Annotated in this window: 49 protein-coding genes and 5 pseudogenes (2 of these 54 cut by a window edge); 31 read left to right on the forward strand and 23 right to left on the reverse strand. The window is 62.7% G+C overall.

The annotated features are described in order from the left end of the window. The 3 genes in view from ACIPZC_RS05255 to ACIPZC_RS05265 are tightly spaced (at most 41 nt apart) and all read left to right on the forward strand, a layout consistent with a single transcriptional unit that may run on beyond the window. A protein-coding gene (locus ACIPZC_RS05255) for a mannitol dehydrogenase family protein (RefSeq protein WP_400625319.1) crosses the window boundary here: on the forward strand, window positions 1–372 show its end. The gene continues 1,104 nt to the left of window position 1, outside the view; 372 of the gene's 1,476 nt are visible here — the last part of the coding sequence; its start codon lies beyond the left edge, outside the window; it ends in the stop codon at window positions 370–372. Window positions 373–385: 13 nt separating this feature from the next. Continuing rightward, window positions 386–1,876, forward strand: a complete 1,491-nt coding sequence (gene xylB / locus ACIPZC_RS05260) for a xylulokinase (RefSeq protein ID WP_400625321.1) — start codon at window positions 386–388, stop codon at window positions 1,874–1,876. A gap of 41 nt (window positions 1,877–1,917) precedes the next feature. Continuing rightward, window positions 1,918–2,883, forward strand: coding sequence for a carbohydrate kinase (locus tag ACIPZC_RS05265; RefSeq protein ID WP_400625323.1), 966 nt, complete (start codon window positions 1,918–1,920; stop codon window positions 2,881–2,883). A gap of 7 nt (window positions 2,884–2,890) precedes the next feature. On the opposite strand, the gene ACIPZC_RS05270 is transcribed toward ACIPZC_RS05265, so the two are convergent. Continuing rightward, complete coding sequence (locus tag ACIPZC_RS05270; protein WP_241806463.1) at window positions 2,891–3,964, reverse strand: aldo/keto reductase; 1,074 nt, start codon at window positions 3,962–3,964, stop codon at window positions 2,891–2,893. A gap of 481 nt (window positions 3,965–4,445) precedes the next feature. Here ACIPZC_RS05270 and ACIPZC_RS05275 point away from each other — a divergent pair. The 5 genes and pseudogenes from ACIPZC_RS05275 to ACIPZC_RS05295 form a co-directional block, all read left to right on the forward strand. After that, a pseudogene (locus ACIPZC_RS05275) lies at window positions 4,446–4,556 on the forward strand (catalase); the annotation flags it as partial. Next, window positions 4,555–4,707 (forward strand): annotated as a pseudogene (locus ACIPZC_RS05280) (ankyrin repeat domain-containing protein); the annotation flags it as partial. The pseudogenes ACIPZC_RS05275 and ACIPZC_RS05280, both read left to right, overlap by 2 nt. Window positions 4,708–4,934: 227 nt before the next feature. Then, window positions 4,935–6,284, forward strand: a complete 1,350-nt coding sequence (locus ACIPZC_RS05285; RefSeq protein ID WP_400625325.1) for an MFS transporter — start codon at window positions 4,935–4,937, stop codon at window positions 6,282–6,284. Window positions 6,285–6,305: 21 nt separating this feature from the next. Further along, complete coding sequence (locus ACIPZC_RS05290) at window positions 6,306–7,568, forward strand: gallate dioxygenase (RefSeq protein WP_400625327.1); 1,263 nt, start codon at window positions 6,306–6,308, stop codon at window positions 7,566–7,568. 127 nt (window positions 7,569–7,695) lie between these two features. Then, complete coding sequence (locus tag ACIPZC_RS05295) at window positions 7,696–8,943, forward strand: OprD family porin (protein ID WP_400625329.1); 1,248 nt, start codon at window positions 7,696–7,698, stop codon at window positions 8,941–8,943. Between the two features lie 15 nt (window positions 8,944–8,958). Here the strand turns inward: ACIPZC_RS05295 and ACIPZC_RS05300 are convergent, their stop codons facing one another. Further along, window positions 8,959–10,152, reverse strand: coding sequence for a LysR family transcriptional regulator (locus tag ACIPZC_RS05300; protein WP_400625331.1), 1,194 nt, complete (start codon window positions 10,150–10,152; stop codon window positions 8,959–8,961). Between the two features lie 118 nt (window positions 10,153–10,270). Here ACIPZC_RS05300 and galB point away from each other — a divergent pair, with 118 nt between their 5' ends. The 5 genes from galB to ACIPZC_RS05325 all read left to right on the forward strand — a co-directional run bounded on the left by galB (window position 10,271) and on the right by ACIPZC_RS05325 (window position 14,542). Further along, window positions 10,271–11,047 (forward strand): 4-oxalmesaconate hydratase, encoded by a 777-nt coding sequence (gene galB, locus ACIPZC_RS05305; RefSeq protein WP_400625333.1) that lies wholly within the window; start codon window positions 10,271–10,273, stop codon window positions 11,045–11,047. Further along, entirely contained in the window at window positions 11,044–11,760 is a 717-nt protein-coding gene (locus ACIPZC_RS05310) for a 4-carboxy-4-hydroxy-2-oxoadipate aldolase/oxaloacetate decarboxylase (protein ID WP_400625335.1), read from the forward strand. The genes galB and ACIPZC_RS05310 overlap by 4 nt, the downstream gene beginning before the upstream one ends. Window positions 11,761–11,762: 2 nt before the next feature. Beyond that, window positions 11,763–12,845, forward strand: a complete 1,083-nt coding sequence (locus ACIPZC_RS05315) for a 4-oxalomesaconate tautomerase (protein WP_400625337.1) — start codon at window positions 11,763–11,765, stop codon at window positions 12,843–12,845. Window positions 12,846–13,259: 414 nt separating this feature from the next. Continuing rightward, window positions 13,260–14,084 (forward strand): AraC family transcriptional regulator, encoded by an 825-nt coding sequence (locus ACIPZC_RS05320; RefSeq protein ID WP_400625339.1) that lies wholly within the window; start codon window positions 13,260–13,262, stop codon window positions 14,082–14,084. A 71-nt stretch (window positions 14,085–14,155) separates the two neighbouring features. Then, a complete protein-coding gene (locus tag ACIPZC_RS05325; protein ID WP_400625341.1) occupies window positions 14,156–14,542 on the forward strand; it encodes a cupin domain-containing protein in 387 nt (128 codons plus the stop codon). 36 nt (window positions 14,543–14,578) lie between these two features. Here the strand turns inward: ACIPZC_RS05325 and ACIPZC_RS05330 are convergent, their stop codons facing one another. The 4 genes from ACIPZC_RS05330 to ACIPZC_RS05345 form a co-directional block, all read right to left on the reverse strand. Continuing rightward, on the reverse strand, window positions 14,579–15,037 hold the full coding sequence (locus ACIPZC_RS05330) for a DUF3429 domain-containing protein (protein ID WP_400625343.1): 459 nt from the start codon (window positions 15,035–15,037) through the stop codon (window positions 14,579–14,581). A 35-nt stretch (window positions 15,038–15,072) separates the two neighbouring features. Continuing rightward, complete coding sequence (gene folE, locus ACIPZC_RS05335) at window positions 15,073–15,633, reverse strand: GTP cyclohydrolase I FolE (protein WP_400625345.1); 561 nt, start codon at window positions 15,631–15,633, stop codon at window positions 15,073–15,075. After that, window positions 15,618–16,031, reverse strand: a complete 414-nt coding sequence (locus ACIPZC_RS05340; protein ID WP_400625347.1) for a thiol-disulfide oxidoreductase DCC family protein — start codon at window positions 16,029–16,031, stop codon at window positions 15,618–15,620. The genes folE and ACIPZC_RS05340 overlap by 16 nt, the downstream gene beginning before the upstream one ends. Before the next feature lie 351 nt (window positions 16,032–16,382). Next, on the reverse strand, window positions 16,383–19,889 hold the full coding sequence (locus ACIPZC_RS05345) for an AAA domain-containing protein (RefSeq protein WP_400625349.1): 3,507 nt from the start codon (window positions 19,887–19,889) through the stop codon (window positions 16,383–16,385). Between the two features lie 221 nt (window positions 19,890–20,110). Here ACIPZC_RS05345 and ACIPZC_RS05350 point away from each other — a divergent pair, with 221 nt between their 5' ends. The 5 genes from ACIPZC_RS05350 (at window position 20,111) to ACIPZC_RS05370 (ending at window position 23,462) form a co-directional block, all read left to right on the forward strand. Then, the gene (locus tag ACIPZC_RS05350; protein WP_400625351.1) at window positions 20,111–20,551 is read left to right on the forward strand and encodes a hypothetical protein; all 441 of its coding nucleotides are present in this window, start codon (window positions 20,111–20,113) and stop codon (window positions 20,549–20,551) included. 45 nt (window positions 20,552–20,596) lie between these two features. Beyond that, window positions 20,597–20,806, forward strand: coding sequence for a DUF6434 domain-containing protein (locus ACIPZC_RS05355; RefSeq protein ID WP_400625353.1), 210 nt, complete (start codon window positions 20,597–20,599; stop codon window positions 20,804–20,806). Window positions 20,807–21,316: 510 nt separating this feature from the next. Then, complete coding sequence (locus ACIPZC_RS05360) at window positions 21,317–21,559, forward strand: hypothetical protein (RefSeq protein WP_241806468.1); 243 nt, start codon at window positions 21,317–21,319, stop codon at window positions 21,557–21,559. Between the two features lie 333 nt (window positions 21,560–21,892). Then, on the forward strand, window positions 21,893–22,162 hold the full coding sequence (locus tag ACIPZC_RS05365; RefSeq protein WP_400625355.1) for a DUF3077 domain-containing protein: 270 nt from the start codon (window positions 21,893–21,895) through the stop codon (window positions 22,160–22,162). 136 nt (window positions 22,163–22,298) lie between these two features. Continuing rightward, the gene (locus ACIPZC_RS05370) at window positions 22,299–23,462 is read left to right on the forward strand and encodes an AAA family ATPase (RefSeq protein ID WP_400625357.1); all 1,164 of its coding nucleotides are present in this window, start codon (window positions 22,299–22,301) and stop codon (window positions 23,460–23,462) included. Window positions 23,463–23,585: 123 nt separating this feature from the next. Here the strand turns inward: ACIPZC_RS05370 and ACIPZC_RS05375 are convergent, their stop codons facing one another. The 3 genes from ACIPZC_RS05375 to ACIPZC_RS05385 form a co-directional block, all read right to left on the reverse strand. Then, window positions 23,586–25,160, reverse strand: coding sequence for an aldehyde dehydrogenase (NADP(+)) (locus ACIPZC_RS05375; RefSeq protein WP_400625359.1), 1,575 nt, complete (start codon window positions 25,158–25,160; stop codon window positions 23,586–23,588). A gap of 138 nt (window positions 25,161–25,298) precedes the next feature. After that, window positions 25,299–26,288, reverse strand: a complete 990-nt coding sequence (gene araD1, locus ACIPZC_RS05380) for an AraD1 family protein (RefSeq protein ID WP_400625361.1) — start codon at window positions 26,286–26,288, stop codon at window positions 25,299–25,301. Between the two features lie 28 nt (window positions 26,289–26,316). Further along, the gene (locus ACIPZC_RS05385) at window positions 26,317–27,624 is read right to left on the reverse strand and encodes an MFS transporter (protein WP_241806473.1); all 1,308 of its coding nucleotides are present in this window, start codon (window positions 27,622–27,624) and stop codon (window positions 26,317–26,319) included. Between the two features lie 186 nt (window positions 27,625–27,810). Between ACIPZC_RS05385 and ACIPZC_RS05390 the strand changes: the two genes are divergently transcribed. From ACIPZC_RS05390 to ACIPZC_RS05400, 3 genes and pseudogenes are all read left to right on the forward strand, one after another. After that, window positions 27,811–29,544, forward strand: a complete 1,734-nt coding sequence (locus tag ACIPZC_RS05390) for an IlvD/Edd family dehydratase (protein WP_241806474.1) — start codon at window positions 27,811–27,813, stop codon at window positions 29,542–29,544. Window positions 29,545–29,721: 177 nt separating this feature from the next. Next, on the forward strand, window positions 29,722–30,444 hold the full coding sequence (locus ACIPZC_RS05395) for a FadR/GntR family transcriptional regulator (protein ID WP_241806475.1): 723 nt from the start codon (window positions 29,722–29,724) through the stop codon (window positions 30,442–30,444). A 921-nt stretch (window positions 30,445–31,365) separates the two neighbouring features. Further along, a pseudogene (locus ACIPZC_RS05400) lies at window positions 31,366–32,435 on the forward strand (tyrosine-type recombinase/integrase); the annotation flags it as partial. A 180-nt stretch (window positions 32,436–32,615) separates the two neighbouring features. Here ACIPZC_RS05400 and ACIPZC_RS05405 read toward each other — a convergent pair. The 3 genes from ACIPZC_RS05405 to ACIPZC_RS05415 are packed head-to-tail and all read right to left on the reverse strand — an operon-like array spanning window position 32,616 to window position 33,842. Further along, window positions 32,616–33,233, reverse strand: a complete 618-nt coding sequence (locus tag ACIPZC_RS05405; RefSeq protein WP_400625364.1) for an MFS transporter — start codon at window positions 33,231–33,233, stop codon at window positions 32,616–32,618. Window positions 33,234–33,257: 24 nt separating this feature from the next. Further along, window positions 33,258–33,440, reverse strand: coding sequence for a hypothetical protein (locus ACIPZC_RS05410; RefSeq protein ID WP_400625366.1), 183 nt, complete (start codon window positions 33,438–33,440; stop codon window positions 33,258–33,260). A 39-nt stretch (window positions 33,441–33,479) separates the two neighbouring features. Further along, window positions 33,480–33,842, reverse strand: a complete 363-nt coding sequence (locus ACIPZC_RS05415) for a hypothetical protein (RefSeq protein ID WP_400625368.1) — start codon at window positions 33,840–33,842, stop codon at window positions 33,480–33,482. A 23-nt stretch (window positions 33,843–33,865) separates the two neighbouring features. Between ACIPZC_RS05415 and ACIPZC_RS05420 the strand changes: the two genes are divergently transcribed. After that, window positions 33,866–34,030 (forward strand): hypothetical protein, encoded by a 165-nt coding sequence (locus ACIPZC_RS05420; RefSeq protein WP_400625370.1) that lies wholly within the window; start codon window positions 33,866–33,868, stop codon window positions 34,028–34,030. An 11-nt stretch (window positions 34,031–34,041) separates the two neighbouring features. Then, a complete protein-coding gene (locus ACIPZC_RS05425) occupies window positions 34,042–34,989 on the forward strand; it encodes an XdhC family protein (RefSeq protein ID WP_400625372.1) in 948 nt (315 codons plus the stop codon). A gap of 117 nt (window positions 34,990–35,106) precedes the next feature. On the opposite strand, the gene ACIPZC_RS05430 is transcribed toward ACIPZC_RS05425, so the two are convergent. The 9 genes from ACIPZC_RS05430 to ACIPZC_RS05470 all read right to left on the reverse strand — a co-directional run bounded on the left by ACIPZC_RS05430 (window position 35,107) and on the right by ACIPZC_RS05470 (window position 43,716). Next, entirely contained in the window at window positions 35,107–35,835 is a 729-nt protein-coding gene (locus tag ACIPZC_RS05430) for an NADPH-dependent F420 reductase (RefSeq protein ID WP_400625374.1), read from the reverse strand. A 23-nt stretch (window positions 35,836–35,858) separates the two neighbouring features. Further along, a complete protein-coding gene (locus ACIPZC_RS05435; protein WP_400625376.1) occupies window positions 35,859–37,184 on the reverse strand; it encodes an NTP/NDP exchange transporter in 1,326 nt (441 codons plus the stop codon). Continuing rightward, window positions 37,185–38,342: an MBL fold metallo-hydrolase gene (locus tag ACIPZC_RS05440; RefSeq protein WP_400625378.1), complete on the reverse strand. Its 1,158-nt coding sequence runs from the start codon at window positions 38,340–38,342 to the stop codon at window positions 37,185–37,187. Between the two features lie 22 nt (window positions 38,343–38,364). Continuing rightward, entirely contained in the window at window positions 38,365–39,243 is an 879-nt protein-coding gene (locus ACIPZC_RS05445; protein WP_400625380.1) for an SDR family NAD(P)-dependent oxidoreductase, read from the reverse strand. A gap of 80 nt (window positions 39,244–39,323) precedes the next feature. Further along, window positions 39,324–39,965 carry an SDR family oxidoreductase gene (locus ACIPZC_RS05450; protein WP_400625382.1) on the reverse strand — a complete coding sequence of 214 codons (642 nt, stop codon included), beginning with the start codon at window positions 39,963–39,965 and terminating at the stop codon, window positions 39,324–39,326. Continuing rightward, complete coding sequence (locus tag ACIPZC_RS05455; protein WP_400625384.1) at window positions 39,962–40,693, reverse strand: dihydrofolate reductase family protein; 732 nt, start codon at window positions 40,691–40,693, stop codon at window positions 39,962–39,964. Before ACIPZC_RS05455 ends, ACIPZC_RS05450 begins: the two co-directional genes overlap by 4 nt. A 19-nt stretch (window positions 40,694–40,712) precedes the next feature. Continuing rightward, on the reverse strand, window positions 40,713–41,939 hold the full coding sequence (locus ACIPZC_RS05460) for an MFS transporter (RefSeq protein WP_400625386.1): 1,227 nt from the start codon (window positions 41,937–41,939) through the stop codon (window positions 40,713–40,715). 111 nt (window positions 41,940–42,050) lie between these two features. Beyond that, window positions 42,051–43,169: an alpha/beta hydrolase gene (locus ACIPZC_RS05465; protein WP_400625388.1), complete on the reverse strand. Its 1,119-nt coding sequence runs from the start codon at window positions 43,167–43,169 to the stop codon at window positions 42,051–42,053. 43 nt (window positions 43,170–43,212) lie between these two features. Next, complete coding sequence (locus ACIPZC_RS05470) at window positions 43,213–43,716, reverse strand: cyclophilin-like fold protein (RefSeq protein WP_400625390.1); 504 nt, start codon at window positions 43,714–43,716, stop codon at window positions 43,213–43,215. Between the two features lie 109 nt (window positions 43,717–43,825). Here ACIPZC_RS05470 and ACIPZC_RS05475 point away from each other — a divergent pair, with 109 nt between their 5' ends. Then, window positions 43,826–44,788: a LysR family transcriptional regulator gene (locus tag ACIPZC_RS05475; protein WP_400625392.1), complete on the forward strand. Its 963-nt coding sequence runs from the start codon at window positions 43,826–43,828 to the stop codon at window positions 44,786–44,788. A gap of 49 nt (window positions 44,789–44,837) precedes the next feature. Here the strand turns inward: ACIPZC_RS05475 and ACIPZC_RS05480 are convergent. Then, window positions 44,838–45,026, reverse strand: a pseudogene (locus tag ACIPZC_RS05480) (conjugal transfer nickase/helicase domain-containing protein); the annotation flags it as partial. Window positions 45,027–45,213: 187 nt separating this feature from the next. Between ACIPZC_RS05480 and ACIPZC_RS05485 the strand changes: the two are divergent. The 7 genes and pseudogenes from ACIPZC_RS05485 (at window position 45,214) to ACIPZC_RS05515 (ending at window position 56,440) form a co-directional block, all read left to right on the forward strand. Beyond that, window positions 45,214–46,420, forward strand: a pseudogene (locus tag ACIPZC_RS05485) (ISL3 family transposase). A 461-nt stretch (window positions 46,421–46,881) separates the two neighbouring features. Then, window positions 46,882–47,934 (forward strand): NAD(P)-dependent alcohol dehydrogenase, encoded by a 1,053-nt coding sequence (locus ACIPZC_RS05490; protein ID WP_400625394.1) that lies wholly within the window; start codon window positions 46,882–46,884, stop codon window positions 47,932–47,934. A gap of 288 nt (window positions 47,935–48,222) precedes the next feature. Continuing rightward, on the forward strand, window positions 48,223–49,371 hold the full coding sequence (locus ACIPZC_RS05495) for an efflux RND transporter periplasmic adaptor subunit (protein ID WP_400625396.1): 1,149 nt from the start codon (window positions 48,223–48,225) through the stop codon (window positions 49,369–49,371). A gap of 3 nt (window positions 49,372–49,374) precedes the next feature. Further along, window positions 49,375–52,527, forward strand: a complete 3,153-nt coding sequence (locus ACIPZC_RS05500) for an efflux RND transporter permease subunit (protein WP_400625398.1) — start codon at window positions 49,375–49,377, stop codon at window positions 52,525–52,527. Beyond that, entirely contained in the window at window positions 52,527–53,984 is a 1,458-nt protein-coding gene (locus ACIPZC_RS05505; RefSeq protein WP_400625781.1) for an efflux transporter outer membrane subunit, read from the forward strand. Before ACIPZC_RS05500 ends, ACIPZC_RS05505 begins: the two co-directional genes overlap by 1 nt. Before the next feature lie 189 nt (window positions 53,985–54,173). After that, complete coding sequence (locus ACIPZC_RS05510; RefSeq protein ID WP_400625783.1) at window positions 54,174–55,097, forward strand: AraC family transcriptional regulator N-terminal domain-containing protein; 924 nt, start codon at window positions 54,174–54,176, stop codon at window positions 55,095–55,097. A gap of 236 nt (window positions 55,098–55,333) precedes the next feature. Beyond that, entirely contained in the window at window positions 55,334–56,440 is a 1,107-nt protein-coding gene (locus tag ACIPZC_RS05515; RefSeq protein WP_400625400.1) for a GlxA family transcriptional regulator, read from the forward strand. Between the two features lie 53 nt (window positions 56,441–56,493). Here the strand turns inward: ACIPZC_RS05515 and ACIPZC_RS05520 are convergent, their stop codons facing one another. After that, window positions 56,494–56,515, reverse strand: the end of a protein-coding gene (locus ACIPZC_RS05520; RefSeq protein ID WP_400625402.1) for a carboxymuconolactone decarboxylase family protein. The gene runs 722 nt beyond the window's last position; the window shows 22 of its 744 coding nt (coding positions 723–744); its start codon lies beyond the right edge, outside the window; the stop codon is at window positions 56,494–56,496.

Below are 56,515 nucleotides of genomic sequence, written 5' to 3' on the forward strand. Positions count from 1 at the left end.
GATCAACTGGAGCGGGTGTGCTCGGACGGCTCATCGAAGTTTCCCAAGTACATCGTCCCCACCGCCAACCAGCTGATTGCCCAGGGCCAGCCACTGGACCGCGTGGCCCTGGTGGTGGCGGCCTGGGCCTTGTACCTGGGCGGGGTAGACGAACAGGGCAGCACCTATGCCATCCCCGACCCGCGCGCGGCCCAGTGCCAGGCACGGGTGGTGCAGCGTGACGGGCTGGCTGCCCGGCTGCTGGGCGACGAGACCATATTTGGCACGGTCATCCCCGCCTCCGGTGCCTTCGTCAGCGCTTTCGAGCGCCTGTATGACAGCCTGTGTGAGGTTGGCGTGAGCGAAACGCTGCGCCACGTGCTTGGCGACTGACCCGGAGCGCGCGATGGACGGACTGTTTCTCGGCATCGATTGCGGTACCCAGGGCACCAAGGCGCTGGTGTTGGACGCCGGCAGCGGCCAGGTGCTGGGCCTTGGTAGTGCCGCGCACGCGCCTGCCCGGGGCCGAAACGGGCGCCGCGAGCAGGACCCGGCCGACTGGCTGGCCGCCCTGCACACGGCAGTCGCTGGCGCACTGCATGCGGCCGGCGTCGACGGCCAGGCCATCCGTGCGCTGGCGGTATCAGGCCAGCAGCATGGCCTGGTGATGCTGGACGCCCAAGGCCACGTGCTGCGCCCGGCCAAGCTCTGGTGCGACACCGAAACCACGGCAGAAAACCAGGCCCTGCTGAACGCCCTCGGCGGTCCGCAGGGCTCGATCGAACACCTGGGACTGGTGATTGCGCCGGGTTATACGGTGTCCAAGCTGCTGTGGAGCAAACGGCACTTCCCCGACCTGTTCGCGCGCCTGGCCCATGTGCTGCTGCCCCACGACTACCTCAATTACTGGCTGACAGGCCGCGCCTGCAGCGAGCCGGGCGATGCGTCGGGTACCGGTTACTACAACGTGCACCGCAACACCTGGGCAAACGATGTGCTGCAACTCATAGAGCCGGGCGAGCGCCTGTTGGCGGCACTGCCCGAGCTGCTCGCCCCTGGCGCCTGCGTCGGCCCGCTGCGCGAGCAGGCTGCTGCTGGCCTGGGGCTGAACCCTCACGCCTGGGTGGCCACCGGCGGCGGCGACAACATGCTCAGCGCCATCGGTACCGGCAATATCAGCCCCGGCATGATCACCCTCAGCCTGGGCACCTCGGGTACCCTGGCAGCTTACACCGAGCATGCCCAGCTCAACCCCAAGGGTGAGGTGGCGAACTTCTGCGCCTCCAGCGGTGGCTGGCTGCCCTTGATCTGCACGATGAACCTGACCAGCGCTTGTGCGCTGGTGCGTGACCTGCTGGAGCTTGACCTCACCCGCTTCACGGCCCTCGCCGCACACGCGCCGGTTGGCGCCGACGGCCTGTTGATGCTGCCGTTTTTCGATGGCGAACGGGTGCCCGCGCTGCCCACTGCCAGCGCCAGCCTGCATGGCATGACCAGCGCCAACCTGACCCGTGCCAACCTGTGCCGGGCCGTGCTCGAAGGCACCTGCTTCAGCCTGCGCTATGGCCTGGACCTGCTGCGCGCCAATGGCCTGCAGGGCAGCGAAATCCGCCTGGTAGGTGGGGCGGCAAAAAGCGAGTTGTGGCGCCAGGTCCTGGCCAATCTTCTGGGCCTGCCAGTGGTGTGCCCGCGCCAGACCGAAGCCGCCGCACTGGGCGCGGCCATCCAGGCCGCCTGGAGCCTTGGCCGCCAACTGGGCACCGGCGACAGCCTCCAGGCCCTGTGCGAACGCTGCGTCGAGCTGGACGAAAGCACCCGCACGCTGCCCAACCTGGCACAACAGGCCGCCTACGGCGTGGCCTACAGACGCTACCTGGATCAACTGCCTGTGCGCTGATCGCGGTACTGTCCTTACTTTTTTCTGTTTGGGAGAACTTCATGTATCTGGTATGTGGCGAGGCGTTGTTCGATGTCTTCAGCGTGGAAAACAGCCCGCGCAGCGCAGAACTGGGCTTTACCGCAATCGCTGGCGGCTCGCCGTTCAACGTCGCCGTCGGCCTGCGCAGGCTGGGCGTTGCCGCAGGGTTGTTCGGCGGATTGTCCAGCGACCACCTCGGCGCGCGCCTGCGCCGGGTACTTGAGGAAGAAGGCGTCGATTGCCAGCACCTGGTCACCAGCGATGCCCCCACTACCCTGGCCATGGTCGGTCTGGATGCCAACGGCTCGGCGCAGTACCAGTTCCGCGGCGAAGGCTGTGCCGACCGGCAGGTGCGGCTTGAGCATCTGCCAGTGCTGGATGAGCGCGTGCACGGGCTGCACGTGGGGTCGTACACACTGGTGGTGACACCGGTGGCCGACACGCTGCTGGCACTGGTGGAGCGCGAACGCGATCAGCGGCTGATCAGCCTGGACCCGAACGTGCGCCTGAATCCACAGCCGGATGTGGCGCTGTGGCGCACACGCGTTGAAGCATTTGCCGCGCACGCACATTTGATCAAGGCCAGCGAGGAAGACCTGCAGGTGCTGTACCCAGGGCGCGACGTTGGCGAGGTAGCCCGTGGCTGGTTGAACGAGCGCTGCCGGCTGGTGTTCGTGACCCACGGGGCTGAGGGGGCCAGCGTGCATTGTGCGCACGGGTCATGGCACAGGCCCGCGGACAGCTCACTGCCGGTTCGCGATACCGTGGGGGCTGGGGACACGTTCCAGGCAGCCGTGCTGGCCTGCTTGGCTCGACTGGGTGTGGACAGCCCGAGGGGTGTGGCGATGCTGGCGCGCGCGACGGTCGATGCGATACTGACCTACGCCATTGCGGCGGCGGCGGTGACCTGTTCCAGGGTCGGGCCGGACCTGCCGTTTGAACGTGAGGTTTCCCGCATGCCTCAGGCTGTCGATACCTCGGGCTGATTACCGATCAGGCGTTGTGCTGCTTCATCGTTTGCCGATGCAGGGCAATGAACGGTGCCTCCGCCGGGTCGATGCGGTCCATTTTCGCCGCGATGCGGTGCCAGTACGGATACTGCGGCGCAATCTGCGTCACCCGCTCGATCTGCTCCAGGTCTTGGCTTGTCAGCACCAGTTCCACCGCCTGCAGGTTGTCGTGCAACTGCTCGGCCGTGCGCCCCGCGGTGATGACACTGGTGATGCCTGGCCGGTCCTTGAGCCAGGCCAGGCACACCCGTGCCGGGGAGCAGCCATGGCGCCGCCCCACCTCGATCAGCGCCTCGATGATGTCGTAGGCCCGCTCCTTGTCATGCACGTAGGGTTCCGGCCAATCATTGCCCTGGCGCGTGCCGGCGGGTGTCTGTTGCCCGCGGCGCACCTTGCCGGTCAACAAGCCCTCCCCCAGCGGCCCCCATACCAGCGTGGCAAGGCCCTGGTCGAGCGCCATCGGCAGCAGCTCGTACTCCGCTTCACGGGCTTCGGGGGTGTAGTAGATCTGCTGGGAAACCGGCTGCTGCCAGCCGTTGAGCCGGGCACTGCCGAGGGTTTTCATCATCTGCCAGGCGGTGTAGTTGGACGTGCCGAAGTAACGCACCTTGCCGCTTTGCACCAGATGCTCGAGCGCGGCCAGGGTCTCTTCTACAGGGGTGATGCCGTCCCAGTTGTGGATCTGGTAGAGGTCGATATGGTCGGTGCCCAAGCGCTTGAGGCTGGCTTCACAGGCACGGATCAGGTGATAGCGCGAGGCGCCGCTGTCGTTGGGGTTGTCGCCCATCGGGCTGCGCGCCTTGGTGGCGAGGATGATCGACTGACGCCGTTCACCCAGCGCCTGGCCGACGATTTCTTCGGCCAGGCCGTGGGAGTAAAGGTCTGCCGTGTCGACCAGGTTGACCCCGGCGTCGAAGGCGATGTCGAACATGCGCCGGGCCAGTGCCACGTCCACGCTGCCGGTTTTCTCGAATGCGCCACGCCCACCGAACGGGACCGTGCCGACTACCAGTTCAGAGACCAGCAGACCAGTGTTGCCGAGTGTGCGGTACTTCATGGGGAGTGCCTCCAAATGCGAACGACTTGGAAGTACCGACGGGGTGAATGGCTGAAACGTTCAATCTGATTGGTTATGCCTGAGCGCTTTGGGGCTGCTGCGCAGCCCATCGCCGGCAAGCCGGCTCCCACCCGGGCCGCGCGGTTCTTGAGCTGCGCGCTCGACCTGTGTCAGCCGGCCTGCCGGCTCTTGCATGGACAGCGCAGTTCTTGAGCTGCGCGCTGGACCTGTGGGAGCCGGGCTTGCCGGCGATGGGCCGCAAAGCGGCCCCATCTTCAAGGCTTCACTCAGCGCCAGGCGGGATACCGTCCTTGTTCTTGTCCTTGAGCCTGGCCTTTTCCTCTTCCGTGGAATGGGCCGGAACCTGGCTTTGTTTCGGGTCTTCGTTGTGCTCAGTCATGGTGCTTGCCCTCAGGGTGATGTTCGTTGGGCTTCCTCGTGACCAGGCAGTTCAAGTGGGATTTACCAACATACCCATCAACACTCGCCCGAGACCCTGCGTGACCCACGCGGCTTCGCCACCAAGTTCTACACCGCAGACGGCAACTGGGACCTAATAGGTAACAACTTCCCGACCTTCTTCATCCGAGACGACCGCCATGTATGCGGCCATGTTTCAGCGCAAAGCATTGCTCGACGCGCTGACCGCCCAAGGTGCCGATATCGAAGCAACAGATGCATTGGGCAACAGCGTGCAAAGCCTCGAACAGGGTGCGCTCAACGGCGTATCGGCGCACCGCTGAGGGCTGTGCAGTGTGTAACGCAACTTGCCAGCACACGGCCAAAGGGCTGCGATAAGAAAATTGGATATCTCGTTAAGATAATCCCGCAGGCGCTGCCTGAACCGTGGGATTACAGTCGCCGTCACGCCGTAGTCCGGCGGGGTGATTTCTGCTGAGCCGTAGCGCTTTCGAAGCCTTACTGGAACCAGACGGAACTCATACCAATACAAGAACAAAGGTGACCACCCATGCTCAAGCCTTCTGTCGATGCCCCTGTCGATGTCAAAGACTGGATCGATAACCGCCCCATCGCTGCCTACCAGTGGCTGATCCTGTCACTGTGCTTCCTGATCGTGCTGTTCGACGGCTTCGATGTTGCCGTCATGGGTTTCATCGCCCCTTCGCTGATGCAGGACTGGGGGCTGTCGCGTACCGCCTTTGGCCCGGTGATGAGTGCCGGCATGGTGGGCCTGGCCATCGGTGCACTCACCGCGGGCCCGTATGCCGACAGGCTGGGCCGCAAGAAAGTGCTGCTGATCGCGGTCAGCGGTTTCAGCCTGCTGAGCCTGGCCTGCGCCTTCGCTCGCAACCCCTATGAGCTGGCCGTGCTACGGCTGCTGACCGGCATCGCCTTGGGCGCGGCCATGCCCAATTGCACCACACTGCTCGCCGAATACCTGCCCACACGCAACCGCTCGCTGATGATCACCATCATGTTCACCGGCTTCAACATGGGCTCGGGCCTGGGCGGCTTTCTGTCCGCCTGGCTGATCCCTCATCACGGCTGGAAATCGGTACTGCTTGCCGGTGGGCTTCTGCCACTGGCATTGCTGCCACTGTTGTTGTGGCTGCTGCCAGAGTCAGCTCGCTTCCTCGCAGCCCGCCAGGCACCGGCCAGCCAGATTGCGGCAGCCTTGGCCAAGCTCGGCGGCCGCTTCGCTGCCGGCACCCGTTTTATCGTCAATGAGCCGACCACCCAGCACAAGGCACCGGCCCGGCAGCTGTTCAGCGAGCGCTACCGGTTCGGCACCCTGGCCCTGTGGCTGACCTATTTCATGGGCCTGCTGGTGATCTACCTGACCATGGGCTGGTTGCCGACCCTGCTGCGTGACGGCGGGCTGTCCATCGAGCGCGCCGCCACCATCACCGGCCTGTTCCAGATCGGCGGCGCAGTGGGCGCAATCGTGGTCGGCTGGATCATGGACCGACGCAACCCCAACCGGGTCATCGCCATCGCCTACGCCCTCGGCGGCCTGTGCATCGTCTCACTGGGCGCCCTGAGCCTGGAGTCGAGCCTGCTGGTGGTGGGCGTGGCGGCTGCCGGGTTCTGCATGAGCGGCGCGCAGACCGGCCTGAACGCCTTCGCCCCTGGCTACTACCCGACCGAGTTCCGCGCCACAGGTGTAAGCTGGATGCTCGGTATCGGGCGCTTCGGGGCCATTTTCGGCTCCCTCATCGGTGGTGCCGTGCTCAGCCTGGGGCTGGGCCTGCCGCTGCTGTTCACCCTCCTCGGCCTGCCGGCATTCGTCGCTGCCCTGGCGATCCTGGCCAACGGCCACGCCCGGCTGCGCACGACCCCCGCAGTAACCGCGCCGTAACCTGTAACAGAGGACTTTCGCATGGCTCGTATCATTGGTGGCCTGGCCGTCTCCCACACCCCAACCATCGGCTTCGCAGTCGACCACGACAAACAGGAAGAAGCCGCCTGGGCGCCGATCTTCGAAAGCTTCGAGCCGATCCGCACCTGGCTGCAGCAGCGCCAGCCGGACGTGCTGTTCTACATCTTCAACGACCACGTCACCTCGTTCTTCTTCGACCATTACAGTGCCTTCACCCTGGGCGTGGACGAGCAGTACGGCGTGGCCGATGAAGGCGGCAACCCACGGGACCTGCCGCCAGTAGGCGGCCACGCCGCGCTGTCGCGACACATCGGCCAGAGCCTGATGGCCGATGAGTTCGACATGAGTTTCTTCCGCGACAAGCCGCTGGACCACGGCTTCTTCTCGCCCATGTCAGCCCTGCTGCCCTGCGATGAAAGCTGGCCCGTACAGATCGTGCCGCTGCAAGTCGGCGTACTGCAACTGCCGATCCCCACGGCGCGGCGCTGCTACAAACTGGGCCAGGCATTGCGCCGCGCCATCGAGAGCTACCCCGAAGACCTCAAGGTCGCGATCGTCGCCACCGGCGGGGTGTCGCACCAGGTGCATGGCGAGCGTTGCGGTTTCAACAATCCGGAGTGGGACGCGCAGTTCCTTGACCTGCTGGTGAACGACCCGCAGCGCCTGACCGAGATGACACTGGCCGAGTACGCCACGCTCGGCGGCATGGAAGGTGCCGAGGTGATCACCTGGCTGATCATGCGCGGCGCGTTGTCTGCCAATGTTGAGCGCAAGCACCAAAGCTACTACCTGCCGTCGATGACCGGCATCGCCACCCTGCTGCTGGAAAATCGCGACCAGGCACTGCCGGCGCCGGTCAACGAACGTCACCGCCAGCACATGCAGCATCAGCTGGCAGGGGCTGAGCAGCTTGAGGGCACCTACCCCTACACCCTGGAGCGCAGTGCCAAAGGCTACCGTCTGAACAAGTTCTTGCACCGCATGATCGAGCCGCAGTGGCGCCAGCGCTTCCTCAGCGAGCCCGAAGCGCTGTACCGCGAAGCGGGCCTGAACGAAGAGGAAAGCGACTTGCTGCGCCGCCGCGACTGGCGTGGGCTGATCCACTACGGGGTGATCTTCTTCGTGCTGGAGAAGCTGGGCGCCGTGCTGGGTGTGTCCAACCTGGATATTTACGCCGCCATGCGCGGGCAGAGCATCGAAGACTTCATGAAGACCCGCAACCAGCAGGTTCGCTACTCGGTGGCCGGCAAAGCGCCCAACTGACCGATGCAACCCGCTTGATCCTGTGGCGGCGCGAGCCGCGCTGCCACACCGCTCCCTGATTCAACCTGCCCAGCGCCGAAACGACGCTGGCGGGCAGCGCTGTGCCCATCCCTGGAGAATAAAAATAATGAAATGCCGCACCCTGTACCCGCTCGTCCCCACATTCGCCCTGGCAGCCAGCCTGCCACTGCAAGCTGTGGCCGAAGGCTTCGTCGACGACGCCAAGGCAACCCTGACGCTGCGTAACTTCTACATGAACCGCGATTACACAGGCACGGCAAGCCAAGGCAAAGCCGAGGAATGGACGCAAAGTTTCATCCTCGACTTCAAGTCCGGCTTCACCCCCGGCGTGGTCGGGTTTGGCGTTGACGTGCTGGGCCTTTACAGCATCAAACTCGATGGCGGCAAGGGCACCGCCGGCACCCAATTGCTGCCTGTTCACGACGACGGGCGCCCGGCGGACGACTTTGGCCGCACGGCGCTGGCGGCCAAGATGCGGGTCTCCAAGACCGAACTCAAGGTCGGTGAGTGGTCGCCCACCCTACCCATCCTGCGCGCCGACGACGGCCGCTCGCTGCCGCAAACCTTACAGGGCGCCCAGGTCACCTCCAACGAGCTGGCCGGCCTGACCCTGTATGGCGGCCAGTTCCGCCAGAACAGCCCGCGCAACGACACCAGCATGCAGGACATGAGCCTGTTCACGCGTACAGCGTTCACCTCGGACCGCTTCAACTTCGCCGGCGGCGACTACCGCTTCAACCAGGAGCGCACCTTGGTCGGCGCCTGGTACGCCCAGCTGCAGGACATCTACCAGCAGCGCTTCTTGCAGGTGCAGCATCAACAGCCGGTCGGCAACTGGGTGCTGGGCGCCAACCTGGGCTACTTCTGGGGCAAGGACGACGGCGGCGCCAAGGCAGGCGAACTGGACAACCGCACCGCATCGGGCCTGTTCTCGGCGAAGCTGGGTGGCAACACGTTCTACGTCGGCTTGCAGAAGGTCATGGGCGATGATGAATGGTTCCGGCTCAACGGTGCCAGCGGCGGCACGCTGGCCAACGACGCCTTCGGCTCAAGCTACGAAAGCGCCCAGGAACGCTCCTGGCAGGTGCGCCACGACTTCAACTTCGTGGTGCTCGGCATACCCGGCCTGACCCTGATGAACCGCTATATCCACGGCGATAACGTGCACAACGCCAGCACCCAGGACGGCACCGAGTGGGGCCGCGAAAGCGAGCTGGCCTATGTGATCCAGTCCGGGCCGTTCAAGGCCCTGAACCTCAAGTGGCGCAACTCCAGCCAGCGCCGGGATTGGGGCAGCACCAACAGTTTCGATGAGAACAGGCTGATCGTCAGCTACCCGCTGAGCCTGCTTTAAGGCACCCTGCCGGGCTCATGCCTGCTCAGTGATGACCTGGCGGATACAGGCCATCAGCGCGACTGCCGCCGGTGACTGCAGGCAGCCACTGCGCTGCATGAGACCAATGGCGCGAGCAGTACCGGGCAGTGCCAGCGGCAGGCGTTGCAGTTCGCCGCTGGCAATCTCGTAAGCCAACTGGTGCGCGGATACTGCCGCCAGCATGTCCGAACGGACCAGCAGGCCTCGGATAACCGCCAGATCAGCGCTTTCCACCACTGGCCACGGCGCTGCCAGGCCGGCGGCGGCAAAGCAGTTGTCGAGCAGCCCGCGCGCTGGCGAACCGGCGCGCGGCAACACCCAGCGCGCCTGGTGCACGCCCTCGAGCGTGAGGTGTGTGTGCAAAAGCGGGTGCCCACGGCGGGCCAGCAGCACCATTTCCTCGTTGATGAGCGGCTCGCCCACCAGGTCGCTGGCGTAGTCGTGAGGCCGCAAGGCGCCCAGCACGAAGTCCACATCCCCTACCCGCAGCTCGGTTGCCAGCAGGTCGAACGGGCTTTCGTTGGTCACCACCCGGACCTGCGGATGCTGGGCCGTGAAGCGTAAAATGGCATCCGGCAGAATGCGCGAGCGGCCCAGCGGCAACGCGCCGACATGCACCACCCCGCGCAGGGTGCCTTGCATCGCGCTCAGGTCGCTGTCCAGGTGGCGCAATTCGTTCAGCGCCCGACGGATGGGGAAGAGGATATCCCGGCTGGCCACGGTGGGCTGCAGGCCTCGCGAGGTACGCACGAACAAGGGCTGCCCGCATCCGCCTTCGAGTACTTTCAAAGCAGCACTGACGGCCGGTTGGCTAAGGCCGAAGTGCCGCGCCACGGTCTGCATGTGCCGTGTTTCACAGAGCTTCACGAACACCTGCAGGCGCCGCGCCTGAAACAGGTAGAGGGGCTCGCCCTGCGCGGTGCCCAGCAAACTCGGCACGCCGTCCAGTTCCGCCAGCACGCGCTGGGCACGCGGCAGCAAGCACTCGCCATAGTCGGTCAGGCGCATGCCATTGGCATGGCGCTCGAACAACGGGACAGCGAACCGCGCCTCCAGCTCGGCGATGGCGCGGGTGACCACCGACTGAGCACGGAACAACACCTCCGTCGCCCGCGAAACGCTGCCCAACTCGGCTACCCGGATGAACGCGCGTACTTGCATCAGGTTGGGCAGTTCGACGTTGATCATAAAGCTCCCCCTGCGCTGGGCACGTGACTGGGGCGACTATGCCTCTACCCCGCTTGCCAGGCAATAAATAAAACGCATAGCCGTTGCAAGTGAACGCATTAGTGCCTCGCACAGGCCGATGACATCCTGCGTCAACCCCCACTGCAGGAGCCATCACACAATGAATACCCCAGAAAAAGCCGCCTTGGTGATCAGCGCACATTCCGCCGACTTCGTCTGGCGGGCCAGTGGCGCCATTGCGCTGCACGCAGAGCAAGGCTATGCCATGCACGTGGTTTGCCTGTCCTTCGGTGAGCGCGGTGAGTCTGCCAAACTGTGGCGCAAGGGTGAAATGACCGAAGCCAAGGTCAAGGACGCACGCCGTGAGGAAGCCATGGCAGCGGCCGAAATCCTGGGTGCCAGTGTGGAATTCTTCGACATCGGCGACTACCCGATGCGCGCCGACAAGGACACCCTGCTGCGCCTGGCCGATGTGTATCGCCGGGTGCAACCGGAGTTCGTGCTCAGCCATTCGTTGAAAGACCCCTACAACTACGACCACCCGCTGGCCATGCACCTGGCCCAGGAGGCCCGCATCATCGCCCAGGCCGAAGGCTACAAACCGGGCGAGAAGATCGTTGGCGCACCGCCGGTGTACGCCTTTGAGCCGCACCAGCCCGAACAGTGCGAATGGCGCCCGGATACCTTCCTGGACATCACCCCGGTGTGGGACAAAAAGTATGCGGCCATCCAGTGCATGGCCGGCCAGGAACACCTCTGGGAGTACTACACCCGCGTAGCCCTGCAGCGCGGTGTGCAGGCCAAGCGTAACGTCGGCATCACCAGCGCACGCAACATCGTCTACGCCGAAGGGCTGCAGAGTGTGTTCCCACGCGTGACGGAGAACCTGGCATGAGTGGGCTGATCGGCAAGACCGGCATCGTGGTGCGTCATATCCCGCGCGCTGAGCCGCACATGATTGATGCCCTGGGCCGGCTGGGCGTAGCCACGGTGCATGAGGCGCAAGGCCGCAAGGGGCTGCTCAATACTGCCGTGCGCCCCCTCCAGCAGGGTGTGGCGGTGGCCGGCAGCGCGGTAACCGTGCTGGTGGCCCCAGGCGACAACTGGATGTTCCATGTGGCCGTTGAGCAGTGCCGCCCAGGCGACGTACTGGTGGTGGCGCCCAGCTCGCCGTGCAGCGATGGCTATTTCGGCGACCTGCTGGCGACCTCGCTGCAGGCCCGCGGGGTGCGCGGCTTGGTGATCGACGCGGGCGTGCGCGACAGCCAGACACTGCGCGACATGGGCTTTGCCGTGTGGTCCCGCGCCATCAACGCCCAAGGCACGGTGAAGGAAGTGCTGGGTTCTGTGAACCTGCCGCTGCTGTGTGCCGGGCAGTTGATCAATGCCGGTGACATCGTCGTGGCCGACGACGACGGCATCGTGGTGGTGCGCCATGGCGAAGCCCAGGCGGTACTCGAAGCGGCCACCCAGCGCGCCGACCTGGAAGAACGCAAACGCCTGCGCCTGGCCGCCGGCGAGCTTGGCCTGGACATCTACGAGATGCGCCCGCGCCTGGCGGCCAAGGGCCTGCGTTATGTCGACCACCTCACCGACCTGGAAGGCTGAACATGGGCCAGACCCGCATACCCTGCCTGCTGATGCGCGGCGGCACCTCCAAGGGCGCCTATTTCCTGCATGACGACCTGCCCGCCCCAGGCCCGCTGCGTGACCGGGTGCTGTTGGCGGCGATGGGCTCACCCGATGCGCGGCAGATTGACGGCATCGGCGGCGCCGACTCGCTCACCAGCAAAGTCGCCATCATCCGCGCCTCGCAGCGCGAGGACGCCGACGTCGACTACCTGTTCGCTCAGGTGGTGGTGGACGAGGCGCGGGTGGACTATGGCCAGAACTGCGGCAACATTCTGGCCGGCGTAGGGCCGTTCGCCCTCGAGCGCGGCCTGGTAGCCGCCAGCGGCGCGAGCACGCCGGTACGCATCTTCATGGAAAACACCGGGCAGATCGCCATCGCCCAGGTGCCGACCACCGATGGCCAGGTGGAGTACGCCGGCGATACCCGTATCGATGGGGTGCCGGGCCGTGCGGCGGGGCTGGTGGTCACGTTTGCCGACGTGGCCGGCGCCAGCTGTGGAGCCCTGCTGCCCACCGGCAACAGCCGCGACAGGGTCGATGGCGTGGACGTCACCTGCATCGACAACGGTATGCCGGTGGTACTGCTGCGTGCCGAGGATTTTGGCGTGACCGGTTACGAGCCGTGCGAAACGCTGGAGGCCGACCGCTCACTGAAAACGCGCCTGGAAGCCATCCGCCTGCAACTGGGCCCACGCATGAACCTGGGTGATGTCAGCCAGCGCAATGTGCCGAAGATGTGCCTGTTGTCGGCACCGCGCAACGGCGGCACGGTCAATACGCGCTCGTTCATTCCGCACCGTTGTCATGCATCCATTGGGGTGTTTGGCGCGGTGAGTGTTGCTACGGCCTGCTTGATTGAAGGGTCGGTTGCACAGGGCCTTGCCAGCACGTGCGGCGGTGATCGTCAGCGTTTGGCGGTGGAGCATCCGAGTGGGGAATTTACCGTGGAAATCAGCGTGGCACATGGGGTGATCACGGGGTGCGGGTTGGTGAGGACGGCGCGGTTGTTGTTTGATGGGGTTGTGGGTGTTGCTCGGAATGTATGGGGTGGGCGGCAGTAGTGCTTGCCAACGCCTCTTCGCCGTTGAGGTCGAGCGCTGCCCGCGCGGCGCATCAAAACTCATGAAACAAGCTGCCCTGGTGGCAGAACTGAAGATTCTGGCATCCACACGCCCTGTGGAAAGTGGACAAAAAAACGGCATAATCGCGAAATCTGAAGATTTTGTGAGCTGAATTAAAAAAACACAGCGCTCACGCCCAAACTGAAGGAAAAGGTACATGCGGGCAGCGGGAGATACTCCGGGCCCGCGAACAATCGCCGTTAGCAGTACCTGTACAGGGTCCCCAAGGCGGTGTTCGACTCTATCGAGTTGACGGCGCAACAGGTGCTTGCCGGCCAGCGCTCAGAGACTCAAGCGCAACAGGCGGCAGCGCGACAGTCGGATGCATAGCGTTGAGTCGAAGAGCGTTTATTCATGGCACGAAAAGCAGGCCACGCAGCCAGCCCCGACTGGGTCATCCGCAGCGCTCACCCTGGCAGCGTAGAGCGGATAGAAGCGTGGTTCGGTAGCCATGGCTACGATCCTCACCGTCACGACACCTACTCGATCGGCCGCACCCTCGCCGGGGTGCAGAGCTTTCACTACAAAGGGGCGCTGTGCCACGGCCTACCGGGTAACACGTTGGTCCTGCACCCTGACGAAGTGCACGACGGCATGGCCGGGACTGAAGCGGGCTTTCGCTACCGCATGGCCTACATCGACCCAGCACTGATCCAGAATGCGCTCGGCGGTGAACCGTTGCCCTTCATCGCGGGTGGGCTGTCCAGCGACCCGCGCCTGTACCGCGCCAGTGAAGCCTTCGTGCAGGCACTGGAGCACCCGCTGGAAACGCTGGAGGAACAGGACGCCGTGTATGACCTGGCGATGGCGTTGCGTGCGGTGGGCGGTAAGCCACGCGGCCGCAAACGCCTGGATTACCGGGCGGCCGAGCGCGCCAGGGCGTTCATCCTGGAGCACCTTCACCTGGGCATCACCCTGGAGATGCTGGAACAGGCCAGCGGCCGCGAACAATGGAGCCTGTCCCGCGACTTTCGCGCCCTCTACGGCACCAGCCCCTACCGCTTCGTGACCCTGCGGCGCCTGGACACTGTGCGCAGGCTGATGCTCGATGGTTTCACCTTGGTCGATGCGGCCCTGGCGGCAGGCTTTCACGATCAGAGCCACATGACACGGCACTTCACACGCAGCTATGGGGTGCCACCGCTGCGCTGGCTGGAGCGCTTGCGACCTGCGCGCTGACGTGTAGGATCGTACAAGAACGCCTTGTGGCGGTTCGATAGGCTGGCGACTTCAACCCATGAGGAGCCGTCATGTCCAACCCCATCCCGCAACGCCCGGCATACCCCGTAAACCTGGCCCAGAAAGCTGCACTGATCGAACAGCAGTGGAGCCCGAGAGTGGTCGCTGAGATGAACGACTACCAGTTCAAGGTTGTGCGAATAGAAGGTGAATTCATCTGGCATTCGCACCCGGAAACCGACGAAGCGTTTCTTGTGCTCGAAGGCACCTTGCGCATCGATTTACCGCAGGGCTGCGTTCATGTGAACCCAGGCGAGTTGTATGTGGTACCACGTGGGGTGGAGCACAGGACAGCGGCGCAGGGCGAAGCGAAACTGATGATGATCGAGCCCAGAGGCGTGTTGAATACCGGCCATGAAGGTGGAGCGCGCACTGCCATGAACGACGTGTGGATATGAGGGGTAAACATCACTCATAGCGGATGGTTCGTGGTTTCAAAAATCCATTGCTACCGCAAGTGCACTGAGCAGCAAACAGAGGCTTGCCACAGCTGTTAAATGGACCCGCATCGGCAGATACCACCCAGGCACAGCTTGCACCAGTTTGCGATCCTGCCAAAGGTGGCCGATAAAACCACAGGTCAGCACCAGACAACCCACTGGCACGGGTAGCAACGTGCCAACCCAACCGATCAGGGCCGGGATAACGCTCCACACGAGCCGCTCGCGACGCTGCTTCGCGAGCAAACCCTGTAACGTCATGGCGAAGCCCCAGTGCAGGGCGCCGACGAAGCTCAGTATCACAGCGCCATAGCTGACCAACATGAACGAGGTGAAAGCTCGATACTCAGCGAAAAAGACGATGAGCAGGGTCAAACCAACGAAGGGCAGCAAGCCACCGTAACCCAGCATCGTGTAGCGGCTTGCAGGTAAAGCAGCAGTGACTGCACTCATTTGGACGCCCCTTCGCGACGGTTCAGCATCGCCTGTCAATTGTGCCGCCCAATGAGGTTAAGGAATTCGTGCCGAGTCGAAGCGGAGTCGCGAAACTCCCCCAACATCACGGAGGAAATCATCACGGAGTTCTGCTTCTCGACACCGCGCATCATCATGCACATATGCTTCGCTTCAATCACGACCGCAACCCCTGCGGCGTCCGTGACTTGCCCAATTGCATGCGCAATCTGCCGCGTCAGGTTTTCCTGTATCTGTAAGCGACGGGCATACATGTCCACCACGCGCGCGACCTTAGAAAGCCCTAATACCCGCCCTGTTGGCAAATACGCGACATGCGCCTTGCCGATGAACGGCAACATGTGGTGTTCGCACAACGAGTAGAGCTCAATGTCACGCACGACAATCATCTCGTCGTTCTGACTTTCGAACAGAGCACCGTTGACGACCTCGTCAAGACGCTGGGCATATCCGTTGCACAAGTACTGCATCGCTTTGGCCGCACGCTGGGGCGTGCCCACCAGCCCTTCGCGCTGCGGGTTTTCACCAACGCCAACAAGGATCTGATGGTAGTGCTCGGCTAACGAATGTGACATTTGGACTCCTCACCGCTACAGCGGTGCCCGGCATCGGGATGTGGTAGCCAGGCCAAGTGTGGCCGCAAACGACAGAACAACCGGTAAAAGACTGAAAACAGGGGGCGTAGCGGGCGCCAGGACAGTGGCGCGACCCACGTACCCGCATCGGCAGCACGCCAGGCCCACAAGGTAGCGTCCAAGCCCTTAACCCATTGCCCGTTCGCGAACCGTCCATGCAGGCATGACCTCAGTTGCTCAACCGTCACGCTCAATGCCTCTGCATCGAAATCATCATCACTGATATCAACCAGAATGAGCTTCGCCTGGGTCGATTTCCGGCGCAGAAAGGCTATCTCTCTAGCGCACAGGGGGCAGGCGCCATCGAAGTACAGCGTTAGGGGCCACTGACAATACATGTACAACCTCTAATGTTTGTACAGGTTTTTGTATAAGTTAGCGGAAACCAGGAAATTCGCAATGGGCATGTGATGGCTTTCCGGCGGTGGCAGCCAAGCGCAATGCCTCGGTTGCCGGGTATGCCTGGACGCAGCTGCCGCTAGGACATGCACACCGGCATGGCCCGAGCGCGGTGATTATGCTTGACTGTATACACGCTAGAAGCACTTACAGCGGCAGCTGGACATTACCTGTGGGAGTCCGGTTTACCGGCAATATCGCCAGCCCAAGCAGCTGCAACTGCAGGGAAATCGGACAACGGCAAAAGGGCAGCAGGCGGATGTGCCGTCCTCTCGTTGTCTTACCTCTTGTCAGCCCAAATAAGACGCCGTTCTTCTGGCGAGACTCCTGCGATTCAGCTCAATCTCGTCATTCACGTCGACGCCTCGATAAACCATTGAAGTCTCGTGACGGACGTACTCCCCTTCGCGCTGAGCACTCAGCCAGTTGAATGAACCGACACATAAAAGACTCTGATCGGCCATGACGATCTTGCTGTGTACTTTATTGACGATACGCACGGGAATGCCCCGGGCTTTCAACTCAGCCAAGGTAGCGTTGAATGCCGCGATCTTTTGCGGCTCGCCTTGGGGTTTTCGGGCTGATATTTCAGTATTGAGCTGCAGGTCGGTGAACACTTCGACATTGACGCCACGCTCCACCGTTGCACGCATGTGCTCAAGCGCCCCTGTAGTGAACAGGCATTCCAACTTGACCCACGGCGTAATGATCTGAACCTGGTGGCTGGCCGTTTGCAATGTCTCTTTCAGAAACTCGTCATGCTGGCGCCAATCGTGCAAATGACTTAACCCGGTACTCGCGGTGTACAAGTCTTGCCTAGGCTGATACTCGAACTGCAACTCACTGGCCGGGTCAGCCAGCAGGTACTTCGCCAGCAGCCCACGTGGTTTACTTACAGGCACCTGGCCAATCAAATCCATGTCGCCAAACACCAAGAAGCTGTCCTTAGCCCGCGACACAGCTACATTGAGCATACTTTCGCGTCGATCAATGAAACCGCCATCGGCATGCTTGGAATATACCGCCGAAAAAATCACCAACGGCCGCTCTGCGCCCTGGAACGAATGCACGGTACCGACAGTGATCTGGTCCGCCCCTTTTCCAGCGTTCAGGCCCAATGCCTGGCATGCCTCGGCGATGGCGCGGCTTTGCGCTCCGAATGGCGTTATCACCCCTACAATCTCGTGAAGCGACCTGCGTGGGTAGCGCTGCTTGAGTTCATCTGCGTGGGCATGAAGCCACGCAGCAATGGTCTGCGCCTCTAGCAAGTTTTGGCGGCTGCCATGGCTGTTTTGCTCACACAAGCCGTCGATGTGGAGGTAGCCAAGTCCCGGTAAGCCATCTTGCACTGCCTGCCCCCGGCGAGGCAGCAGTTTGCCCTTGTAGCAAAGGGTGTTGCAGAAAGTGATGATCGAGTCATAGCAGCGGCGGTGCTCGTAGAGGTACATCCCCCGGGCAAGGTCTGGGTCGTAGTGATAACGGCTGGTCGACTGGGCGATGGCCATCACGCTGCCACTTGCGGCACTGCGCCCAGCTTTGCAGAATGCCTCGTAGTCTTCCTCGGCCTGGCTGTGCGAAACCAGCCCAGCACTGGTGAGGTTGCCGATATCCACCTTGGCCGGGATCGACCAGATGGGCTCGATCTGTTGGGTGTCGCCGATGACCAGCGCTTGACGAGCAAGGGCAAACGACGCCGCGGCCACCTCCGGCAGCACCTGTCCAGCTTCGTCGACGATCAGCAAGTCAATGAAATCGACCAAGTAGTCGTCTATGTAATCACCGTCGTCGTAGCGTTTACATGAGAGCTCTTTGGGCAGCCTGAAAAAGGTAGAGACCACACAAGGTGTGAGTTTCATCCAACGGCGCCAGTTCTTGATCAGCGTCTTGGCACCGGTTTTCTTGCGGCTATCGAGTATTTCCTGCAGCTCCTCGCTGACTTCCAATAGCCAACGCCCTTCCCAGTAGTGAGTAGTCAGCAGGAATATTTCGAAACGCAGTGACGTATCGGCCCAGCGGTCGCATTCCCCTAGCGTGGCCTGGGCCGCAGGTCGGCCGGCCGCATCGGCCAGCGAGCTGATTGCGCCATGCCAGCCGTCCAGCCACTGTTGTTCAGCCTCGAACAGTTGATGAGCGGTTTGCAGCAGTTGGGTGAGTCGCTGATGCTCTTGGCGTGCTCGGGCCTGCCCAGCTTCCAGCCGCGTTTCAATTTCGCCCAAGGTCGCAGCATTCTGTAGCTCCGCATCGGCCCCATCGAGCTGCAATTTGGCCAGGCGAAGGCGCTTGGCGGCAACGGGGCGAATCCAGCTGAACAGGCTGTAGAACAGCGACTCATGTGCCAGGTAATGCTTGAAATCTTTGAGTTGCTTCTGGGCCGCGTTGAGTTGATGCAATTGGTCGAGTTGAGCGGTTTGCCGGGCCTGCAGAGTGGCCTGGGGGTCATCTCCCAACGCAACGCGTAGCGCCTCCCGAGCGAGGCCAAGCGCCGCCCACGCCTGTTCAATATCGGCAAGCTGCTGCTGGCGTGCCTTGATTTGCTGCTGCAATAACCCGACCGCGCGCTCGACATCGAGGTTTTGAACACCCGGGAAAGCCGTTGCCGCTTGTGTCAGATAGGCGTGCTTGGCTTTGTCCAGATAGGCGCAAGACTCCAAATCATGAAAAAAGCTCTTGGTCTGGTAGACACTGGAAAGCTCTGCTTCGGCAGATGCCTTCGGGAAGTAGGCGCCAAAGCTTTTGATGCCTGGCAACCATCGCCCCGCCAACGGCCCGGTGCCCTCGGCAAAGTCTTTGCCGAAAGCCGCGAGGACATTAGTCACCGCCTGGTTATTGGTGGAACTGACAACAATCACCGGAGGCTCGCCACCAGCCACAGCGGCATTGGCCCAAAGCGAGGCGACCACCGAAAGCACGAGTGTGGTTTTGCCCGTGCCTGGCGGCCCATTGACTGCCAGCACATCGCCCACCTGCCCGGCCATCAGATGAGCCAAAGCATCACGCTGGGCAGGTGCCAGGGCGTATTCGTCGCCAGCGTGGCCCAAACGTGCGGCGAAATGGCTGCCCGGGGGCAGACAAGACTCGTCGGGGCTTGGTTCACGCTGGGCGAAGCGCTCGAACAGCGGGGCATCAGGCTTGTGCTGACGCAAATAGTCATAGAGATTGACGATGTTCTTGCTGAAGCCGTCAGGTTTATCCTCCTTGAACAGCAGACTGTATTTTGCCGGCTTCATGCCGTCTTCGGCCGCATCCCAACCCTGACCGACCTCACGGGCCATCCGCAGACAAAACGCGTAGAACTTACGCCACTGCTCAAGATGCTGCTGGACGTCGAGTGTCTCCCCCTCACCCGGCGGCGTGAAAGCGGGCACCTCTTCGACCGACAAAAAGTCATCCAGCGCAGATTGTGCCCCGATGAAGAAGGTGTCCTTGTCCAGCGGCTCAAGAATGTCACGCGGCACGAAAGCGTGTGTGGTCGGGTAAAGACGCCCATCACGGCACACCAATACGGCACAGATCAGCGGTGTTACTGCTGCAGGCAAGCTCGTCCTAACCTTGCCGTGCTCACGCTGTGAAAGGTAAACCCAAGGGCGCAGCGTGATTTTTACGCTCGTAGTGTCTGGTGCCTCATCGGTAAACAGCTTGGCTACAAGCTCTTCTGGCAAGCCGCCCCTCTGTACATGCTCCATACCGACGGGGGTGAGCGCTTCGGCTTGCTTGGAGTTGAGCGCGCCATTGCCGTTTTCAGCATCGGCGAGGGAGGTGCGCCAGTAATTGGCCAGTTTTAAGGCGTAATCGTTCATCGTCCTGATCTGTTACTGACCGGCACTCAATGTTGCGGTCGAAAGCGGGTGGGGGTAACGCTGCGCATCGTCAATCGTGCCTGGGTCTGGATGGTCGTTAGCTAATGGAAGGCTGTCAATGGCTGACTGACATCCATTCTTTGATTTTGTAGCCCATGCGCCTATGCTCGCGCTCGATGTGGCTGCCCGGACGCAGCCGCCGTTATCAAACAAGGACTGGCATGACCAAGCTCACCAAACTTCGAATTGTGCTGACACTCGGCGCGCTCATTGGCATCGCCCCGCTCACCTACTCCTTCATCGGGGCCACGCTGTTTTTAGCGGTCATGCTATTCAAGGTGCCGGAGTTCGTGATACCCGTCTTTCTGATTTCCACGGTCGGCCTGTGGGGTTGCTGGAAGGCCTATGCGGCAGCCATGGCTCGCGAGCCGAAATTACCCCTGGACAGGCGAGTCATCGCTGCAGTCATCATTGCGCTTGTGTGGGGGCTGATCTTGGCAGGGGGATTGAGCTGGGCCAGCGATTTGAATGAATTGGGGTGGTATTCGGGTTTTGTGTTGTTCTACCCAATACCTGGACTCACCGCAGTGATCATGCTGCTCGTCACTCGCCGAAGGGCGAGCCAGGCATCAGCCGAGGGTGTTGCAGCAAACGTTGAATGACCCTCTTCAGTTTTCTCGGGCAGGTTTGCATAAAAGGGAATGAGGATGAGATTTGACTGGCATGCCGGGCCGATCACCCGCGCGACCCCGATAGACGACGGCTACCGGAACACGCAGAAGGTTCGGCAGTTCCTGCTGAGGGAATGCGGTGAGGCTTTCAAGTTCGACCGTACCTTCATGGCCTGGATAAAGAGCGGGGCTCCAGCCAACATGGGCGACGTCGCTGATGAATGGCTGCGCACCCACAGTCGTTAGAGCTCTATTGTTCGCGCGCCTCTATGCCAAGGCGAACAGAACAGCCAGGAACAGGTGCCAGCTCTGCTTGGCATTAGCCGGCCGGTAGCGCTAACTAGTTTCATGGAACCCAGCCCATGGTTTGTATCCCGCTGTTCGCCACACTGGTCATTTTTCGCTATGTGAATTTTGACTGCCCGCGGGATACAAGCTGTTACATCGAACGGCTGAAAAAATCAGATTTAACCCCTTTCCTGTAGGGCATTTCCCAAAGATACTGCCGCCGCCTGTTTTTCGTTGCACATGCCCAACGTGGATTCTAGTCTCGGCCCGTCGCTGCCAATTCAGCGATCGGTTTTGACAGGCCGTCTTCGTTGTCCACATGTGCACACTTTTATGGTGGCTGTACGTGCGGGCACCTCTGGTGCGCCGAGTGCCAACGTCTCGGTCTGTCAACCCGCGTACAGCTGCCACCTCATTGTTTGACAGCAAGACCGTGGTAGCTCCACCCTTCGACGTTGGAGTTTCATCATGCTCAAGATCGTCCCCGATCCGCCTCACAATCCCCATTCCCTCGAAGACACGCTGATGATGGCTGCCGACTACGCGCTCTGCGCCGAGATCGTGGCCCAGCAAGCGATGTTGATGCAGCCGAAAGCCCCCGTATCCGTGATGATCATGACCTCGATGCACGAACTTGATGCCCTGCGCAAGTTGCTCGAGTCAGCACTGGCACAAATACAAAAGCCAGCCGATCCACAAACGCTGCATTAATCCTCATCATGATCGGCCTGGCCTGGCTTCTTCACGGGCTGGCTTCCTTGCACAGCACCGCCGCTGAGTCGTAGACGCCACTCAGGCGCACGGTGAAACCTGTGGGGGGCCGGCTCGCCGGCGATGGGCCGCAAAGCGGACCCAAGGGCTGCTGCGCAGCCCATCGCCGGCAAGCCGGCTCCCACCACGATCGCGCAGTTCTTCAGGCTTGCGCTTTGCCTGTGGAAGCACAGGTCTTGCCCAATTTCTAAAAGTTGGCGCAAGTCCAGGTGGGAGCCGGCTTGCCGGCGATAGGGCCAGCCCAGGCAGTTACAACTTCAGGGAGATCACACCATGGCCACCGAACACACCGCATTCACCGTGGGCAAAACCGTCTTCTACCAAGGCGAAAACCAGACCCACCCCCTCTTCCGCATCGAGCCCGGCATCCCCTGCCAAAGCGCCCGCGAACAAGCCTCGGAACTGATGGGCTACGCCCGCGACCTGACCCTCGACGGCCTGATGGAAGACAAGCCCCAGCTGCTCTGGGCCTCGCACTACCTCTGCGCCCTGGCCAAAGCCCTGCTCGACGATGCCGAACTGGGCGCGATGAAAACCCCGTGACCCTACCCCTACCTGCAGACCTACGCCGCCCCTCGCCGAAGCGGCCTTGTGTCGCGAAAGGACCTCGCCCAAGAGGTAGTAAGCCTGGTGCAGTTCGACCACAATCAGGCGCTGAGTCAAACTTGGGACGCACCGCATGCTCACCACCCTCGCCATCGGCAACTACCGCTCCATCAACCACCTTGTGTTGCCCTTGAGCCAACTCAACCTGGTGACCGGCGCAAACGGCAGCGGCAAATCTAATCTGTACAAAGCCCTGCGCCTGCTCGCAGAGACCGCTCAGGGTGGCGTGATCGAAGCGCTTGCCCGCGAAGGCGGGTTGGATTCGACCTGGTGGGCGGGGCCAGAGATGAGTGCGCGCATGAAACGCGGTGAAGTGCCCATTCAAGGCCAGCACCCGAGCGAAGCCAGACGTCTGCGCCTGGGGTTCGCCACCGAAGATTTCGGCTTTGCCATCTCGCTGGGCTTGCCGATACCCCTGCCCTATCCCACCGCCTTCATGCTCGACCCTGAGATCAAGACCGAAGCCATCTGGGGCGCTGGGGCTTATCGCCCATCGTCCTTGCTGGTCGAGCGCAAAAACGCCATGGTTCGTGCGCGGGAGGGCAATGGTTGGACGGTACTCGATCAACATGCCGACAGCTGCGAGAGCCTCTTCAACATCGTGGGCCGACCACGGCAGGCCCCGGAGATTGGTGAGCTGCGGGCGTTCATCAACAGCTGGCGCTTTTACGATCATTTCCGTATCGACCGCGACGCCCCTTGCCGCCAACCCCAGCTGGGGACCCGCTCGCCGGTGCTGCACCATGACGGCCGCAACCTTGCCTCGGCGTTGCAGACCATCATCGAGATTGGTGAGGTGGAGGACCTGGTAGCGGCACTGGATGACGCGTTTCCCGGTAGCCGCTTAGAGATTGATGCGCCGCCGGGCGGGCTGTTCAGCGTGCGGCTGCACCAGCATGGGCTGCTGCGCCCACTGGACGGGGGCGAATTGTCGGATGGTACGTTGCGTTATCTGCTGTTGATGGCTGCGCTGCTGACGCCACGGCCGCCATCGCTGATGGTGCTGAACGAGCCGGAAACCAGCCTCCATGCCGACCTGCTGCCCGCGCTGGCGCGGTTGATCGTTCGTGCTTCGCGGCGGAGCCAGGTTTGGGTGGTGTCGCACAGTGCGCCGCTGATTGAGGCGCTGTCAGCCTGTGACGGGTGCAACTTACTGGAGCTGGAGAAGGTTCAGGGGCAGACACAGCTGCGCGGGGTGGGGTTGCTGGATGAACCGCTGTGGCGGTGGGTTGACTGACCGCGATGCACCAAAAGCGCCAACTGCCGAGGCGTGCAACGTAGGAGCTGATCGCTCCTACGCGCGCCCTGACGCATTGGAGGCCTTGCACGCCCTGCCCTCGAGCCAGAGCCAGCCCCGGCGTCAGCTCAGCGGGTCGCGGCTGTGCTGGCCGTCGACCAGGCGCTGCACGCCCAACGGGTTGGCGTTTTTCAGGGCGTCGGGTAACAGCGCGTCTGGGTAGTCCTGGTAGCACACCGGGCGCAGAAAGCGGTCGATGGCCAGGGTGCCGACGGAGGTACCACGGGCATCGGAGGTGGCCGGGTAAGGGCCGCCATGCACCATTGCATCACACACCTCGACGCCAGTCGGGTAGCCGTTGACCAACAGGCGGCCGGCCTTGCGCTGCAGCAGCGGCACCAGCGCGGCAAAGCGCTGGAAGTCTTCCGGCTCGGCAATCAGGGTGGCGGTCAGTTGCCCGTGCAGGGCTTGCAGCGCGCGGCACAGTTCGGCTTCGTCAGCCACCTCGACCACCACCGTGGCAGGCCCGAAAACCTCTTCCTGCAACAGCTCGTCGCCGCTTAGCAGCACGCTCACATCAGCCTGGAACAGCTGTGCCCGGGCCTGGTCGCCGACCTGCTCGGCACCGGCCAGATGGCGCACGCCCGGGTGGCGCTGCAGGCGCTGTACGCCGCTGGTGTAGCTGCGCAAGGTACCGGCGTTGAGCATGGTCTGCGCGGGCTGGTCGGCCATTTGCGCAGCCAGTGCCGTGACGAAGGTGTCGAACGCTGCGCCAGCGATGCCGATCACCAACCCGGGGTTGGTGCAGAACTGCCCGCAGCCCAGCACCACCGAGGCGGCCAGTTCCTTGGCCACCTGCTCGCCGCGGGCCTGCAGCGCCGCGGGCAACACCAGCACCGGGTTGATGCTGCTCATTTCGGCAAACACCGGGATAGGCTGCGGGCGCGCCGCCGCCAGATCGCACAGGGCACGGCCGCCCTTGAGCGAACCGGTGAAGCCGACCGCCTGGATCGCCGGGTGGCGCACCAGCGCTTCACCGACACCGGCGCCGTAGATCATGTTGAACACCCCGGCAGGCATGCCGGTGGCCACCACCGCTCGCTCGATAGCTTCTGCTACCTGCTCTGCAGTGGCCATATGGCCGCTGTGTGCCTTGACCACCACCGGGCAGCCGGCAGCCAGCGCTGCGGCGGTGTCACCGCCTGCCGTGGAGAAGGCCAATGGGAAGTTGCTGGCGCCGAACACCGCCACCGGGCCAAGGCCGGTACGGTACTGGCGCAGGTCAGGGCGTGGCAGTGGCTGGCGCTGTGGCTGCGCACGGTCGATACGCGCCCCCAGGTAGTCGCCACGGCGCAGCACCTTGGCGAACAGGCGCATCTGGTTGCTGGTACGGCCACGCTCGCCCTGGATGCGCGCAGCCGGCAGCGCAGTCTCGCGGCACACTGTGGCGACGAAGGTATCGTCCAGCGCGTCCAGCTGGTCGGCGATGGCATCCAGAAACTGCGCGCGGCGCTCTGGTGCCAGCGCATTGTATTCGGCAAATGCCGCTTCGGCGGCCTGGGCGGCGGCGGCCACTTCCTCAGGGGTGGCCTGGGTGAAGACCACCGGCAATGCTTCGCCGGTGCGTGCATCGAAGCTTTGCAGGCGGACGCTGCCGGCAGCGCTGCGCTGGCCGCCAATGAAGTTGCTTGCAGACATGGTTGACTCCTGTAACAAAGAAAGAGGGCTCAGTGGCACATGGCGGCCAACCCCTTGAGGTTTGCGCGATACCTGTGGGCTGGCTTGCCGGCGATGGACCGCACAGCGGTCCCGACTTCGTCGACTGGCCGGCAACACTCAAAGGCTTTTCACTACCCCGGGGCGAACCTGCCCGGACGCTGCGCCAATACCATTGCGCAGCGGCTGGCCAAAGGCGTCGAGGCTGACCTCGAAGGTATCGCCCGGGCGAGCCTGAACGCCGTCGGCAAACGACAGCGTGGCGGTGCCGAAATAGTGCACATGGATATCGCCAGCACGCAGGAACTGGTCGTACTTGAAGTGGTGGAACTCAAGGTTCTCGAAGCTGTGGCACATGTTCTGCTCACCCGACAGGAACGGCTTGCTCCACAGCACCTGGCCATCGCGCAGGATGCGGCTGGTGCCTTCAAGGTGAGCCGGCAATGCCCCCAGGCGCAGCTCCGGGCCGAAGCTGCAGGCGCGCAGCTTGGAATGCGCCAGGTACAGGTAGTTGCGCCGCTCCATCACATGGTCGGAAAACTCGTTGCCCAAGGCGTAGCCGAGGCGGTATGGCGTGGCGTCGGGTCCGATCAGGTACAGCCCGACCAGCTCCGGCTCTTCGCCAGCATCTTCGGCAAAAGCCGGCAGCGGCAGGTCGGCACCGGGGCGCACGACGATGCCGCCGTCGCCCTTGTAGAACCACTCAGGCTGCGCGCCCTCCTCGCCCGCTGCCGGCCGACCGCCCTCCAGGCCCCACTGGAACATGCGCATGCTGTCGGTGACGGCGCCTTCGGCTTGCTGCTGGTGCATCTTGTCGCGGGTGGCGGCGCTTCCCAGGTGGGTCAGGCCGGTGCCGGTCACCAGGCAGTGGGCCGGGTCCGGGTGGTCCAGCGGTGGCAGTACGCGGCCTTCGGCCAGCAGGGCCAGGTAGTCATGGCGCTCACCGAGCCCGGCGGCCCGCACTTCGCTGGCCAGGTCACGGCCCGCGGCGATGGCCTGCAGGGCCAGCTCACGGGTGCTGCTGGCGCCCAGTACTTCAAGGGCGTACTCGCCTTCCACCACGCCCACGTGGCGCGCGCCGGCGGCGGTTTCGAATTGGATCAGTCGCATACTTGTGCTCGCTTGTCGGTTGCAAAGGTTAGCGGGAGGCTTCGGCCGCCCGTGAGGAAGCCAGGCGCTGGCGGCGCTCCAGGCGGTTGTAGACCACGCCCGTGAGCAGCACCCCGCACAGCATCACCAGCGCCAGGAAGTACAGGCCCGACGACAGCTGCCCGGTGTACTCCTTCAGCGCGCCGATGCCGAACGGGCCCAGGTAGCCGCCGAGGTTGCCGATCGAGTTGATCAAGGCGATGCCCGCAGCAGCGCTGGCACCGGAGAAGAACCGCCCCGGCAGCGTCCAGAAGATGGCCGTGCAGGAGAACAGCGCGAACGCCACCAGGCACAGCGCGGCCAACTGCAGCACCGGCACCGTCAGCCAGGCGCTGAAGAACAGGCCGATTGCACCCAGGGCGTACAGCAGGCCCAGATGGCCATAGCGGTCGTTCAGGCGGTCGGAGCTACGCGGCACGATCAACAGCCCGATGATGCCGAACAGGTAGGGCACCGCCGAGACGAAACCGGTGACCAGGTCACTGCCGCCAAACTGATGGATCAGCGTTGGCAGCCAGAGCCCCAGGCCATAGATGCTCAGGGTCATCGGCAGGTAGAACAGCGCCAGCAACAGCACCCGGCTGTCTTTCAGGGCATGCAGCGGGTTGCCATGGCGGGTCTGGCCGAACTCGCGCAGGTCGTTGGCCAACTGCTCCTGCAACCAGTTGCGTTGCTCGTCGCTGAGCCAGCGCACCTTGGCAGGGCCGTCCGGCAGCAGGCGCAAGGTGGGCCAGGCCAGCAGCATTGCCGGGGTACCGATACAGATGAACAACCACTGCCAGCCATGCAGGCCATAACTGCCCTCAAGCCCCAGCAGCGCGCCCGAAAGCGGCCCGGTGATCAGCATGGCAAGCGGCTGCGAGAGAATGAAGAAACCGAGGATCTTGCCGCGATGGCGCACCGGGTACCACTGGGTGATGTAGTACAGCACCCCCGGGAAGAAGCCCGCCTCGGCGGCCCCCAGCAAGAAGCGCATCACGTAGAAACCGTTGGGCCCGGTGACAAACGCCATGCCTACGGTAATCGCGCCCCAGGTCACCAGGATGCGGGCGAACCAGCGACGCGCGCCGAAGCGGTCGAGCAACAGGTTGCTCGGCACTTCGAAAAGAAAATAACCGATGAAGAATAGCCCGGCGCCAAGGCCATAGGCCGCGTCACCCAGGCCAATGTCGGCGCCCATGTGCAGCTTGGCAAAGCCTACTGCCGAGCGATCGACATAGGCCACCAGGTAAAGCAGAACCAGAAAAGGGATGAGTTTCAGTGTGATCAGGCGGACGAGCCGCTGCTCCTGAATCATGGCGATGTCTCCAATTGTTCTTGTAATGGGCACAGCACCTGGCCGGGGCTTTTTGGCAGACCGCTAACCTGGCAAATCGATCATATAGTATTACTATTTAAAACAACAACCCTTCACAGATGCCTTTTCAGCCGGTAGAGTCAGCACCACAACGACAAATAGTAATACTAATTAGGTGTTCCGCTTATGTCTGACAACAACCGCCCCCTGCGCTCCGCCCAATGGTTTGGTACCGCCGACAAAAACGGCTTCATGTACCGCAGCTGGATGAAGAACCAAGGCATCCCGGACCACGAATTCCAGGGCAAGCCGATCATCGGCATCTGCAACACCTGGTCGGAGCTGACCCCGTGCAACGCCCACTTCCGCAAGATTGCCGAGCACGTCAAAAAAGGCGTGCTGGAGGCGGGTGGCTTCCCGGTGGAGTTCCCGGTGTTTTCCAGCGGCGAGTCCAACCTACGCCCCACCGCCATGCTGACGCGCAACCTGGCGAGCATGGATGTGGAAGAAGCGATCCGTGGCAACCCGGTGGACGCCGTGGTGCTGCTGACTGGCTGCGACAAGACCACCCCGGCACTGCTGATGGGCGCCGCCAGCTGCGATGTGCCAGCGATCGTGGTCACCGGTGGGCCGATGCTCAACGGCAAGCACAAAGGCAAGGACATTGGCGCCGGCACCATCGTCTGGCAGATGCACGAGGCCTATAAGGCCGGCCAGATCGACCTCAACGAATTCCTCTCCGCCGAGGCCGGCATGTCGCGCTCAGCGGGCACCTGCAACACCATGGGCACCGCGTCGACCATGGCCTGCATGGCCGAAGCGCTGGGCACCTCGCTGCCGCACAACGCCGCCATCCCCGCGGTGGATGCCCGCCGCTATGTACTGGCCCACCTGTCGGGCATGCGCATTGTCGACATGGTCCGCGAAGACCTGCGTCTGTCGAAGATCCTCACCCGCGAAGCCTTCGAGAACGCCATCCGCGTCAACGCCGCCATCGGTGGTTCGACCAACGCCGTGATCCACCTCAAGGCCATTGCCGGGCGCATTGGCGTAGACCTGCAACTGGAAGACTGGACCCGCGTCGGCCGCGGCACACCGACCTTGGTCGACTTGCAGCCCTCGGGCCGCTTCCTGATGGAAGAGTTCTACTACGCCGGCGGTCTGCCCGCAGTCATTCGCCGCCTGGGCGAGCATGGCCTGCTGCCCAACCCCACCGCATTGACCGCCAACGGCAAAAGCCTGTGGGACAACTGCCTGGCCGCGCCGCTGTATGACGAAGAAGTCATCCGCCCGCTCGATAAACCACTGGTAGCCGATGGCGGCATCTGCATCCTGCGCGGCAACCTGGCGCCCAAAGGCGCGGTGCTCAAGCCCTCAGCGGCCACCCCGGCGTTGATGCAGCACCGCGGCCGCGCCGTGGTGTTCGAGAACTTCGAGGACTACAAAGCACGCATCAACGACCCCGAATTGGATGTGGACGCCAATTCGGTGCTGGTGATGAAGTACTGCGGGCCCAAGGGTTACCCGGGCATGGCCGAGGTGGGCAACATGGGCCTGCCGGCCAAGCTGCTGGCCCAGGGCGTGACCGACATGGTGCGCATTTCCGACGCCCGCATGAGTGGTACTGCCTACGGCACCGTGGTGCTGCACGTGGCACCCGAGGCTGCTGCGGGCGGGCCATTGGCAGCCGTGCGCGAAGGTGACTGGATCGAGCTGGACTGCAAGGAAGGCCGGCTGCACCTGGACATCAGCGCCGAAGAACTGGCTGGCCGCCTGGCCGACCTGCAAGCGCCACCCCAGCTGATCAGTGGTGGTTATGCGAAGCTGTATCTGGACCATGTGATGCAGGCTGACGAAGGTTGCGATTTCGACTTCCTGGTTGGCTGCCGTGGCGCTGCGGTGCCCAAGCATTCGCACTGACCAACCCGCAACACCGCCGCGCAGTAGCGGCGGTGTACCGCTTGAGGGCGAAGCCCGCGCCCTTCACCGCAACACTTCCCGCTGACAAATCACCCCGCCCAGCCCCGCCCCACAGGCCGCCCCTCGACCACTAATGCTATGATGCCCACCCCGCTCGAAGGACCTCCCGCGCCCCCCATGAACTACCGCCAGCCCACCACGCGCAAAAGCATGCACGCCACCCTGGTCCAGGACCTCGGCCTGCAAATCGTATCCGGCCAACTCGCACCCGGGCAAAAGCTGCCCTCCGAGGCCAGCCTGTGCGAAAGCTACGCGATCAGCCGGCCGGTATTCCGCGAAGCGATGCGCGCCCTGACCGCCAAGGGCCTGGTCGAAGCGCGTCCGCGGGTCGGCACGCTGGTGCGGCCCCGCCATGACTGGCACATGCTCGACCCCGACGTGCTGCACTGGCTGATGCAGGCCACCCCACAAAAGGACTTTTTCAATACCCTGTCCAGCGTGCGCTGGGTCATCGAACCGGCCGCCGCCGCGCTGGCCGCCACCAACGCCACCCCCGAGGATGTCGCGTCGATCGGCGAGGCCTACCAGCGCATGGAAGCGGCGCGCACCCATGAAGAGCGCCTGCAACCCGACCTGGACTTCCACGCCCGCATCGCCGACGCCACCCACAACGACCTGCTGGCCTACCTGTGCAACATGTTGTCGATGGCCCTGCGCGAATCGGTGCGCTATTCCAACCAGCGGCCAAACTTCGACCAACTCGCCCTGCCCCGGCACAAAGCGATTCTCACGGCTATCCAGAACGGCGACGCACTGGGTGCAAGGCATGCTTCGCTGGTGCAGCTTGAAGATGCGCGTGTGGCGTTGAGCAAGGTGTTGGGGCAAGACCCGACTAGCTGAGGCAACGTTTTCGGCTGCCTGCGCGTTATTTTTTGAGCAGAACGAACTCGTAACGCAGTTCTCGCGTTACGTCATCAAGCTGACGCGGAAACGGGGCGCCGAATCTAGATCACACGCCCGTGCAGCTCTGAAGCAGCCAAAAAAATTGAATCTCCTAGTTGCCTGCTGGGTCAGGAATTATGAACGCAGTAAATCTGACGAGGTAACAGCAATGACTATCGAGGCAGAGACACTCGCTCAACTTGCCGAAGCCCTTCAAGAGCGCGGCATGACTCTAGTAACAGACGTCGCATTTACCAGAGCGCCATACCGACAAAACCACCGCTGGATTTGCACCGTAGAGTAGTAATTCTTTTTGCCGGCGGCTCGGACGCCGCCGGCCCTTTTAATGCCGCCCCTTCTGCAACCAACCGTAGATGAAGCTGACCGTACTGTGCTTGCAACAGCTCGAATCCTACTTGCGATATCTGCCATTGACGCACATCGACGACTAGGCGCTGGCCCCGTTCATTCGGGACCGCAAAACGGATGAAGCCTTGCCATTTGGGAATCAGCGCCGGACTCGCGCGGACCGGTGCTGACAGTTCAGAAGAGGAGGCAGGTGCAAGACCCTGAGAAGTCACGTGAAAGTTACGCACATGAAAAAGGCCACTCCTTTCGGAAATGGCCTAAGTCATTGAAATATATGGTCGGGACGGAGTGATTCGAACACTCGACCCCTTGCACCCCATTCGATTATTTACTAGATTTTGGTGGACATTGAAAGAACACAGAGGCACGTCACCAACCTAGCAAACACAGGGGTTTCAGGCTAATATCCTATCTACCTCAGCCCATAGTTTTCCACCGAAAGCCGTCGCCATGGTAGGGGTATAAGTAGGGGTATTTTTCGATCTCCCCAACGCGTGCAAGGGGTAGAGAATGGCCAAAATAACCGTCAAAGAACTGGAATCGCTCACCATTGAGGATAACGGGAAGACCCTTCGCGACGACGGGAACTTGATAGGCAAAGTGATTGCTCGTCAGAAAGGCGTCTCGGTGAGTTTTTATTATCGCTTCAAGTGGGACGGAAAATTCAAAGACTTCGCCTGCGGCACATGGGCCAAGACTGGTAGCAAAAGTAAATCCCTGTCCGAAATAAGATCCGAGCACAGGAACGCGAGTCGAAGAGTAGCTGAAGGTATTGATCCGACATCTGCCAAGAAGGCTGCCAAAATTGAAGCGCAAACCGCCATTGCCGCCACAATTGCCGAGGCCGAACGGCAGGCAGCGGAAAATAAGACCGTTGAAGACTTATTCAACGAATGGGTAATCGACGGCGTTTCTCGCCAGGATGGAAACGCGGAGTTACGCCGCAGCTTCAAAAAGGACGTACTCCCTGCCATTGGCAAGAAGCCGTTGCGTGCCCTGACAGAGAGAGGCTTATTGACTGTCCTGCGTGCAGTTCGTGCGCGCGGTCTTAACCGTACCGTGGTGATCCTGTGCAACGACATTGGGCAGATGCTGCGCTGGGCCGAAAAGCGAAAACCTTGGCGATCGCTAATGATTGACGGGAACCCCATCGAATTGGTCGATGTGCAGACACTACTGGACGACGACTATCAGGAAGAGCGTGACCGCGTGCTCTCCCCTAGCGAAATCCGTGAACTGGCAGATATCTTCGTCCGCCTGGAGCACGACTACGAGGCGTTACCCGCCGGTAGTAAATACTCCGGCATCCGAGCTGTCAGCCCTCGCGTCCAGTGCGCGGCATGGATCTGCCTGAGCACTCTTTGCCGTATTGGTGAACTACTCAAGTCCGAGTGGAAGAATGTAGATCTGGACAAAGGCACCTGGCTCATCCCGGCGCTTACCACGAAAGGTCGTAAAGGCAAGCGCCAGGATCACCATGTATTTCTTTCAGGGTTCGCCTTGAGACAGTTTAAGCGTTTGAAGGCAGAAGCTGGAGCAGCCCATACTGCTTCCCGAGTAAGTCTGGGCGTGCGCATTTGCGCCGGTGGCCAGTGAGGGCAGTGCTGCGCCCACAGCGATCGTCGCGCCGGTTTTCAGCAGATCGCGTCGGCCCATGTCGGCGATGCGGCTGTCATCCGCTGTTTCAGGTGTCAATTCGGTATGGTTCGTCACGTGTGTCACCAATCAAAAATGCTGCAGCCTGACTGTGATGACTGCTTCTATGTCCGCTCCGCCATCTCGGATGGTTCGGCCGCCTGAAGCCACATGCCCATCATCGCCGTGATGAGCGCGATGCCGGCCGCCAACAGCAAGCTGATGCGCATTCCAGTCATGAAACTGGACGCCTGCGCCAGCAATGCGCCGAACACCGCCACCGCCAGTGCGCCACCCACCTGCCGGCAGGCGTTCAAGACGCCGCTGGCCGTGCCCGCCAGCGCACCCGGCACGCAGGACAGCAACACGGCCGCCACTGGCTGCGCCACGAAGGGTCCGGACAGCCCCTCCAGCACCATCAGCGCGGCGATCACCGCCACCGGCGCCGACGCGGGCAAGAGGGCCACGGCGGCCAGCCCGGCCGCCATGCTCAGCAGGCCGGTCACGATCAAGGGCCGTGCGCCGAAGCGTTGCACCAGCCGAGCAATGAACGGCGTCAGCACCAGCCCGATCAGCATCATCGCCAGGAAGGCTGCCCCAGTTTGCGGTGCCGACAGGCCGAGGTGCTGCTGCAGGTGCAGGCTCATCACGAACGGCAGGCCGAAGTAGCCGACCATGAAGGTGAAGCCCACCGCCATCGAAATGCGGGCGTTGCGCGGCGCCAGCAGGCCCGGGGGCACCATGGGGTGCGCGCCGCGCCGCTGCAACTACACGAAGGCGGCCAGCGCTAGCAGCGCCAGGATGAAGGTCGACCACACCGGGGCTGCGCCCAGACCTAACACGCCGGCCTTGATGGCCCCATAGATCAGCGCGCCCATGATCAGCACGGCCATCACCTGGCCCACTGCATCGAAGGGCGCCCGACGGCGCGGCGAGGCAGGCGTGCGCACCAGGAAGGCCAGGTTGCCCCGTGCGCACCGCGCCCTGCGTCACTTCGAGCGGCAGAAGTGACAGACCCACTTCGGCCCTTCCTCATGCCCATAGGCGAACGCAGTGGCGAGCATTCCGAATGACTCGGCAAGGCGGGCGATCCGCAAGGGGCCGGCGTCCACGGGGGCGAACCCGATCTCCCCAAGAAGTGCGGCAGCGAGCTCTTCGCTCGGCGCATGGTCGCCGCAGTAAACGATGTTCGGACGCGAAGACGAAGCCCGCGCCTCGAACACGTCGAACAGCAATTCGCTGGGCTTGGCCTGGAACGAGGCGACGACGTGAGAGGAAGGCAGTCGGCGGGCGATGGATTCCGCACCGGAATCTGTGTGACCCACGACCAATTCGCTATTGCTGGCGTCCACCCGGTCGGTTTCGCACGGCGTTGATGACGCTGCACGGCGACATGGGCGCGGCCGCCGTCGTGCGTGCGCACCGCCAGGCTGCGGCGGTGCTGGAACTGCATCTGGACGATCCGGGGATCGTGACGGATATCGACACGCGGGAAGACCTGGCACGGGCCGAAGCCCTGCTGGCCTGTCCCGGTGTTTAGGGAGCGATGCAATGGAAAGCGTTGATGTGCGCGCGCTGCCCGCCGGGCGCGACTGGCATGCAGCCGGGCACCGGCTGATGCTGGTTACGGTGGTCAAGACCTGGGGCTCATCGCCGCGGCCGTTCGGCTCGATGATGGCGCTGCGCGAGGACGGCCGCTGTATCGGCTCGGTCTCGGGCGGCTGCATCGAGGACTACCTGGTGCATCGCTACACCCGCGCCTATGGCGACGCGAGCATTCCGCTCTCGGCTCCGTCGCTCGTGCGCTACGGTGTCACGACGGACGAGGCGCACCGCTTCGGCCTGCCGTGTGGCGGCACGCTGGAGCTGCTGCTGGAGTTCCAGCCCGAATTCGCGACGCTCGATGAACTGGTGCAACGGCTCGAATCGGGCCAGTTCGTGCAGCGCACGGTGGACTGCGCCACGGGTAGCGTAGCGCTGGCAACCCCATCCGCTCGCGAGGCGCTACATTTCGACGGCGACACCCTCTCCAACACACTCGGGCCGCAATATCGGAGGCTGCTCATCGGTGCCGGCGCGCTGGCCGAATGCGTAGCGACGAAGGCGCTGTTCAACGACTTCGCGGTGACGGTCTGCGACCCGCGCGTCGATCACCGGGGCACATGGTCGGTGCCAGGCGTGGAGATCACCACGGAGATGCGCGACGACGCGGTACGAGCGCTCCAGCCCGATGCGCACACCTGCATCGTGGCCTTGAGCCACGACCCCAAGCTCGATGACCTGGCGTTGCTGGAGGCGCTGCACAGCCCCGCGTTCTACGTGGGCGCCATCGAGTACTTCGACGAGACGGAAGAATCCCTGCTGCGCCTGCACTCGCCGGTGGGCCTGTACATCGGCGGCAAAACACCCGCCGAGATCGCGGTGAGCGTCATGGTCGAGATACTGGCAGCAAAGAACGGTGCAGTGCCGCTACGCATACCTCATGCCGCACGGGTCTAGGGCCGGTTCGCGGAGCTGGCAGGCGACTAAGATTTTAGGCGTCCATGCGGTCGCTGAAAAAGGGCGGCGCAACCGCTGTTGCTACGCGACCCGTGCGGTAACTTAATGCGGTGCCCTCTAACCGGTGGTGGGAAGACCGAGACGTCGGCGCAATTCAGGTGCGGTCAGGTGGGCGCGGAAACCCGGCCCGCCCGGCTGGAACGAAGCCGCCGCCGCCAGATTGCCGACGATGACCGGATCGCATCCGGCATCACCCACCAGGCCCTCGGCGACCTTCATCGCTTCCGCATCGTCGCTGGCGAGCGGCATCCCGATGCGCCCGCCGCGCCGCGAGGCTGAGGTCTCCACCACGGTTGCATCGACGGCGCTAAACGCGCGCACCAGCCGCGCGCCGGGTATGTACTTCACGACGGTCTGGGCAATGCCCAGTTCGCGCGCCTCGCGGTACACGTCGGCGCTGTTCGCTCCCCAGGGATTGGTGGAGTCCAGCACGATTTTCCCGTTGTAGGCGCCGCGCAGATCGCGCCCGACCTGGGGCAATGCCTCGAAGGGCACGGCCAGCAGCAGCACGGTGCCGAACTCGGCCGCCGCCAGCGGCTGGCCGACCGAGGCACGCGGTCCCAGTTCGCGCGCCATTGCTTCCAGTTGCTCAGGATGGCGCGAGGAGAACATCACCTCGTGCCCGGCCTTCACCCACAGGCGGCCCACGGTACCGCCCAGCGAGCCGGCGCCGATCACGCCGATGCGCATCGGCGCGGCTGCGAACGCACGGCTGGGCGGCAGGAGCCACGGCATGACGGCCAGCAGGCCTATGGATTTCAGAACGGAGCGGCGGGAAGGCTTCATGGTCGTGTCCTTTTCAAGCGTGTTCAGGGGGGGAATGGTGCGGTGGCGGCGTCCTGCCGCTCCTGCGCCTGGTGGGTGCGCCCCAGCCAGACGCTCAGGCCCAGCCAGACGGCCGACACCGGCACCGCGATCATGGGAATCTGCGCGAGGGTCAGGCCTAGGCCCATCAGGCCCGCATAGCCCCAACTGGCGATCTGGTCGCCGCCCCGGTACACCACGGTGTCGATGAAGTTTTTGGCCTTGTAGCGGTCCTCGCGGGCGCTGGAGGTGAACAGGATTTCCCGCGCGGGCCGGGCCAGCGCGAAGTTCGCCACGCGCCGGGCCACCTGCGCGGCCACGATGACGGCGACGCTGGGGCTGGCGGCCAGGGCCGCGAAGCCCAGCAGGCTCACCAGGGGCAGCACGCACAGGGTCGCCACGATGCCCACGGTCGCCATCATCCGGCCGGTGACGAAGAGCTGGAACACCAGCGTCACCGCGTTGACGATCAGGTCGATGTTGGCGAAGAACGCCGTGCGGGCCGCCCTGTCTGGGAACGAGGCCTGCGCGATGCTGGCCTGCTGGAAGTACAGTAAGGTCGAGGTGACCGAGTACAGCAGGATGAAGATCGCCAGCCCGCCCAGGTAGGGCGAGCGCAGCGTGTGAACCATGCCCGCGAAGATGCCCCCGCCCAGCGGCTGGTCCGGGTTGTCGCGGCCCGCGGCGTGCTGGAACGCCGGCGCGATGCGCGACAGCCGGCGCGAGGCGAGCACCGCCCCTTCCAGGAACACGATGGCGATCGCCATCAGCCAGGAGCGGTCCAGGTGCTCGATCAAGCCGGACGTGATGGCCGAGCCCAGCAGACCGCCCGCCGTGGCCCCGGCGGCTAACAGCCCGAACAGCCGGTTGCCTTGCTCGCTGTCGAAGAGATCCACCATGAAGGACCAGAACACCGACACGATGAACAAGTTGAAGACCGAGACCCAGATGAAGAAGGCTCGGCCAACCCACACCTGTCCCTCGGGATCGGCGAAGTGCAGCAGCAGCGCGAACAGCACGAGGTTCATCGCGAAGAAGCGGTAGGCCAAGGCGATGAACTGTCGGCGCGGCAGGCTGCGCACCGCCAGCGCGAACAAGGGGCTGGCCACCAGCATCGCCAGCAGCGTGCCGGTGAACAGCCACGGCAGGCTCTGCACGCCGCCGGCCACGCCCAGCTCGTCGCGGATCGGGCGCAGCACGTAGTACGCCAGGAACAGCGCGACGACGTAGAGCACCGACCACAGGACAGCCGGGACTTCCTCCGGGTGCACGCCCGCGAGGCGCTGCAACAGGGGCTGTCGGGACGATGAAATCGGTTTGGTGCCTGGCAATCACTGCTCCTTGGCGCCAGCGGCGAGCTGGGGCGAGTTGGCTGCACCGTTCGTCCACCACGCCACGAAGGTCTGCGCGCGGCCGTCCAGGTGGACGGGGCGACCGATCTCCGGCGTCCACAGCGCGTAGCTGCGGCCCTGGCTCGCCGCCGTGATGCGCTTGAATGGGTCGTCCCAGTCGTGCGGAGAAATCGAGAAGCGCCCGGCATGCGCGGGCGTGAGCACCTTCGCGTGCAGTTCCTCGGCCGCCTGCGCGGCCTGCTCGGGGTTCATGTGGACGTTGGCCCAACGCGGGTCGTACTGGCCCATGTCGAGCGCCACCCAGTCGAAGGGACCGAGACGCTGCCCGATCTCGGCGAAGTGCGGCCCGTAGCCCGTGTCGCCGCTGAAGAACAGCCGCCGCTCGGGCGTAACCAGGGCCAGCCCCATCCACAGCGACTTGTTCTTGGTGAAGGTGCGTCCCGAGAAATGCCGCGCCGGCGTGGCGGTGAGTTGCAGCGTGGGCGACAGCGCGAGATTGTCGTACCAATCGGCCTCCTGCACGCGCTGAATGTCGTAGCCCCAGCGCTCGAAATGCGCGCCCACCCCCAGTGGCACCATGACCTTGCCGACCTTCTGTTGCAGCGCCTGGATGCTCGGGTAGTCCAGGTGGTCGTAGTGGTCGTGGGTGATGACCAGAAGGTCGATCGGGGGCACGTCGGCGGCGGCGTAGAGGCTGGTGCCGTCGAAGGCCACGTTCGTGCCCGGCACGGGTGACGCATTGACGCTGAACACCGGGTCGATCAGCAGGCGCTGCCCTCCCAGTTGCACGTAGTAGGACGAGTGGCCCAGCCAGACCACCACGTCGTCGCTCGCGTCCAGCGCCTTCAGGTCGGTCTTGGTCGCCGGCAGCGGCATCGGCGGGCGCGTGGTGCCCTTGTTGCGCATGTTGTCCAGCATGATCGACACCTGCGTCTGGTCTGTCGTCAGCAGCGGTGTGTCGGTCTGGTTTTGGAAGGCGCCATCGGCGTAGTTGGGCGAGCGCTCGATGCGCGACTGGCGCTCGCCGCTGGGCAGCTCGCCGAACAGGGGATGCTGCAGGTAGGCGGCCACGCCGACGCCGCCCAGGACGGCGACGCCGACACCCACCCTGATGACGCGGGACCAGAGTTTTTTCATGCAGGGTATTCCATGGTTGCCATCAGGCCAGCTTGGTGCCGGTGGCGCGTGCGAGTTCGGCCAGCAGCGCCTCCTGGAACCGGGTGTCATTGACGGCGGGGTGCGGTTCCTGGCGCTGCTGGTGATGCCAGAGGCCGCCGCTGGTCAGCGCCTGGGGGTCGTCGCTGGTCGCCAGCCACTCCTGCGTCAGGTGCCCCAGGCGCAGGTCGTCCGGTGCCCCGGCGCCGCCCATCTTGGTCGGCACCCAGCCGGGATCGACCGCGTTGCTGTACACCTCGGGCCACAGCCGAGCGACGGCGGCGGCCAGCGTGGTGACGAACAGCTTGCTGTCCGAGTAGCTGCAGGTGGATGCGCGGCCGGTCCAGTCCATGCCCGACAGGCTGGCGCGTCCGCCTTTATGCATGCTGCTGCTCAGGTAGATCAGGCGCTGCGGCCGCTGGATCAGGGCTGTCAGCAGGTAGGGGGCGACGACGTTGACCACCAACACCTGGTTGCCGGAGAGGATGCCGGCGTTGTGGATGACGGCATCCATGCGGCCGAGGTCGTTGACCTGGCGTGCGAGGTCGTGCACCTGCGCAAGGTCCGACAGGTCGCCGACTGTGGCGGTCGCGCCCTGGTCCACGAGTTCCTTCACGGCGGACATGCGCGCCTGGGAGCGAACATGCACCACGACCTCGTGGCCCTGCGACAGCAGCGTCTTGGCCGCGGCATGGCCCAATCCGTCGGCCGAGCCGGTGATGAATACGCGGGCCTTGCGGCCCGCGCCACGTTGCGCGTTGGGCACGGGGGTCTCCTTTCGGGCGGGTGTCTGCGCCCAGGACGGCGTGGCGGCTAGCAGCGATCCGGCGATCAGGGTTGATCCCAGCTTGGCGCCGGTGGCGAGGAATCTTCGACGGTCCATGAGCATGTTCTCCTGTCAGGCTGCCAGGCCGTGCGCGGCCCCCAGCGGGTTGCTGCGGTGGCAGCGAATCATTGGGCGGCTCAGCGATAGGCGGCAGGCCGGTCACCGTCGCTGTGGGGCTGGCTGATACCCAGGTCTTCGTTGACGTGGCGCTCGGGGTGCTTGACCAGATCGGCGATGAAATGCCCCAGGCTGGCGCGCGAAGTCTCCGTGCCCTTGAAGGTCTCGCCCTTGCGGGTCAGCTCGACCTCTTCGGTGGGCTTGTTGGTCAGCCAGACGGGGCGCAACAGGGTGTAGTCCAGCGAGGGCTTCTCGATCACCTCGGCGGTCTTGCGGTTGGTCGGCCGGGTGTAGCCCACCATGTCCTTGTCCCATGCGTTGAACGGCTCGGGCAGTTCGTCGTAGATGCCGCCCGCGCTGATGGCGATGATGCGGCGCACGCCCAGCTCTTCCATCACCTGGACGACGCCCTCGGTGAGGTTGCCCAGGTCCATGCCACCCATGGCGTTGATCACCACGTCCTGGTCCTGGATGGCGGCCTTGAGGTCATCAAGGTTGCGGGCATCGCCCTCGACCACATGGACGCGCTCGCCCCGGAAGCCACTCAGGCGCTTGGCGTTGCGCGCGAACAGGGTCAGTTCCACGTCGTCCTGCTCCAGCAGGCGGGAGATGATTTCGCGGGCGGTGTGGCCGGTGGCGCCCAGCACAATGACTTTCTTCATGAGGTCTGTCCTCCGTTGACCTTGTAGCGCGCCCAGATCGTGCCGCCCTCCAGGGGCTTGGCCTCGATCAGGGTGAAGGCGCGCGGCTGCACCCGGGTGAGCGGCTCCTTGGCCGTGAACAGGCTCGGGGCATCCGGTGACCCATCCGCGACCGGCGCCATGAGCAGGCTCAGCTCGTCCACCAGACCGTCTTGCAGGTACGACCAGTTCAGCACGCCGCCGCCACCGATCATCAAGCGCTCCATGCCGAACAGCGTGGCGAGCTTGTGCAGGACCAGGGCGTTGTCCAGCCGATCCTTGCCGGCCACGATGTAGGAGATGCCCATGCGGCGCAGCAGGTCCTTGTAGGCGTTGCTCGCCTGCTCGGTGAGCACCGAGATCACGTGCGACTGGCGGCTGCCGTAATCGACGACGTTCTCCTGCCATCCCAGGCGGCCGCTGGCATCGATCGCCACGTAGTACATCGACGCATGGGCGTCGGCGACGAAATCCCCCTCGGGCACCGGAGCCGCTGCCTCGTTCACCTGCGGGGTGCGGTAGTGCGTGGTGTTGTCGTCGGTGGTGACGCGGCCATTGATGTAGCCCTGAATGTCGAACACCTGCTGGTCGGCATGCAGCACCAGTTGCTCGTACTGCAGCGCCGCGAGATCGAATTCGGGAAGGTCGATCGCGTGGATCTTGCCATCCAGCGAGGTCAGCGTATGGATGATGACGTGGGGTTTCTTCATGCCTTCCTCGGAAGATCGGTCAGCCGTGCGACGCGGACTGGCGCGCGGTCACGATGGTCAGCACGGCGCAGATCGCCAGCAGCGCGGCGCTCGCCACGAAGGTGGTGCGGTAGCCGCTGTTGTCGAACAGAATACCGCCCACGGTGGAGCCCAGCGCGATGGACAGTTGCACCACGGCGACGAACAGGCCGCCGCCGGCTTCGGCATCCTTGGGGAACACCTTGGCGATCCAGGCCCACCAGCCCACCGGCGCCGAGGTGCCGGTCAAGCCCCACAGCGCGAGCAGCACGAGGACGATGGCGACGGAGCTACCGAAGGCGATCAGGGCCAGGGCCGTCAAGGCCATCAGCATCGGGATGACGATCAGCGTCTGGTAGAAGCTGCGTTGCAGCACGCGGCCGATGAGCACCGTGCCGATGAAGCCGGCGGCGCCCAGCACGAGCAGGAACAGCGAAATCGTCGCACCATGCACGTTGGTGACGGTTTCCAGGAAGGGACGCACGTAGGTGAACAGGCCGAACTGCCCCATGAACAGCAGGCTGCTGGCGAGCATGCCGACGGCCACGCCCGGGTGCTTAAACAGGGTGAACACCTTGAATACCTGGCCGATGCCCGGCGCACGCGCGGCGGCGGGCATGGACGGCAGCGTCTTCCACTGCCAGGCCAGCGCGATCAGCGACACTGGCACCAGGCACAGGAAGGCGCCGCGCCAGCCGATCACGGCGCCCAGGTACGCGCCCATCGGCGCGGCCACCACCGTGGCCAGCGCATTGCCGCCGTTGACGATGGCGAGCGCTCGCGGCACGTCGCGCTTGGGCACCATGCGGATCGCCGTGGCGGCTGACATGGACCAGAAGCCGCCGACGACCACGCCGATCAGGGCGCGGCCCAGCATGTAGATGGCGTAGTTCGGTGCCAGCGCGACGATGGCGCCGGAGATGCCCATCGCCAGCGTCAGGCCCAGCAGCAGGGTCTTGCGGTTGAGGCTGCCGGCCAGCGCCGAGATGAACAGGCTGGTGAGCACGGCGAACGCGCCGGAAATAGCGATGCCCTGGCCGGTCATGCCTTCGGTGACCTGCAGGTCCCGCGCCATGGGCGTCAGCAGGCTGACGGGCAGGAATTCGGAGGCGATCAGCGCGAAGGCGCAGACCGACATGGCGAACACGCCGCTCCAGGAGGTCGGCGTTTCTTGGGGATCGTTGAGGGTATCGGTGCCCTTGGGGGCGTCGATGGCGGTGGAAGTCATGGGATGCTTTTCTTCTGGCTCAATAGGAAACGCCGCGCCATCCATTGGGGCATGCGCGGTCGGGGATGCAAAACGAGGGGCGCGTCGCGCGCGCCCCGGTGGCCGGTGGCTTTACGCCGACGCGGCCAGGTTCTTCTGGAAGAACGCCGTCAGCTTGTCGAACGGGATCTTGTCCATCTTGTCGTACAGGTCCACGTGGACGGCGCCGGGAACGATCACCAGCTCCTTCGGCTCGGCCGCTACCGCGTAGGCGGTTTCGCTGAAGTAGCGCGAATGCGCCTTCTCGCCATGGACCAGGAGCATCGGCCGCGGCGAAATCTCCTGGATGTAGGTGAGGATCGGCATGTTCATGAACGGAAACGGCGTCGTCTGCGTCCAGGCGTTGCCGGAGTTCACGGCGCGCGGGTGGTAGCCGCGCGGCGTCATGTAGTAGTCGTGGTACTCGACCAGGAACTGCGCCTCGCCACCCTTCAGCTCGTTGTAGGGCGGCTGGTAGGCCGGCTTGCCGGCCTCGGCGTCCTTCCAGCGCTGCCGGCTCAGTTGCTCCAGCGTCTGCGTGCGCTGCGCGAGGGTCACGCTGTCGTTGTAGCCCTTGGACATGACGCGGGTCATGTCGTACATCGTGCTGGCGACGACGGCCTTGATGCGCTTGTCCACGGCCGCGGCGCTGAGCGCCATGCCACCCCAGCCGCAGATGCCGACGATGCCGATGCGCTCGCGGTCCACGTTCGGCAGCAGCCCCAGGCAATCCACCGCCGCGCTGAAGTCCTCGACGCTGATGTCGGGCGAGGCGACATTGCGCGGCTCGCCGCTGCTCTCGCCGGTGTAGGACGGATCGAAGGCCAGCGTGATGAAACCGCGCTCGGCCATGGTCTGCGCGTACAGTCCCGAGGACTGTTCCTTCACCGCGCCGAACGGGCCGCTGACGGCCAGCGCCGCGAGCTTGCCGCTGGCATTCTTGGGCTGGTACAGGTCGCCGGCCAGGGTGATGCCGTAGCGGTTCTCGAAGGTGATCTTCCGATGGTCCACCTTGTTGCTCTTGGGGAACACCTTGTCCCACTTGTCGGTGAGCGTCACGGCCGGCTGTGCCTGTGCCTGCGCCGGGCTGGCGGCGATGGCGCCGACGCCCGCGGCGGCGATGCCGGTGGCGGTCATTTTGAGCAAGGTGCGGCGGCCTACGTCCAGGCTACCCCGCGCGGCGAATTCGCTCGTCTCAATGGTCTTGGTCATGATGGGTATTCCTTTCATGCGGGCCGCTGTCGCGGAGGATGGTTCAGGGCTCGACGCGCTCGATGCGCATCTTGTAGGGGCCTGGCTGGGACACGATGGCGAGGCCATCGTCGATCTTGCCCAGCGGCAGCAGGCTGCGCGAATAGGAGCGCGGCTTGATGAAGATCGCCAGGTTGCCCCAGGGGGCGTAGTGGGTCAGCTCGCCGGCCACGGGCGCCACGCCCTCGGGCGCGCCCTGCGTGGACAGCTTACGCGGCAGGTCGGACACGCGCTCGATGGTGTCGTAGTCGGTCATCGTCAGGGACAGCGGCAGCAGCGACGCGAAGTCCTTGGCGGTGGCGTTGTCGTACAGGGTGGCGGTGGCGACCTGCTCACCGACGATCAGGCGAATCTTCATGTTGGGGTCCTTCGAGGACGAACGGGAGGCGCCGGCCGGCGTCTGGGCGACCGAACTGCCGGGGGCGCAGGCTGCCAACCCGACGAACGAGCCGACCAGCAGCGCGAGCACGCCGCGTCGCCAAGGGGAAGTTGGGGTTGACCTTTTCATGCCTCGTATCTTCCTCGTTGCGAGGCGCTTTGAATAGCTAATTAATACTTAAAAGCCCTATAAGTTATGCTAATTAGTAATTCTTTAAATACGTGGGAGACTGGGCACCATGGCCAGACGCAACCTCAACGATCTTCTGTACTTCGTGACCATCGCGCGCGAAGGCAGCTTCACGCGCGCGGCGGCCCACCTGGGCGTGACGCAATCGGCATTGAGCCAGGCCATCAACGGCCTGGAGGCACGGCTGCAGATCCGGCTGCTGACCCGAACCACGCGCAGCGTTTCGCCGACGGCGGCGGGCGAGCGCCTGCTGAACGCCATCGGGCATCGCTTCGATGAGATCGAGTCCGAGCTGGACGAACTGACCGAGCTGCGGGACAAGCCCGCGGGGACGGTGCGCATCACCTGCGGCGACCACATCCTGCGGACCACGATCCTGCCCAAGCTCACCCCGCTGCTGCGCGAGTATCCCGACATCAACATCGAGTTCGACGTGAACTACGGCTTCCGGGACATCGTGGCCGACCGCTTCGACGCGGGCGTGCGGATGGGCGACACCATCGACAAGGACATGATCGCGGTGCCCATCGGGCCACCGCTGCGCATGGCGATTGCTGCCTCGCCCGAGTACTTCGCATCGCACCCCGTCCCCAAGAAGCCGCACGATCTGTTGAACCACAACTGCATCAACATGCGCATGCAAACCAGCGGTGGCATCTACGTGTGGGACTTCATGCGAAGAGGTAAGCAGTTGAACGTGCGCGTGGATGGGCAACTGATCTTCAATACGACGCCGAACATGGTGGACGCCGCACTCGTGGGGCTGGGCATTGCCGCGCTGCCCGAAGAGGAGTTCGCACCGCACATCGAGGAAGGCCGCCTGGTGCGTGTGCTGGAGGACTGGTGCGAGCCGTTCTCGGGGTATTTCCTGTACTACCCCAGCCGCCGGCAACCATCGCCGGCGTTCTCGCTGGTGGTCGATGCGCTGCGCTACAGCGAGGGTCGTCCGAGCAAGGACCCGATCGGCACCCCCAAGAAGGCCGAGCCGCGGAAGAAAGCAGCCGCGAAATGAGCTGGTAGCGGTTACAGCGCGCACCGGCAATGTGGCACTGCGTTTTTTGTCACTTCTCTTTCACCAGTGCCAGATAGGGGTTGTTCGGCGGCGTGTCGGCGAACAGCAGGCGCGCATCGTCCAGCAGGTAGCCGTGGAGGCGGCGGGATTTGCGAGGCCCCGTCACCTCGCAGGTCCAGATGTTCAGGCCATTGGGATGCTTGCGATGGTGTTGCAGCCGCTCGAAACGCTTCTGTAGAGGACTTTCACCTCCAAGTCACCCGCTCGGCCACCACAGCCAAGCAAGTTGCGCTTACGCGCAACGCGCCACGCCTGGCGCACCCAAAAAAAGGTTCTTCACGGAATCCCGGGAAAGACTGAAACAAGAACGCCGGTTTGAGGGATGATGTTAGTGCGAACAAACACATCCACAAACCGGCGTTCTTGTGCACGATATTAATACGTTTCTGCCCTTTTGGGAGGGCTTTTCTGTCACTGCGATTCGGCCTGACGGTCACGACCTGCTGATCGACCTGATCCCGAACCCCACCAGATTCCCCCGCCTGCAGCGGCTGCCAGAGCCCCAGTACTACCGTCCACGAATACTGTCAGCGCTCAATCCGTGACCTGCCCATTCTTGGCCGTGCAGTGCGGTTGAATGTTGAGCTGCGGCGCGTCGGGTGCAGCGCATGCGGCAAGCGAATGGAATCAGTCCGTTGGCTTGACCGCTATTCGCGGATGACCAGGCGCTTGGCCGAAGCGGTGATCCAGTCTTGTCAAAGACTGCCCACCCTGCACGTCGCCGAGCTGTTTGGATTGCATTGGGACAGCGTGCGCTTGCTGGAGCGACGGGCGCTACAACACGCACTGGAGAAGCTACCGAAGGCCCAGCCCAGGCGCTTGGTGATGGATGAGTTCGCTCTGTTCAAAGGGCATCGCTATGCCAGCGTGGTGCTCGATGCCGATACCCGCCGGGTGCTGTGGATTGGCGAGGGGCGTAGCCGAGCTGCTGTCAGACCCTTTTTTGAAGAGCTGGGGCCGGAGGGCTGTGCACGGATCGAAGCAGTGGCAATGGACATGAACACCGCATTTGACCTGGAGGTACGCCAACATTGCCCGCAGGCACGCGTGGTTTATGACCTGTTTCATGTGGTTGCTAAGTATGGGCGAGAGGTAATTGACCGGGTGCGGGTCGATGAGGCCAACCGCTTGCGCCATGACAAGCCCGCCCGCATGGTGATCAAGCAAGCGCGGTGGCTCCTGCTGCGTAATCCAGAAAATCTCAAGCGAGAAGATCAGCAGGTACATCTGCAGGATCTGCTAGCGGCTAACCAATCGCTGATGACGGTTTATCTGATGAAGGCAGAGCTCAAAGCCCTGTGGTCACCCACCACCGCCTGGGGCTGGCGATCAGCCTGGAAGCAGTGGATACGCCTGGCTGATCAAAGCACGATACCGGCACTGAAGCAGTTCGCTAAACGCCTGAATGGATACTGGCGCGGCATCCTGAGCAGGGTGCGGTGGCCGATGCACACGGGTCAGTTGGAAGGTATCAACAACCGGATCAAGGTGATCAAGCGGATGGCTTACGGCTACCGGGACAGCGAGTTCTTTTTCATGAAGATCAAGACTGACTTTCCCGGCAATCCGTGAAATAAAAAAAGCCCCTTGCGGGGCTTTAAACCAAGGCACCAAAGGAGCGGAACCTCAGCGGGAAATGTTCGGCACCGGCCAAAGCCATGGAAAACAACCGCCAATCAACCCGGCGACAGGCTCATTCAACACAGCGCTACGCTCAGCGTTGTTCAGTTTCAATCAGGTATCTAGCGTTATACTTGATAGCACGAAAATTCTATCATAGCCCGCTTCCTAATTGAGGCTGCATATTGCCCAAAACTCCGAAATCCTGACCCGATACTCCGAGCGCTCGGCGACGCCACGGCTGACGAGCTAGAAATGCCAAGCGAATAGCGCAGGAATAGGCAAGGCATGCGCAGGTATTGAGTATCCTCTCGACGTGGCACGGCACTAGAATTCGCGGTTTACGAGCACAGCACACGTGGCGCGTATTGCTGTCTCGGCTCTTATATTTCCCTGCACGAGGTGATCTGACGATGAAAACCCTTGGTTACGCTGCAGAAGTTGCCGGAGCCCCGCTGGTTCCCTTTATCTTCAATCGCCGTGAGCTGCGTCCGAATGACGTTGCCATTGACATTCTTTATTGCGGTGTGTGCCACTCGGACTTGCACCATGCGCACGGTGACTGGCCGTGGACGCAGTTTCCGGTAGTTCCAGGCCACGAGATCGTAGGGCGAGTCATCCGCACAGGCAACGCTGTTAGCGACTACAAAGTGGGCGATGTGGTGGCGGTTGGCTGCATGGTGGACTCTTGCCAGCAATGCGATCAATGCGAACGAGGTGAAGAGCAGTTCTGCCGTAAGGGCTTGACTGAAACCTACAACAGCCCTGACCGGGTCACAGGCGAGACATTGAGAGGTGGGTATTCTACCAACCTGGTGGTCCGCCAGGAGTTTCTCCTGCGTGTGCCGACCTCCCTCGAACTCTCCCGTGTCGCGCCGCTGCTTTGTGCGGGTATCACGACCTATTCGCCGCTGCGCACTTTCAACGTAGGGCCTGGTAGCCGAGTGGGCGTGGTTGGCCTGGGCGGCCTTGGGCACATGGCAGTCAAACTGGCGGTCAGCATGGGTGCCGACGTGACTGTGATCAGCCGCACGACTGACAAGCAGGCCGATGCCTCGGCCCTTGGCGCGCACCACTTCCTGGCCTCAAGTGACGAAGCGTCCATGCAACAAGCCGCGTCACGCTTCGACCTGATCATTGACACTGTCCCCGTCCAGCACGACGTCATGCCGTACCTGCCGCTGCTGGATGTGGACGGCACCCTGGTGATTGTCGGCCAAGTGGGTGACCTGTCGCAGATCAACTCCGTGCCCTTCATCCTGGGGCGCCGTCGTGTGGCTGGCTCGGTGATCGGTGGCATTCGGGAAACCCAGGAGATGCTCGACTTTTGTGCCGAGAAAGGCGTTCTGCCGGAGTGCGAGATGATCCGAATGGATGAAATCAATGAGGCGTTCGAACGCATGGAGCGCGCAGATGTGCGCTATCGCTTCGTCATCGACATGGCCAGCCTGAAGGCCAGCGAGTAACACCACAACTGCCGCCGTGCGCAGACCGCCCAGGTCGAGGCACGGCGGCAACACATGCGACATGCAGAAGGAAGATTGCCTGCGCACTGCTGATGCCTATCCCGCTGCCAGGGGCACTCGCTACGTTCAACGCGAACACCTTGGTACGACACCCGCACGACCAACCTAGCACCTTCACGCCAGCCCGTGCCAGCACACCCTAGCAGCACGGAACAGGCGCGCACGCTTCGACTTCGCCGAATTCATTCATTCGACTTACTTAGCCCCCAGCTAGCACGAGGCTTTATCATGCAGCTAAAAACAGTAGCGCCAGCCGCACTGACCCTGTTGACACTTGCATCTGCGCTCTCCGGCTGCAACCCGCAGCAAGCCGCATCAGCCAAACCTGAGGCACAAGTGGTGTCGGTCGTCACCTTGAAACCCCAGCGCCTCGAGCTGACCACCGACCTTCCGGGCCGCACAGCCCCGTTGCGCGTCGCCGAGGTTCGCCCACAAGTCGACGGCATTATTCTCAAGCGGCTCTTCAAGGAAGGCGCCGATATCAAGGCCGGCCAGCAGCTCTACCAGATAGACCCTGCAACCTACCAAGCCAACCTGGCCAATGCCGAGGCACGCTTCGAGCAAAGCCGATCTTTGGCGGCGCGCTACAAAGCCTTGCTCAGCGAACAAGCGGTTAGCCGCCAGGCCTACGACGATGCTCGGGCAGAACAGCTGCAAGCGGCAGCGCAGCTCAAAACCGCCCAGATAAACCTCCGGTACACGAAGGTGCTGGCACCGATCAGCGGCCGTATCGGGCGTTCGGCCGCCACCGAAGGGGCACTGGTGACCAATGGCCAGACCCAAGCGCTGGCGACCCTCCAGCAACTCGACCCCATCTACGTCGATGTGACCCAGCCATACGCTGAAGTGCTGAAACTCAAACGCGCACTGAGCGACGGCCGTATCGCCAAAGGTGGCAAGAACGCAGCCTCGGTCAACCTCACCCTGCAGGACGGCACCCGCTATCCGCAGCAGGGTACCTTGGAGTTCTCGGAGGTATCCGTCGACCAGGCCACAGGCTCGGTCACAATCCGCGCCGTATTCCCTAACCCCGAGCACCTGTTGCTGCCTGGCATGTTTGTCCATGCCCAATTGCAGGCCGGCATCGCCGAACAGGCCATTCTCGCACCACAAATCGGTATCACCCGCGACCTCAAAGGTACGCCCACGGCGCTGGTCACTACAGCCGACAACACCGTCGAGCTGCGCGAACTTAAAACCGGCAACACCGTCGGCGACAAGGTGATCATCGAAGACGGGCTGCACGCCAATGACCGCTTGATTGTCGAGGGCCTGCAGTACGTGAAACCGGGGGACAGTATCCAGCCTCACGACATCTCGAACCCTAGCCTTGTATCCCAAACGCGCGGATCTGCTGCACCTGCACACTCGGAGTAACCCATGTCCAAGTTTTTCATCGACAGGCCCATTTTCGCATGGGTGCTGGCGCTGGTGATCATGCTCGCCGGCGCACTCTCCATCCTCAGCTTGCCTATCAACCAGTACCCCAATATCGCTCCGCCGGCGATTGCCATTCAGGTCAGCTACCCCGGAGCGAACGCCCAGACCGTGCAAGACACCGTGGTCCAGGTAATCGAGCAGCAGATGAACGGGCTGGACAACCTGCGCTATATCTCCTCGGAAAGTAACGCCGATGGCAGCATGCGCATCATTGTCACCTTCAACCAAGGTACAAGCCCTGATATCGCTCAAGTTCAGGTGCAAAACAAACTCAGCCTCGCCACCCCGCTGTTGCCGCAGGAAGTACAGCAGCAGGGGCTGCGCGTCACCAAGTTCCAGCAGAACTTCATGATGTTCGTCGGCCTTGTTTCGACTGACGGCAAATACAGCAAGGAAGACCTCTCGAACTACATCGTGTCCTACATCCAGGACCCCATCTCCCGCACCTCTGGCGTGGGGGACTTCCAAGTCTGGGGCACACAGTATGCTATGCGGGTCTGGCTGGACCCGGCCAAGCTCAATCAGTATCAGCTGACCCCGGTCGACGTCACCAGCGCTATCCAAGGGCAGAACGTCCAGATTTCCTCGGGCATGATCGGCGGCTTGCCGGCGGTCAAAGGTACCGTGTTCAACGCCAGCATTATCGGCAAGACCCGCCTGAGAAGTGCCGAGGAGTTCGGCGATATCCTGCTCAAAGTCAATCCCGACGGCTCGCAAGTGCGCGTTCGTGATGTGGCCCACATCGAGCTCGGCGGCGAAAACTACAGCATCGATGCCCAAGCCAACGGCCAACCGGCATCGGGCATCGCGATTCGTCTGGCAACCGGCGCCAATGCCCTGGACACCGCCAAGGCCATCCGCGCGACGATCGAGCGCCTCAAGCCGTTCTTCCCGCCAGGGGTCGAGGCGGTCTACCCCTACGACACCACCCCGGTGGTCACAGAGTCCATCAAGGGCGTGGTTCATACGCTCATCGAAGCCGTTGCCCTGGTGTTCCTGGTGATGCTGCTGTTCCTGCAGAACCTGCGAGCCACCATCATCACCACGCTGACCGTTCCCGTTGTGCTGCTGGGCACCTTCGGCATCCTCGCCGCAGCCGGCTTCACTATCAACACGCTGACTATGTTCGGCATGATCCTCGCCATCGGGCTTTTGGTGGACGACGCGATCGTGGTCGTGGAAAACGTCGAACGGGTGATCGCCGAGGAGCACCTGTCCCCTAAAGAAGCGACCAAGAAGTCGATGTCGCAGATCCAAGGGGCCCTGGTTGGCATTGCCTTGGTGCTGTCGGCCGTTCTGGTACCCATGGCGTTCTTCGGTGGTTCGACGGGCGTGATCTATCGCCAGTTCTCGATCACCATCGTCAGCGCCATGGCGCTGTCGGTGCTGGTCGCCCTGATCTTTACCCCGGCGATGTGCGCCACACTGCTCAAGCCTATTGCAGGGGACGCCCACGGCCTGTCCAAGCGCGGCTTCTTCGGCTGGTTCAACCGCAAGTTCGACAGCTTCACCGATCGCTATGAACGTGGCGTCAAGCACATCGTCGGCCACAAAGTACCCGCGTTCATCGCCTACGCGGTGCTGATCGCCGGTATGGCGTGGCTGTTCAAGACCATTCCAACGTCCTTCCTACCTGAAGAAGATCAAGGGGTGATCTTTACACAGGTCCAAACCCCTAATAACAGCTCCGCCGAAACGACCCAGAAAGTGCTGGACCGCATGACCCAATACCTTCTGGACAAAGAGCACGGCGAAGGGCGCGCGGTCAGCTCGGTGTTCACCGTGAACGGCTTCAACTTTGCCGGCCGGGGGCAGAACTCGGGCATCGCCTTCGTCTTGCTCAAACCCTGGGAGGAGCGCGACGCCGACCACAGCGTGTTTGCCATCGCCCAGCGCGCGCAAGCGGAGTTCGCCAAGTACCGCGACGCCATGGTGTATGCCATCGTGCCGCCTTCCGTGCTCGAGCTTGGCAACGCCACAGGCTTCGACTTCTTCCTGCAGGACCAGGCAGGGGTTGGCCACAGCCAGTTGATGGCGGCACGCGACAAGTTTCTTGAACTGGCCAGCCAGAGCAAGGTGCTGGCAGGTGTGCGGCCCAACGGCCTGTCCGACCAGCCTCAATACCACCTGACGATCGATGACGAGCGGGCTCGGGCGCTGGGCTTGTCGCTGGAAGACATCAACACCACCCTGTCGGTGGCCTTCGGTAGCCGTTATGTCAACGACTTCATCGACCGGGGCCGGGTCAAGCGCGTCTACGTCCAAGGCCAGGATGACTCGCGAATGACTGTCGAAGACCTGAAAAAATGGTACGTGCGCAACACCTCAGGCGACATGGTGCCGTTCGCGTCATTCGCGACAGGCGAATGGATCTATGGATCGCCTAAGCTTTCGCGTTATGACGGCGTGCCCGCCGAAGAAATCCTGGGGACCCCGGCGCCCGGTTACAGCTCAGGGCAAGCGATGGCGGAAGTCGAACGCATTGCCAAGGAGCTGCCGCCAGGTATCGGTATTTCCTTCACCGGCCTGTCGTACGAAGAACGTCTGTCGGGCTCTCAGGCTCCTGCACTGTACGCCCTGTCGATCCTGGTCGTGTTCCTGTGCCTTGCGGCGCTGTACGAAAGCTGGTCCGTGCCCATTGCAGTCATTCTGGTGGTGCCGTTGGGCGTCATTGGTGCGCTGCTCGCCACCAGCATGCGCGGCCTGAGCAACGATGTGTTCTTCCAGGTCGGGCTCTTGGTCACCGTGGGGCTCGCTTCGAAAAACGCCATCTTGATCGTGGAATTCGCCAAGGAGCTCCACGAGAAAGGAGCCTCGGTCGTCGACGCTGCTGTAGAAGCGTCCAAAATGCGCCTGCGCCCGATCATCATGACGTCCCTGGCCTTCATTCTGGGTGTGGTACCGCTGACCATCTCCAGCGGCGCCGGCTCAGGCAGCCAGCATGCGATCGGCACAGGGGTGATCGGTGGCATGATCACCGCGACGGTCCTGGCGATTTTCTGGGTGCCGCTGTTCTACGTCACAGTGTCGTTGCTGTCCCGTTCGGCCAAAGCGAAAGAGAAAAAAGCGGTAAACGCCGAGGGCTCGGTATGATCAAGTTGCGTCTGCTGGTATTGGCCATCTCAGCCACCGTTGGCGGCTGCTCGCTGATCCCGGACTATCACCGCCCCGCCGCGCCGGTGCCGACGCAGTTCTCCTCGGCGCCCGGCGCCGAGCAGGAAGAGCCCGCGCAAGCAGCCGATGCCAGCACCGAGGCGGTCTTCTCCGACCCTGCGCTACGGCAGCTTGTCACGCTGGCACTGCACAACAACCGCGACCTTCGGGTCGCGATGCTCAACGTCGATGCGTACCGTGCGCAATACCACATCCAACGCGCAGCGCTGCTGCCCGCGGTGAACGCGAACGCCAGCGGCAGCCGCGAGCGCATGCCGGCCGACCTGTCCAACACTGGGCAGGCCGACATCTCCAGCAACTACTCCGCAAACCTGGGCATCAGTGCCTATGAGCTGGACCTATTCGGACGTGTCAGAAGCCTCAGCCAGGAAGCCTTCGAGGGCTACATGGCCAGCGTGGAATCACAGCGAACCGCCGAGATCGCGCTGACGTCCAGCGTCGCCAACGCCTATCTCATCTGGGTCGCCGATCGGGAGCAGCTCAAGCTCGCAGAGGATACGCTGCAGACCTACACGCAGAGCCTTGAACTCACCGCCAGCAGCAACACCGTGGGCGTCACTTCTGCGCTGGATGTCAGCCGGGCCCGTACCTCGGTCGAGGGTGCTCGCGCCAGCGCCACAAGGTATCAGCGGCTGGTTGCTCAGGATGAAAACGCGCTCGTGACCCTGCTGGGTACGCAAGTACCCTCAAACCTGCCGGCCATCCCGCTGGCCAAGATCTACATCACCCAATTACCCGCAGGGCTGCCATCGCAACTGCTGGAGGAACGCCCCGATATCCTCGAGGCCGAGCACCGCCTGAAGGCAGCCAACGCTGATGTTGGCGCCGCGCGGGCCGCGTTCTTCCCACAAATCACCTTGACTGCCGAGGCCGGAACCGCCAGCCGCGACCTTGATGATTTGTTCAAAGGGGGCGCGAGCTCCTGGTACTTCAGCCCGAGTATCAGCCTGCCAATTTTTAATACCGGGTCATTGAAAGCGAGCTTGGACTACTCGCGCGTGCAAAAGGAGATCAATGTCGCGAACTATGAGAAAGTCATACAAACGGCGTTCCAAGAGGTTTCCGACGGCCTGGCCGCACGTGCTACCTATGCACAGCAAGTCCAAGCGCAGAGCGATCTAGTTGCGGCGAGCCAGGCTTACTACCACCTTGCTGAGCGACGCTTTCGCATAGGCCTGGACAGTAGCCTGCCTCTACTGGACGCGCAGCGATCACTGTTCAGTGCCCAGCAGTCCCTCATCGATTATCGCCTGGCTCAGCGCGCCGCAGAGGTCAGCGTGTATGTCGCGCTTGGTGGACGCTGGCACATTAAAGCCCACCGGGAGGTGCAGCAACAACTTAACACAGGTACGGGACGAGTAGTTCTGCGCCGATAAAGACCGCAGTCTATTCAGTCCCTGAAGCGCTGCGGCTATAAACCTTTCCCGGCTATGCCGTGAAGACATCAATAACCCCACTTGGGCATCGGTCGGTCAAGCTAAAGTCAGACGGCCGCACGTATGAAATGGAGCGTTTTTAGGCAAGCGTTATCGAATCAAACAAAGTCAGCCACTGAGAGACATAATATGCACAGCGCCTCTTTGAAGTACACACCAGGCACTCACCCGCTTGCAAAACTTCGTCACATCCTTGCCAAGCATGCACCGTATCCAGGTGACTTCCGCACCGGCATAAATGACCTATTCGTCTACCAGCGAAACGCGTTGGCAGCGCCCAGCACCTGCCTGGTTGAACCGAGTATTGTATTAGTGGCCCAAGGCGCCAAAGAACTGGTCATCGGCAGCGACATGTACCGCTATGACTCAACTAGATTTCTAATCACATCATTAAATATTCCTGCCCATTCGGCCATTATCGAAGCCTCTGAATCCGCGCCCTGCCTCGGACTTGTCCTCAAGCTCGACCTGCGAACACTCGCTGAGTTGATTACTCAAGACAGTTGTATCATGGCTCGTGGACGCGCAGTAAAAACAAGTGCTGGTGTGGGCGAGTTGGACACTCAGCTTGTTGCCAGTTTCACCCGGCTTGTTGAACTGCTGGAAGAACCGCACGCTATCCCTGTGCTGTGGCCACTCATTCAACGGGAGATACACTATCGCGTGCTCATGAGTAACCAGGCGCCTCTGCTGAGGCACATCGCCTCCGTCGGAAGCAAAGGACATCGCATCGCCAAGGCCATCGATTGGATGAAGCAGAACTATGCAACGCCTTTACGCGTGGAAGAACTGGCCTCCCAAGTTCAAATGGGGCTTTCAAACTTCCATCAGCACTTTCGACAACTGACGACCATGAGCCCATTGCAATATCAGAAGTGGCTTAGACTAAACGAAGCAAAGCGACTGATGCTCAACGAACATCTAGATGCGGCCACAACAGCGTTCAAAGTTGGCTACGAAAGCCCTTCTCAATTCAGTCGTGAGTACAGCCGACAGTTCGGTTCTCCACCCAAACGCAACATAGCAGAATTGCGCCGACAGTCAAACGACTGATTCCGTCACATGGAAGCCAACGAAACATGCCCTGCACAGCCGCACAGACACGCGGCAGGCTGAGCGTGGTGGAGATGTGTTCACCCTTCAAAGTGACTAACCACGCACGTACCTAGAAAAAACCATCATAACGCAAAGCACCTCTTACGCGTACAGTTTAACCCTCAAGCCAGTAGTCGCTTTCTTAGATGGGGAGCGGGTGGTAAATCACTCACCTGCTGCATGAGGTAGTCACCATGTCGACTCAAAAGCTACCTGAAAACTCAGAAATCAAAGTTTCTTACCATTCAGTCGGTTTCTTGCTGCTAGACAACTTCACCTTGATTGCCTTGTCTTGCGCGATAGAGCCGCTGCGGATGGCCAATCAGCTCTCGGGCCGAGAGCTCTACAGTTGGCATACGCTCACTGTCGATGGTGGTCAGGTATGGGCCAGCGATGGTTTGCAGGTCACACCCGACAGCTCGATCAACGGTGCGCCTGACTTGGATGCTGTCGTGGTTTGCGGCGGCGTAGGCATACAACGAGCCGTGACACGCCCCCATATACGCTGGCTGCAAGCCCAGGCTCGACTATCGCGTCATCTGGGCGCGATTTGCACGGGAAGCTGGGCTTTAGCGTGCGCGGGCCTGCTCGATGGTTTTGAGTGCAGCGTGCATTGGGAATGCCTGGCGGCCATGCAAGAGGCTTTTCCCAGGGTGAATGTGAGTACCCGGGTGTTCACGCTTGACCGCAATCGCTACACCAGTTCGGGTGGCACAGCACCGCTCGATATGATGCTCCATCTGATAAGCCGTGAGCACGGCCGCGAACTTTCAGCCGCTATTTCCGAGATGTTCGTTTATGAGCGCATCCGTAACGAACAAGACCATCAGCGGGTACCGCTCAAGCATATGCTCGGAACCCAACAACCGAAACTTCAGGAAATAGTCGCGCTGATGGAGGCCAACCTAGAAGAACCCATCGACCTCGAACAGCTGGCCTGTTACGTGTCGGTGTCGAGGCGCCAGCTCGAGCGCCTGTTCCAAAAGCACCTGCACTGCTCACCCTCGCGCTATTACCTGAAACTGCGCCTGATCAGGGCCAGGCAACTGATCAAGCAGACACCGATTTCAATCATCGAGGTGGCTTCTATCGTGGGTTTCATTTCCACACCACATTTTTCAAAATGCTACCGCGAGTATTTCGGCATACCGCCGCGCGAAGAACGCTCTGCCTCGAATACCGCTCAACCGATAGCAACCTCGCCTGACGCCATCCAGCAAATTCACCCACGTGCTGACATTACGTTGACTCAAATGAGCTTGGCCCAAAACGAGTCAACCTTTGCAAGCGTCCGGCTCTGACGACCGGGCTGCCCTGCCCGCCCAGATTCGACCTGGGCGGGCAGGGTGTGCACTCACCGGCCCGCGCTTTGCTCA

It is taken from the genome of Pseudomonas sp. NPDC089743, from assembly GCF_044748785.1.
Taxonomy (GTDB): domain Bacteria; phylum Pseudomonadota; class Gammaproteobacteria; order Pseudomonadales; family Pseudomonadaceae; genus Aquipseudomonas; species Aquipseudomonas putida_X.

What these genes read in the sequence shown, in the direction of transcription:
- xylB (WP_400625321.1), top strand. Translation starts at nt 386, where the DNA reads ATGGACGGACTGTTTCTCGGCATCGATTGCGGTACCCAGGGCACCAAG.
- ACIPZC_RS05265 (WP_400625323.1), top strand. Translation starts at nt 1,918, where the DNA reads ATGTATCTGGTATGTGGCGAGGCGTTGTTCGATGTCTTCAGCGTGGAA.
- ACIPZC_RS05270 (WP_241806463.1), bottom strand. Translation starts at nt 3,964, where the DNA reads ATGAAGTACCGCACACTCGGCAACACTGGTCTGCTGGTCTCTGAACTG.
- ACIPZC_RS05285 (WP_400625325.1), top strand. Translation starts at nt 4,935, where the DNA reads ATGCTCAAGCCTTCTGTCGATGCCCCTGTCGATGTCAAAGACTGGATC.
- ACIPZC_RS05290 (WP_400625327.1), top strand. Translation starts at nt 6,306, where the DNA reads ATGGCTCGTATCATTGGTGGCCTGGCCGTCTCCCACACCCCAACCATC.
- ACIPZC_RS05295 (WP_400625329.1), top strand. Translation starts at nt 7,696, where the DNA reads ATGAAATGCCGCACCCTGTACCCGCTCGTCCCCACATTCGCCCTGGCA.
- ACIPZC_RS05300 (WP_400625331.1), bottom strand. Translation starts at nt 10,152, where the DNA reads ATGATCAACGTCGAACTGCCCAACCTGATGCAAGTACGCGCGTTCATC.
- galB (WP_400625333.1), top strand. Translation starts at nt 10,271, where the DNA reads ATGACATCCTGCGTCAACCCCCACTGCAGGAGCCATCACACAATGAAT.
- ACIPZC_RS05310 (WP_400625335.1), top strand. Translation starts at nt 11,044, where the DNA reads ATGAGTGGGCTGATCGGCAAGACCGGCATCGTGGTGCGTCATATCCCG.
- ACIPZC_RS05315 (WP_400625337.1), top strand. Translation starts at nt 11,763, where the DNA reads ATGGGCCAGACCCGCATACCCTGCCTGCTGATGCGCGGCGGCACCTCC.
- ACIPZC_RS05320 (WP_400625339.1), top strand. Translation starts at nt 13,260, where the DNA reads ATGGCACGAAAAGCAGGCCACGCAGCCAGCCCCGACTGGGTCATCCGC.
- ACIPZC_RS05325 (WP_400625341.1), top strand. Translation starts at nt 14,156, where the DNA reads ATGTCCAACCCCATCCCGCAACGCCCGGCATACCCCGTAAACCTGGCC.
- ACIPZC_RS05330 (WP_400625343.1), bottom strand. Translation starts at nt 15,037, where the DNA reads ATGAGTGCAGTCACTGCTGCTTTACCTGCAAGCCGCTACACGATGCTG.
- folE (WP_400625345.1), bottom strand. Translation starts at nt 15,633, where the DNA reads ATGTCACATTCGTTAGCCGAGCACTACCATCAGATCCTTGTTGGCGTT.
- ACIPZC_RS05340 (WP_400625347.1), bottom strand. Translation starts at nt 16,031, where the DNA reads ATGTATTGTCAGTGGCCCCTAACGCTGTACTTCGATGGCGCCTGCCCC.
- ACIPZC_RS05345 (WP_400625349.1), bottom strand. Translation starts at nt 19,889, where the DNA reads ATGAACGATTACGCCTTAAAACTGGCCAATTACTGGCGCACCTCCCTC.
- ACIPZC_RS05350 (WP_400625351.1), top strand. Translation starts at nt 20,111, where the DNA reads ATGACCAAGCTCACCAAACTTCGAATTGTGCTGACACTCGGCGCGCTC.
- ACIPZC_RS05355 (WP_400625353.1), top strand. Translation starts at nt 20,597, where the DNA reads ATGAGATTTGACTGGCATGCCGGGCCGATCACCCGCGCGACCCCGATA.
- ACIPZC_RS05360 (WP_241806468.1), top strand. Translation starts at nt 21,317, where the DNA reads ATGCTCAAGATCGTCCCCGATCCGCCTCACAATCCCCATTCCCTCGAA.
- ACIPZC_RS05365 (WP_400625355.1), top strand. Translation starts at nt 21,893, where the DNA reads ATGGCCACCGAACACACCGCATTCACCGTGGGCAAAACCGTCTTCTAC.
- ACIPZC_RS05370 (WP_400625357.1), top strand. Translation starts at nt 22,299, where the DNA reads ATGCTCACCACCCTCGCCATCGGCAACTACCGCTCCATCAACCACCTT.
- ACIPZC_RS05375 (WP_400625359.1), bottom strand. Translation starts at nt 25,160, where the DNA reads ATGTCTGCAAGCAACTTCATTGGCGGCCAGCGCAGCGCTGCCGGCAGC.
- araD1 (WP_400625361.1), bottom strand. Translation starts at nt 26,288, where the DNA reads ATGCGACTGATCCAATTCGAAACCGCCGCCGGCGCGCGCCACGTGGGC.
- ACIPZC_RS05385 (WP_241806473.1), bottom strand. Translation starts at nt 27,624, where the DNA reads ATGATTCAGGAGCAGCGGCTCGTCCGCCTGATCACACTGAAACTCATC.
- ACIPZC_RS05390 (WP_241806474.1), top strand. Translation starts at nt 27,811, where the DNA reads ATGTCTGACAACAACCGCCCCCTGCGCTCCGCCCAATGGTTTGGTACC.
- ACIPZC_RS05395 (WP_241806475.1), top strand. Translation starts at nt 29,722, where the DNA reads ATGAACTACCGCCAGCCCACCACGCGCAAAAGCATGCACGCCACCCTG.
- ACIPZC_RS05405 (WP_400625364.1), bottom strand. Translation starts at nt 33,233, where the DNA reads ATGGTGCCCCCGGGCCTGCTGGCGCCGCGCAACGCCCGCATTTCGATG.
- ACIPZC_RS05420 (WP_400625370.1), top strand. Translation starts at nt 33,866, where the DNA reads ATGACGCTGCACGGCGACATGGGCGCGGCCGCCGTCGTGCGTGCGCAC.
- ACIPZC_RS05425 (WP_400625372.1), top strand. Translation starts at nt 34,042, where the DNA reads ATGGAAAGCGTTGATGTGCGCGCGCTGCCCGCCGGGCGCGACTGGCAT.
- ACIPZC_RS05430 (WP_400625374.1), bottom strand. Translation starts at nt 35,835, where the DNA reads ATGAAGCCTTCCCGCCGCTCCGTTCTGAAATCCATAGGCCTGCTGGCC.
- ACIPZC_RS05440 (WP_400625378.1), bottom strand. Translation starts at nt 38,342, where the DNA reads ATGAAAAAACTCTGGTCCCGCGTCATCAGGGTGGGTGTCGGCGTCGCC.
- ACIPZC_RS05445 (WP_400625380.1), bottom strand. Translation starts at nt 39,243, where the DNA reads ATGGACCGTCGAAGATTCCTCGCCACCGGCGCCAAGCTGGGATCAACC.
- ACIPZC_RS05450 (WP_400625382.1), bottom strand. Translation starts at nt 39,965, where the DNA reads ATGAAGAAAGTCATTGTGCTGGGCGCCACCGGCCACACCGCCCGCGAA.
- ACIPZC_RS05455 (WP_400625384.1), bottom strand. Translation starts at nt 40,693, where the DNA reads ATGAAGAAACCCCACGTCATCATCCATACGCTGACCTCGCTGGATGGC.
- ACIPZC_RS05460 (WP_400625386.1), bottom strand. Translation starts at nt 41,939, where the DNA reads ATGACTTCCACCGCCATCGACGCCCCCAAGGGCACCGATACCCTCAAC.
- ACIPZC_RS05465 (WP_400625388.1), bottom strand. Translation starts at nt 43,169, where the DNA reads ATGACCAAGACCATTGAGACGAGCGAATTCGCCGCGCGGGGTAGCCTG.
- ACIPZC_RS05470 (WP_400625390.1), bottom strand. Translation starts at nt 43,716, where the DNA reads ATGAAAAGGTCAACCCCAACTTCCCCTTGGCGACGCGGCGTGCTCGCG.
- ACIPZC_RS05475 (WP_400625392.1), top strand. Translation starts at nt 43,826, where the DNA reads ATGGCCAGACGCAACCTCAACGATCTTCTGTACTTCGTGACCATCGCG.
- ACIPZC_RS05490 (WP_400625394.1), top strand. Translation starts at nt 46,882, where the DNA reads ATGAAAACCCTTGGTTACGCTGCAGAAGTTGCCGGAGCCCCGCTGGTT.
- ACIPZC_RS05495 (WP_400625396.1), top strand. Translation starts at nt 48,223, where the DNA reads ATGCAGCTAAAAACAGTAGCGCCAGCCGCACTGACCCTGTTGACACTT.
- ACIPZC_RS05500 (WP_400625398.1), top strand. Translation starts at nt 49,375, where the DNA reads ATGTCCAAGTTTTTCATCGACAGGCCCATTTTCGCATGGGTGCTGGCG.
- ACIPZC_RS05510 (WP_400625783.1), top strand. Translation starts at nt 54,174, where the DNA reads ATGCACAGCGCCTCTTTGAAGTACACACCAGGCACTCACCCGCTTGCA.
- ACIPZC_RS05515 (WP_400625400.1), top strand. Translation starts at nt 55,334, where the DNA reads ATGTCGACTCAAAAGCTACCTGAAAACTCAGAAATCAAAGTTTCTTAC.